The 57,671-nt window shown below is 42.3% G+C and carries 47 protein-coding genes (1 of these 47 only partly in view); 22 read left to right on the forward strand and 25 right to left on the reverse strand.

Annotated features, from left to right (window positions below; all coding sequences use genetic code 11):
- Window positions 1-189 precede the first annotated feature (189 nt).
- Window positions 190-4,134 (reverse strand): DUF2157 domain-containing protein, encoded by a 3,945-nt coding sequence (locus tag V7K97_RS12425; RefSeq protein WP_334801274.1) that lies wholly within the window; start codon window positions 4,132-4,134, stop codon window positions 190-192.
- 215 nt (window positions 4,135-4,349) lie between these two features.
- Window positions 4,350-5,534, reverse strand: coding sequence for an acyl-CoA dehydrogenase family protein (locus V7K97_RS12430; protein WP_334801275.1), 1,185 nt, complete (start codon window positions 5,532-5,534; stop codon window positions 4,350-4,352).
- Window positions 5,535-6,420: 886 nt separating this feature from the next.
- Between V7K97_RS12430 and V7K97_RS12435 the strand changes: the two genes are divergently transcribed.
- A complete protein-coding gene (locus V7K97_RS12435) occupies window positions 6,421-8,079 on the forward strand; it encodes an iron uptake porin (RefSeq protein WP_334801276.1) in 1,659 nt (552 codons plus the stop codon).
- Between the two features lie 101 nt (window positions 8,080-8,180).
- Here the strand turns inward: V7K97_RS12435 and V7K97_RS12440 are convergent, their stop codons facing one another.
- The 3 genes from V7K97_RS12440 to sfnG all read right to left on the reverse strand — a co-directional run bounded on the left by V7K97_RS12440 (window position 8,181) and on the right by sfnG (window position 12,342).
- Window positions 8,181-9,233, reverse strand: coding sequence for a hypothetical protein (locus V7K97_RS12440; protein ID WP_334801277.1), 1,053 nt, complete (start codon window positions 9,231-9,233; stop codon window positions 8,181-8,183).
- Window positions 9,234-9,681: 448 nt separating this feature from the next.
- On the reverse strand, window positions 9,682-10,890 hold the full coding sequence (locus tag V7K97_RS12445; protein WP_334801279.1) for an SfnB family sulfur acquisition oxidoreductase: 1,209 nt from the start codon (window positions 10,888-10,890) through the stop codon (window positions 9,682-9,684).
- A gap of 354 nt (window positions 10,891-11,244) precedes the next feature.
- Window positions 11,245-12,342, reverse strand: a complete 1,098-nt coding sequence (sfnG, locus tag V7K97_RS12450) for a dimethylsulfone monooxygenase SfnG (RefSeq protein WP_334801280.1) — start codon at window positions 12,340-12,342, stop codon at window positions 11,245-11,247.
- 522 nt (window positions 12,343-12,864) lie between these two features.
- Here sfnG and V7K97_RS12455 point away from each other — a divergent pair.
- On the forward strand, window positions 12,865-13,086 hold the full coding sequence (locus V7K97_RS12455) for a hypothetical protein (RefSeq protein WP_334801281.1): 222 nt from the start codon (window positions 12,865-12,867) through the stop codon (window positions 13,084-13,086).
- 151 nt (window positions 13,087-13,237) lie between these two features.
- Here the strand turns inward: V7K97_RS12455 and V7K97_RS12460 are convergent, their stop codons facing one another.
- The 3 genes from V7K97_RS12460 to V7K97_RS12470 form a co-directional block, all read right to left on the reverse strand.
- Window positions 13,238-13,774 (reverse strand): hypothetical protein, encoded by a 537-nt coding sequence (locus V7K97_RS12460; RefSeq protein WP_334801282.1) that lies wholly within the window; start codon window positions 13,772-13,774, stop codon window positions 13,238-13,240.
- 50 nt (window positions 13,775-13,824) lie between these two features.
- Complete coding sequence (locus V7K97_RS12465) at window positions 13,825-14,067, reverse strand: ferredoxin-thioredoxin reductase variable chain (RefSeq protein ID WP_334801453.1); 243 nt, start codon at window positions 14,065-14,067, stop codon at window positions 13,825-13,827.
- A 165-nt stretch (window positions 14,068-14,232) separates the two neighbouring features.
- Window positions 14,233-15,573, reverse strand: a complete 1,341-nt coding sequence (locus V7K97_RS12470; RefSeq protein WP_334801283.1) for a DEAD/DEAH box helicase — start codon at window positions 15,571-15,573, stop codon at window positions 14,233-14,235.
- 261 nt (window positions 15,574-15,834) lie between these two features.
- On the opposite strand from V7K97_RS12470, the gene infC reads away from it, so the two are divergent.
- On the forward strand, window positions 15,835-16,302 hold the full coding sequence (gene infC, locus V7K97_RS12475) for a translation initiation factor IF-3 (RefSeq protein WP_334801455.1): 468 nt from the start codon (window positions 15,835-15,837) through the stop codon (window positions 16,300-16,302).
- A gap of 135 nt (window positions 16,303-16,437) precedes the next feature.
- Here the strand turns inward: infC and V7K97_RS12480 are convergent, their stop codons facing one another.
- Window positions 16,438-17,055 carry a TetR/AcrR family transcriptional regulator gene (locus V7K97_RS12480; RefSeq protein ID WP_334801285.1) on the reverse strand — a complete coding sequence of 206 codons (618 nt, stop codon included), beginning with the start codon at window positions 17,053-17,055 and terminating at the stop codon, window positions 16,438-16,440.
- A gap of 218 nt (window positions 17,056-17,273) precedes the next feature.
- On the opposite strand from V7K97_RS12480, the gene V7K97_RS12485 reads away from it, so the two are divergent.
- From V7K97_RS12485 to V7K97_RS12495, 3 genes are all read left to right on the forward strand, one after another.
- Window positions 17,274-18,581, forward strand: coding sequence for an ABC exporter membrane fusion protein (locus V7K97_RS12485; RefSeq protein ID WP_334801286.1), 1,308 nt, complete (start codon window positions 17,274-17,276; stop codon window positions 18,579-18,581).
- The gene (gene devC, locus V7K97_RS12490) at window positions 18,578-19,753 is read left to right on the forward strand and encodes an ABC transporter permease DevC (protein WP_334801288.1); all 1,176 of its coding nucleotides are present in this window, start codon (window positions 18,578-18,580) and stop codon (window positions 19,751-19,753) included. Before V7K97_RS12485 ends, devC begins: the two co-directional genes overlap by 4 nt.
- A gap of 80 nt (window positions 19,754-19,833) precedes the next feature.
- Window positions 19,834-20,532, forward strand: coding sequence for a DevA family ABC transporter ATP-binding protein (locus V7K97_RS12495; protein WP_334801290.1), 699 nt, complete (start codon window positions 19,834-19,836; stop codon window positions 20,530-20,532).
- Window positions 20,533-20,802: 270 nt separating this feature from the next.
- On the opposite strand, the gene V7K97_RS12500 is transcribed toward V7K97_RS12495, so the two are convergent.
- A complete protein-coding gene (locus V7K97_RS12500; protein ID WP_334801292.1) occupies window positions 20,803-21,237 on the reverse strand; it encodes a hypothetical protein in 435 nt (144 codons plus the stop codon).
- A gap of 277 nt (window positions 21,238-21,514) precedes the next feature.
- A complete protein-coding gene (locus tag V7K97_RS12505) occupies window positions 21,515-24,499 on the reverse strand; it encodes a valine--tRNA ligase (RefSeq protein ID WP_334801294.1) in 2,985 nt (994 codons plus the stop codon).
- A gap of 60 nt (window positions 24,500-24,559) precedes the next feature.
- Between V7K97_RS12505 and V7K97_RS12510 the strand changes: the two genes are divergently transcribed.
- The 3 genes from V7K97_RS12510 to V7K97_RS12520 all read left to right on the forward strand — a co-directional run bounded on the left by V7K97_RS12510 (window position 24,560) and on the right by V7K97_RS12520 (window position 27,704).
- On the forward strand, window positions 24,560-24,982 hold the full coding sequence (locus V7K97_RS12510; protein WP_334801295.1) for a GxxExxY protein: 423 nt from the start codon (window positions 24,560-24,562) through the stop codon (window positions 24,980-24,982).
- Window positions 24,983-25,028: 46 nt separating this feature from the next.
- Window positions 25,029-26,294, forward strand: coding sequence for an MFS transporter (locus V7K97_RS12515; protein ID WP_334801296.1), 1,266 nt, complete (start codon window positions 25,029-25,031; stop codon window positions 26,292-26,294).
- Between the two features lie 450 nt (window positions 26,295-26,744).
- Window positions 26,745-27,704, forward strand: a complete 960-nt coding sequence (locus tag V7K97_RS12520) for an N-acetylglucosamine kinase (RefSeq protein ID WP_334801298.1) — start codon at window positions 26,745-26,747, stop codon at window positions 27,702-27,704.
- 26 nt (window positions 27,705-27,730) lie between these two features.
- Here V7K97_RS12520 and V7K97_RS12525 read toward each other — a convergent pair whose 3' ends face one another.
- The 7 genes from V7K97_RS12525 to V7K97_RS12555 all read right to left on the reverse strand — a co-directional run bounded on the left by V7K97_RS12525 (window position 27,731) and on the right by V7K97_RS12555 (window position 31,020).
- A complete protein-coding gene (locus V7K97_RS12525) occupies window positions 27,731-28,471 on the reverse strand; it encodes a dienelactone hydrolase family protein (RefSeq protein WP_334801300.1) in 741 nt (246 codons plus the stop codon).
- Between the two features lie 37 nt (window positions 28,472-28,508).
- A complete protein-coding gene (locus tag V7K97_RS12530) occupies window positions 28,509-28,865 on the reverse strand; it encodes a hypothetical protein (RefSeq protein ID WP_334801302.1) in 357 nt (118 codons plus the stop codon).
- A gap of 68 nt (window positions 28,866-28,933) precedes the next feature.
- Complete coding sequence (locus V7K97_RS12535) at window positions 28,934-29,353, reverse strand: endonuclease domain-containing protein (protein WP_334801303.1); 420 nt, start codon at window positions 29,351-29,353, stop codon at window positions 28,934-28,936.
- A 207-nt stretch (window positions 29,354-29,560) separates the two neighbouring features.
- Entirely contained in the window at window positions 29,561-29,833 is a 273-nt protein-coding gene (locus V7K97_RS12540) for a type II toxin-antitoxin system HicB family antitoxin (RefSeq protein ID WP_334801305.1), read from the reverse strand.
- Window positions 29,834-29,886: 53 nt separating this feature from the next.
- The gene (locus tag V7K97_RS12545; RefSeq protein ID WP_334801306.1) at window positions 29,887-30,117 is read right to left on the reverse strand and encodes a type II toxin-antitoxin system MqsA family antitoxin; all 231 of its coding nucleotides are present in this window, start codon (window positions 30,115-30,117) and stop codon (window positions 29,887-29,889) included.
- Between the two features lie 17 nt (window positions 30,118-30,134).
- Window positions 30,135-30,416: a DUF4258 domain-containing protein gene (locus V7K97_RS12550; protein WP_334801308.1), complete on the reverse strand. Its 282-nt coding sequence runs from the start codon at window positions 30,414-30,416 to the stop codon at window positions 30,135-30,137.
- Window positions 30,417-30,600: 184 nt separating this feature from the next.
- Window positions 30,601-31,020: an endonuclease domain-containing protein gene (locus V7K97_RS12555; RefSeq protein WP_334801309.1), complete on the reverse strand. Its 420-nt coding sequence runs from the start codon at window positions 31,018-31,020 to the stop codon at window positions 30,601-30,603.
- Between the two features lie 308 nt (window positions 31,021-31,328).
- Between V7K97_RS12555 and V7K97_RS12560 the strand changes: the two genes are divergently transcribed.
- Window positions 31,329-31,760 (forward strand): hypothetical protein, encoded by a 432-nt coding sequence (locus V7K97_RS12560; protein ID WP_334801311.1) that lies wholly within the window; start codon window positions 31,329-31,331, stop codon window positions 31,758-31,760.
- Between the two features lie 139 nt (window positions 31,761-31,899).
- Here V7K97_RS12560 and V7K97_RS12565 read toward each other — a convergent pair whose 3' ends face one another.
- The gene (locus V7K97_RS12565; RefSeq protein ID WP_334801312.1) at window positions 31,900-32,043 is read right to left on the reverse strand and encodes a DUF29 family protein; all 144 of its coding nucleotides are present in this window, start codon (window positions 32,041-32,043) and stop codon (window positions 31,900-31,902) included.
- Between the two features lie 234 nt (window positions 32,044-32,277).
- Complete coding sequence (acnB, locus tag V7K97_RS12570; protein WP_334801314.1) at window positions 32,278-34,908, reverse strand: bifunctional aconitate hydratase 2/2-methylisocitrate dehydratase; 2,631 nt, start codon at window positions 34,906-34,908, stop codon at window positions 32,278-32,280.
- Window positions 34,909-35,202: 294 nt separating this feature from the next.
- On the opposite strand from acnB, the gene V7K97_RS12575 reads away from it, so the two are divergent.
- From V7K97_RS12575 to V7K97_RS12590, 4 genes are all read left to right on the forward strand, one after another.
- Window positions 35,203-35,520, forward strand: a complete 318-nt coding sequence (locus V7K97_RS12575; protein WP_334801315.1) for a 2Fe-2S iron-sulfur cluster-binding protein — start codon at window positions 35,203-35,205, stop codon at window positions 35,518-35,520.
- Window positions 35,521-35,782: 262 nt separating this feature from the next.
- Window positions 35,783-35,962 (forward strand): hypothetical protein, encoded by a 180-nt coding sequence (locus V7K97_RS12580; RefSeq protein ID WP_334801317.1) that lies wholly within the window; start codon window positions 35,783-35,785, stop codon window positions 35,960-35,962.
- Window positions 35,963-36,057: 95 nt separating this feature from the next.
- Window positions 36,058-37,155: a DUF3326 domain-containing protein gene (locus tag V7K97_RS12585; protein WP_334801318.1), complete on the forward strand. Its 1,098-nt coding sequence runs from the start codon at window positions 36,058-36,060 to the stop codon at window positions 37,153-37,155.
- Window positions 37,156-37,363: 208 nt separating this feature from the next.
- A complete protein-coding gene (locus tag V7K97_RS12590; RefSeq protein WP_334801319.1) occupies window positions 37,364-37,960 on the forward strand; it encodes a CPBP family intramembrane glutamic endopeptidase in 597 nt (198 codons plus the stop codon).
- 506 nt (window positions 37,961-38,466) lie between these two features.
- Here the strand turns inward: V7K97_RS12590 and V7K97_RS12595 are convergent.
- Complete coding sequence (locus tag V7K97_RS12595; protein ID WP_334801320.1) at window positions 38,467-39,936, reverse strand: hypothetical protein; 1,470 nt, start codon at window positions 39,934-39,936, stop codon at window positions 38,467-38,469.
- 81 nt (window positions 39,937-40,017) lie between these two features.
- Complete coding sequence (mnmG, locus tag V7K97_RS12600) at window positions 40,018-41,961, reverse strand: tRNA uridine-5-carboxymethylaminomethyl(34) synthesis enzyme MnmG (protein ID WP_334801456.1); 1,944 nt, start codon at window positions 41,959-41,961, stop codon at window positions 40,018-40,020.
- 311 nt (window positions 41,962-42,272) lie between these two features.
- Here mnmG and V7K97_RS12605 point away from each other — a divergent pair, with 311 nt between their 5' ends.
- Entirely contained in the window at window positions 42,273-43,145 is an 873-nt protein-coding gene (locus tag V7K97_RS12605; protein WP_334801321.1) for a D-alanyl-D-alanine carboxypeptidase family protein, read from the forward strand.
- 300 nt (window positions 43,146-43,445) lie between these two features.
- On the opposite strand, the gene V7K97_RS12610 is transcribed toward V7K97_RS12605, so the two are convergent.
- Both V7K97_RS12610 and V7K97_RS12615 read right to left on the reverse strand, forming a co-directional pair.
- Window positions 43,446-44,075, reverse strand: a complete 630-nt coding sequence (locus tag V7K97_RS12610; protein WP_334801323.1) for a Uma2 family endonuclease — start codon at window positions 44,073-44,075, stop codon at window positions 43,446-43,448.
- A 1,390-nt stretch (window positions 44,076-45,465) separates the two neighbouring features.
- Window positions 45,466-46,884 carry a TIGR03985 family CRISPR-associated protein gene (locus tag V7K97_RS12615; protein ID WP_334801325.1) on the reverse strand — a complete coding sequence of 473 codons (1,419 nt, stop codon included), beginning with the start codon at window positions 46,882-46,884 and terminating at the stop codon, window positions 45,466-45,468.
- A gap of 115 nt (window positions 46,885-46,999) precedes the next feature.
- On the opposite strand from V7K97_RS12615, the gene V7K97_RS12620 reads away from it, so the two are divergent.
- From V7K97_RS12620 to V7K97_RS12650, 7 genes are read left to right on the forward strand one after another with little or no spacing between them, the layout of a single operon-like run.
- The gene (locus V7K97_RS12620; protein ID WP_334801327.1) at window positions 47,000-48,274 is read left to right on the forward strand and encodes a Card1-like endonuclease domain-containing protein; all 1,275 of its coding nucleotides are present in this window, start codon (window positions 47,000-47,002) and stop codon (window positions 48,272-48,274) included.
- The gene (locus tag V7K97_RS12625; protein ID WP_334801328.1) at window positions 48,271-49,890 is read left to right on the forward strand and encodes a Cas10/Cmr2 second palm domain-containing protein; all 1,620 of its coding nucleotides are present in this window, start codon (window positions 48,271-48,273) and stop codon (window positions 49,888-49,890) included. Before V7K97_RS12620 ends, V7K97_RS12625 begins: the two co-directional genes overlap by 4 nt.
- Window positions 49,891-50,559 carry an RAMP superfamily CRISPR-associated protein gene (locus V7K97_RS12630; RefSeq protein WP_334801330.1) on the forward strand — a complete coding sequence of 223 codons (669 nt, stop codon included), beginning with the start codon at window positions 49,891-49,893 and terminating at the stop codon, window positions 50,557-50,559.
- The gene (locus V7K97_RS12635; protein ID WP_334801331.1) at window positions 50,556-52,193 is read left to right on the forward strand and encodes an RAMP superfamily CRISPR-associated protein; all 1,638 of its coding nucleotides are present in this window, start codon (window positions 50,556-50,558) and stop codon (window positions 52,191-52,193) included. The genes V7K97_RS12630 and V7K97_RS12635 overlap by 4 nt, the downstream gene beginning before the upstream one ends.
- Complete coding sequence (locus tag V7K97_RS12640) at window positions 52,193-53,614, forward strand: RAMP superfamily CRISPR-associated protein (RefSeq protein WP_334801332.1); 1,422 nt, start codon at window positions 52,193-52,195, stop codon at window positions 53,612-53,614. The genes V7K97_RS12635 and V7K97_RS12640 overlap by 1 nt, the downstream gene beginning before the upstream one ends.
- Window positions 53,611-53,874, forward strand: a complete 264-nt coding sequence (gene csx19 / locus V7K97_RS12645; RefSeq protein ID WP_334801333.1) for a type III-D CRISPR-associated protein Csx19 — start codon at window positions 53,611-53,613, stop codon at window positions 53,872-53,874. Before V7K97_RS12640 ends, csx19 begins: the two co-directional genes overlap by 4 nt.
- The gene (locus V7K97_RS12650) at window positions 53,871-55,877 is read left to right on the forward strand and encodes a TIGR03986 family type III CRISPR-associated RAMP protein (RefSeq protein WP_334801334.1); all 2,007 of its coding nucleotides are present in this window, start codon (window positions 53,871-53,873) and stop codon (window positions 55,875-55,877) included. The genes csx19 and V7K97_RS12650 overlap by 4 nt, the downstream gene beginning before the upstream one ends.
- A 494-nt stretch (window positions 55,878-56,371) precedes the next feature.
- Here V7K97_RS12650 and V7K97_RS12655 read toward each other — a convergent pair whose 3' ends face one another.
- Window positions 56,372-57,671 carry the final stretch of a trifunctional serine/threonine-protein kinase/ATP-binding protein/sensor histidine kinase gene (locus V7K97_RS12655; protein ID WP_334801335.1) on the reverse strand. Its footprint extends 3,473 nt past the window's final position, so 1,300 of the gene's 4,773 nt are visible here — the last part of the coding sequence; its start codon lies off the right edge, out of view; it ends in the stop codon at window positions 56,372-56,374.

Here is a 57,671-nt window from a genome sequence, read left to right on the forward strand (position 1 = left end):
TCAATGCCAGACTGGAGGCAGCAGCCCCAAGGAGGGGCATTCCCATGCAGAGCATGGGAACGAGATAAACGAGAGAATAATGGAAAATCAAGCTTTTTTCGACTTGTGTGTACACCGTAGGTGTCGGGAAGGGGGTTAGATCAATCGTTAGCTTTTCCACATAACGTGAAAAGTCAGACTTAATTACCCCTATTGCCATGATTGAAATTCATCAATGGCGCTACGAATTAAGGAAGTTATTTGAGCGCGACGGGTTTCAAAGTTGGCGGCAATATAAATCAGGAGGATGCCAACTAGCAAGCCAACAACCCATTTTAAAAAGGAGTACTGCAAGCTGAAAATTACCGATTGATAGATTGTAGTGATTAAAAAAGTGGCTGTACCAATGTAGAGAAAAGCCCGCACTCGCAAAGCTAATCCGGCAAAAATGGCGATCAGGCTGAAAATTCCTGGTATCCAGGGTGTATTTTGATGAAATAAAATTGCCCACCCACAAATTAAACCACTACCTAGCACTCTCAGAATATGACGAGGGGCTTTATACTCTGGTAGCTTCAGTTGGGTATCTACTTGAGCAATATAAAGCAGTGACAACCCAATGGGTGTGACATACCACAAAGCATCATTTAGATGTAAGGAATCAAACCAACGGTAAAGCGCCCAATCAATCAACGCCACACTAATATAGGTGAAACGGATGTTTTCGGCCACCTTTGCAAGAAAGATGTAAAATCCAGCTGCAAGTACCAAGGTGATGGGGTAAGTTTGCAGTCTGGTTTCCCATAAAATTATCAGTGGTATGATGTAGGCGGCTTGCTGCCAAGGTCTTTTAGACCAACCCCAACTTTCCCAAGGTAGGATGTAGAGAAAATAGGCTACCACACAAGCGATCGCACCATTCCACGGAACTAATGGCCCAGCCCAAAATTGTCCCACTGCTGTCTCGCGCCAATAAACCCTCATGCCGGCTACCTCTAATAAGCCAAGGTAAACCCACATTTCTCCGATTGTGATTCCTCCGAAAATGCTGGGGGAAGTCCGCGAATTTCGTCCCTGAAAGATGGCATAGCGAATCAAAAATACTCCTGTTCCCAATCCCACCAAACGGTTAACTCCAATGGGAAGAGGAATGGCAGCCATTAATAAACAGCTACTCCAAACCCAGTGAATATGAGCAATTCTTTTCAGTTCTTGGGGAGTCAGGCGTAAGTAGCTGACTAGCCTTGGAGACAAGATGCGGTAAGCATACATGATACTGCCACCAAGGGCAGACATGGCAATCAATCCATCACCTAATGCTCCTCCTGAAGCTTGTGACATCTGATAAAACAAAAGCTCATAAGCAGAAATGGATACGCCAATGATTCCTAAGTACAGTAGGGGTTTAAAGTTCTCACGCCGTCGCCCCACGCCAATGATAATTAAAGCTACACCTAATGAATACAACCCTGTCCACTCGGTGAAGGTGCTCAAACGCAGCAATACACTGAATGCAGCATAAATTAAGGGCAAAATATGAAAACTGCTAGGAAGCCTTTCTAATTGATGTCGTCGTCGCCACCACTCACCGACTAGTTGAGCGATTAAACCTAAAGCGATATTGGCGATCGCAATTTTAACAGTTGAGCGTTCCCCAAATCCCAACACCTCGGCAGTCAACAATTCCAAACACCAACCGATGCCATAAAATGCCCAATTTGTCGGTTGTCGCCAACTCCGATAAACAATAGCTGTCAAGGTGATAGCAGTGGCAGTTAAATACAAAAATCCAGAAGTAATAAACCCTGAGTAAATCAGTATTGAGTGCAGTGTCAAACAAAACAATTCCAAACCACACAAGGCGATCGCCCATTTATTACTGGCGGCTGCATAGATAACTGCTAATTCGTTAGCGCGTCGGCTCAAAACTGTCCGCGCTAACCATAGACTTAAGGTGGCGATCGCTCCGACGACAAACCAACCTCCTATTGCTAGGTGAGGTAAAGCAGGCACACCATTCCACAGCAACGCCCCAATGAAACTCAGAGCAAATCCTTCTGTAATTACCGCAGATGTTTGGTTTCGCAAATAGCGCGTATTTGCAAACATCAATCCGGCACCCACGGCTAAACCGATTAATCTGGTTCCTGGTAGCTGTAAAGTCAGTAGCTGGGCAACTCCCACAGCCAAGACACTCAAGTAACGGCTAGTAATCCGACGCTCTATAATTGTGCAATTGGCAACACCCGTGAGAGCTAAAGGCGTAACTAGCCATAAAACTCCCCAATTGGCTTGGCTATCAGCTATGCCATACCAAGATGATTCTGCATTCATCCACAATAGAAAGAAACTAGCGGCGGCTAGTCCTAAACCGATGTCCCATGCACTACGTCGCCATAAACCTTCCTTGAGGCTAAATCCCCATTCTGCAACCATCAGAGCTAATAAAATACTTGCCCAGGCTTGTTGACTCCGGCTTGGTGAGAGCCAGTTAATGGTAGAGCAAAATGTCAGCACCCCCATGATATGAGTTAAATATACCAGGGGAAGGGATGAGGGGGAGCGGCGTTGAGTGACGAATACCAGAGTGGTGGTGGAAAATAGCAGATTTAGCGATCGCAATGTCGGATTTACTAGAGCGATCGTGGTTAAAAAAGCTCCAAATAAGAGGGTGAGGAATTCGCCAAATTTAGCTAATTCTCGCTTTTGGCTGCGATACAAGCTATCTGTGAGCGCCACCATCAAAATTATGTAGGGAAATAAAGCTATACCCAGCAAAGCCCAAGGTTCATTTTGAGAATTGGTGAGTTGGGTGCCAGTTGCGATCGCTAATTTTTGTAAGTTATCAGGTACTAATCGCCAACCTAACCAAATCGTCTGTAAGCCAATGACGAAAACTGCTGCGAAGTCTACCTTGAAACTGTACCGCCATAAGCGACTTCCCACAAACCACAAACCCAAACCACTCACAGCGATCGCTTGCCAGGGATAATTTACTACCGATACCAGCCAACCCAGAAAGATTAAAATTGCACCGAGTCTTTCCCAGAGGAAGAGGGATGAGGGGGATGAGGGAGATATTATTGTTACTTCTTCTGCTTCCCTTGCTCCCTGCCCCCTGCCCCCTGCTCCCCCTGCCTGTTGCGCTAACCAAGTCACCAACCAGCCGCAAATACCGATGGCTAACCCCAACTGTGTGACATCTACCTTGGCAACAAAAATCGCCCGCACTAACAGCACTATCAACGCATAAATAATTACAGTGCCAGGTAAAGTAATACTTAATTTATGGCGATTGCTTGCATCTTCCCCACTCACAGTCTGAGGCTGTTGGTAAAGATTGTGATAAACAGTAATGATAGTTGTGCCGATCATTGCCACATAAACAGCAATCAAGGGAAATCGTGGGATTTGCCAACCCCAATGCAGATAACTTAGCCCCAGAATATTTGCTAGAGGTAATTTGCCAGTATGTAAATTGGCAAAAATAGTCCGATTTTTGGAGAGTAAAACAGTTATAGCAGTGAGGGTAGGCCAAGCGATCGCAACTACAATCCAATCCACAGGATTATGCCACAACCGAAAGCTATCCATCGCCCAAAAGTTCACTGGCACCAACAAAAGGGTGACAATCAGCAATGTCTGAGCCGTCAATATGAGATTATTTTGCCTAATCGCCCAAAAGCTTAATCCCCAGAAACTCAAAGTATAAGCAAATAAAACCCCATACTGTCCAGAGGCGGGAAACCTCTGCCACTGACTAGCAGCCAGTACCCCAGAGGACACCACCACCAGAAATACCCCTAAAAAAAGCAGCCAACGCACACTCAGTTCTGCCCCCAAGGACTGCAACATTGTACTGATCAAGTTAGGTTTAGCTGGTTTTTGTTGCGGTTGTCTAAGACTACTAGATTCTAAAGCTGCTATGGATAACTCCTGCACGGAGTCATAAGTTGCAAATACTACCTTTGTCTTCGCTTCCGGCTGGGGTTCTAACACCACCGCACACACCAGAAATTCTCGGCATAGCTGCCTGACTTGGGCATCAGATATCAAACCTAAGCGCAGCCATATATCTAGTCCTTCTAATAACTGAGGATGAGAGGATGGCAATCTGATTTCAAATTTTAGCGGGCGCTCAAGGGGCGATGACATAAGTGGCGAAAGTATAGCTATATACTTTGCAGATTTAATTAAAGTATATTTTGGCTTTAATTGTGCCACTTATTAGGCTAATTAATATTAATTTTTAACCAACGAGGGATATTTTATGACTTATACCATTTCTTTGTGAGGCTGCGCCAAACCCTTTTAACTCCTTTCAGAAAGCACAGAACATTAACACACCTTGAAAGGGCTAGTCCTGATAACTATGAATAAAAGTTAGGTTTTGGCAGTTCGTCATTTAACGCCCAATTTCCGATTTCTTGGATTTTGTAATCTACTGGATCGTGGAGAGTGAATGTACGGAGATTACGCCAATAGCGGTCAAAGCCATATTTTGCCGTAGTAGCGCGTGCGCCCATAACGTCAAAAATCCGGTTGGTAATGTCTAAACCGACTCTAGTGGCGAAGACTTTGGCAGTAGCGATCAATAGCGCACATTCTCCCCGTTCTTCGGCGGTAAGTGACCATTCCCGCTCCCAGGCAGTTTGTAGTAATTCTCCTGCTTGATCAGTCAAGCTCTTAGCTGCTTGCAGATCAACCCATATTTTGCCATAGTGCTGGAGGATGTAAGGATCTTGAGTTGCACTCTCTACACCTGATGTCAGCCAAGGTTTTGTATTAGTGGAAGTATATGTTTTAGCAGCTTCAAATGCTCCTTGGGCAATTCCCAGGTAGATATTCGCAAGATTCAATTGAGTTAAGCAGGCGCGAATAGTGCTGAAGGGTTGACCGGGTTTGTCTCTACTACCAATAATTTCTTCAGGGTATACCAAGACGTTCTCAAAAGTAACACTACCACTGTCTGTTTGACGTTGCCCTATGTTATCCCAATCATGATGAACAGTAACGCCTTGCCGTTGGGTAGGAATTGCCAGAATGCTCAATTCACCAGTTTCTTGATGAGTGGCAGTGATCGGCAATATATCTGAGTCTTGAGAGCCAGAGCAAAAGCTTTTAATGCCGTTGAGACGGAAATAATCATTTTCTGGTATCAGAGTAGTTCTTTTATCTAAAGGGTTGAGGGCATTGCACCAAAACCAATTGTTACGAATAGTTTCTGAATAATATCGCTGTTTTTGCTCTGCCGACCCAAAGATATGAGGAATAATTACACCTAGATGATGGTAAGAAAAGACGTGAGCAATGGAACTATCAACTTTGGCAAACTCGCGGGTAATTTGCAGAACGGTAATCCAACTTTGTCCTAAACCACCGTACTCTGTGGGTACCACCAGTTTCAGCAAGTTGCTTTGGCGCAAGCGATCGCGTTCATGTTTTGGTGTTCCCCCTTTGGCATCCCGCTCTACAGCAGTCTGGGCAAATTCCTTTGCTAAAGACTTAGCTAAATCCAGATATTTTTGAGATTCTTTAGTTTCGATTAATTGCATACTTTGCAATTTCTCCTGCTAACCTGATTGCGAGAAAAAACTATAAATTGTGAGGGAAAAATTTGGATCTACAGTAGTTTTATAAACCTACCATTACATTGAATATCATTGCACAACGTCAATAATAAATCAAGTCAAAATGAGATTTATTTTTCCGAAAGCTAAAGCTTGTTAGTGCAGGATTAAAAAATATTTCGTTGATAGTCAATTTGAGAATAATTTTTCTCAAATACTTGTTTTTTGAGATTATATATGCAATATTGTTAATTTAAATGCATTAAACTACTCTAACTTGATAGTTATAAAGTATTTTATAGCTGGATGTCGATAAATTTAGATTTTTATGTAAAAAGGCAGCATTTTGTACAAGCTATATCTATAACGTGTACAGGGATTCTATTTGTGTGAAAACAAGTCTTTTCTACACTGAAATGTGCAGATAAAAATGCCAGTTATTCACTAATATATCTGGTTATATCTCAGAGGTTGTTAAAAAGCAGTTAGCTGTGATTTTAGGCACTTGTTGATCCCCCCTAACCCCCTTTAAAAAGGGGGAAGAATCAAAGTCCCCCAATTTATCGGGGGATTTAGGGGGATCTCCAAGGGTTACACGTATACAAAAAAACTTTTCAAACAACCTGTCAAGGTGTAGCAATATTACTGAAACCTTTCGATAGTTAGAGTCATTCAGCATTTCTCAGGGCGAGTACAAGAAGGCAAAAGTAAAAAGAAAGAATGCTTATTTTGTAGGCTTTCTGGCTATTTAAAATGGTTGCTTTATTTACGCCGTGTCGTACTAGTCATAAATTTTTCGCTTGACAAGTCACTGAAATATCTGATGGCTTTCACTAAATTTTTCAACTAACAAAGATGAGGAGTGATAGAAATGTTCAATCGTTCATTTCATAATTTATGCATGGAATCGATGATTTTGGGGGCTACTTTGCTAGTCAGCACATCAGCTTATGCTGAAGACAGAAATTTAGTGGCTGTGACTCAAACAAATATACCAACTGCAATCGCCAAATTCGGGGACAATTCTTCGGAAACAACCATTGCCCAAACGCCTAAAATGCCTGCAATCAATACTGATGTAAACGTCCAACAGACAAATAGTATGTCTCAGGTAACATCTGTATCTCAGTTTTCAGATGTACAGCCAACCGATTGGGCATTTGGCGCACTCCAGTCTTTAGTTGAGCGTTATGGATGTATTGCAGGCTATCCAAATGAAACTTATCGGGGAAACCGCGCCATCACTCGCTATGAATTTGCAGCAGGCTTAAATGCTTGTTTATCTCGAATCAACGAGCTGATTGCAACAGCGACATCTGACTTAGTTACCAAACAAGACTTAACTACACTACAAAGACTGCAAGAAGAATTTGCTGCTGAACTAGCAACTTTACGGGGTCGCGTTGATAATTTAGAAGCTCGGACTGCGAAACTAGAAGCCAATCAGTTTTCTACAACAACAAAGTTAGTAGGAGAAGCCGTCTTTGCCGTCACAAATGCCTTTAGTGGCTCCGTTAATAATAGCAACACAGTTTTTCAAGATAGAGTTCGCCTGGTTTTCAAAACTAGTTTTACAGGTAGAGATACTCTCAACGTCCGTTTAACTGCTGGAAACGCCACTACCTTAAAGCTGCCAAATGGTACAGCAGAAGGACTTCAAACCTTCAATCTATCTCCAGCCAACAACAATGATTTTCTCGATTGGCTTGCTTATTACTTCCCGATTGGAGACAAAATACAGGCTTACGTAGGAGCAGTAAACGGAGTATTTTTTGATTACATTCCCACCCTCAGTCCCTATTTGGATAGTGCCACCGGAGGCGGTCGCGCTCTGACAGAATTTGCTTCATCCAGCCCTATCTATAGAATTGGTGGTGGTGCTGGTGCTGGAATCAATTACAAATTCAGTGACAAAATAGTATTGAGCTTGGGTTATTTAGCAGGGGATCATGCTAGTCCTGAAGCAGGTAGCGGCCTATTTAATGGTCAATATGGCGCGATGGCCCAACTAGCATGGAACCCCAACAAGAACTCTGGTATTGGTTTAACTTATGTAAATGCCTATCAAAATCGGGGAGCGATATTTGATATTGGTAGTGGTGGAGCGATCGTTGGAACTGCACAAGCTAACACTCCTTTTGACGAAGTAATTACAAACTCTTATGGAGCAGAAGCTTTTTATAAATTCAGTCCGAAAGTTGCAGTCAATGGGTTCTTTGGCTACACCAACGCCAAAAATCTGGCAGGTAGTGGTAGTGCAGATATTTGGTACTATGCTCTGGGATTGGCATTTCCAGATTTAGGTAAACAAGGCAACCTTGGTGGTGTTCTTGTGGGTGCAGAACCTTATCGGGGTGGTAATCCAGCACCTGCAAACGATTTATCGTTGCATATTGAAGGTTTTTATAAGTATCAGCTTACAGATAACATTGCCATTACCCCAGGTGTTATTTGGATAACGGCTCCTGGTCAAAACAATGACAATCAGGATGCGGTAATTGGCACTGTCAGGACAACCTTCACCTTTTGAATCATCTCAGCAACGTGAAAATTTTTGGCGTGTGAAAATTGAGAGACTCAGATCCCCGACAACTTTTGAGAAGTCGGGGATCTGATTTTTCACGAATTATCTTAACGCCCTTCACGATTCAAGCTCAGGGGTTGCTGTTCTTCAACTAGTGGGGGTACATCCTGCCAAAGGCTAATTCCGTCGTATAATCCTGGAGCCATTAAAAATACTTGAACCCAAAGGATATTAAACCACCAGTAAAGCCCTTGGATAATATTTTCCTTACCTATCAGGGATACTGTCACCAGGTACAACAAGACCGAAATTATTAAACTAGCAACAGATGCAACTATGCCTTTTGTGGGCTGTGATAGCTCTGTGAAAGGCCACATATTGAATTGCCAAACAAATCCTAAACCAACAGTTGTCCAAATAGCTGCAAAGGTTGGCCCTGTAGTTGTGGTAAACAAATCTAGTCCTAGCTGTTTGAGGAACAATTCTGTAATCAGAGTGAGTAACAAAATAATGCCTGTATGGAGTAACCCCAAACGTGGCATTCCTAGTTCTAGTTTGTTTAAAGGCCAACGTTCAAAGAAACTACCGAATACTGTCGAACAAGGATACCAATACCAAGGAATGTAAAATGGTTGAAGTCCCCACATTTGCGGCAAAAATGTGAGGGCAGGGGCAATAAAGAAGACGGCAAATAAAATATTGAGAAGGCCGCTCACTGGATGCCAGTTGCGTACTTCGTCAGTGGTGACAATCGTGTTGTCAAAGAAGAACAAACTGGCGGCAGCTGCAATGATTGCTGTTTGTCCCCATAAGCCTACGGGTGTATCAGTGATAGCTGGTTTTGCAGAGATGAATTTCCAAGCTTCTCCAGTAATGTAAACTAGCGCCAACAGCACTACTAAATTCACTGTTCCTCGTCCAAATCGGGTGGAGGAAAAGCGTGAGCCTGGATAGCCGTTGAGGGAAAAACCTAGATGCCACCACCAGACGAAGCATATCGTGATATAAGTCAACTTTGTTCCGACATTCAGTTGAATAATTTGACCAAAGATGAGTTCAAAAATATAGCTAATGACAGCAATTACAGCAATGAAAAGCAGCCCTTTAAATGGCTGATTTTTCCAAATGCTCCGCCTCTGGGTTGGGTTTGCAACGCTCATAGTGTCAACTTAAATAATGTTGGATTTATGAAGGGCAAAACATTCTGGTAAATATTAAGTCTGAATGCCTCCTCGAATTTTATATTTTAGATTTTGGATTGAAGATTCAAGGTTTAAAATCTAAAAAGGCCTGAGGTAAGCAAATTTATTTGTGGAATAAATCCAAAATCTACAATTCTAGGACTAGCCCTTTCAAGGTGACTCGTAAAATAAGATTGTTTTTTCTCTGTGTTCTCTGTGCCTCTGCGGTTTAAGAGTAATTTATTGAACCACAGAGACACAGAGAACACAGAGAGAAGAGGTTAAAGAGAAATTTATGGACTAAAATTTACACCCACATTGAAAGGGCTAGTCCTAAATTCTTTATTCAGAGCAATTGCATTAATGCATGGGGTCAATCTCAAATCTCAAATCCAAAATTGATTGACTCCAATAGAGAATGCCGCAATTACAACCAAGGATGGCGCGGGGGATAGACACCATTGAGGAAGTAGTTGCCAACAGCGTGGTACTTCCAACGGACGGGATCGTGGAGTGTGTGAGCGCGAGCATTTCGCCAGTGGCGATTGTAGTTGAATTCCTCTAATGTAGACTTAGTACCTGCTAGTTCAAATAACTTGTTGGTAGCTAGTAATGCTGCTTCGGTGGCTAAGGCTTTAGCTTCGGCAACTGCGATCGATGCTTCGACTACCTTGGGTTCTTCTAAACCTGACTCGTTGGCGACGTCAAGAAATTCACCTGCACGACGCAGCAATGCTTCTGAAGCGTGAACTTGAATTTGGACATTACCTAAGTTATAGAGCGTCAGGGGGTCTTCATAGCCTTTTTCTAAGTTGCTGTCAACCCAAGGGCGCGTATATTTACGGACAAAGTGGATGGTGTCACGGACTGCGGCTTTAGCAATTCCCACATCTACGGCGGCTTGGATGATTTGCGCGATCGCACCCATTGGTGTTGCCCGCTCAAAGGCTAAGTAGTGCGGAATGACGTGTTCTGCTTTAACTTTCACATTTTCAATAATGGTAGTACCGCTAGCTGTGGTACGCTGTCCAAAGCTCGTCCAGTCATCAAGTAGAGTTAATCCTGGGGCATCTCTTTCGACAAATGCCACCACTGTTTTACCATCTGGATTACTGGCAATGACGGGAACCCAATGTGCCAGTAATGCTCCAGCCGAGTAGTATTTGCGTCCGTTGAGTACGAAGTCAGATCCATCTGGTGTTAATTTTGTCTGGACATCAGTAACAGACTTAGTGCCAATTTCTGAGAAGGCGTTACCAAAGCGCTTACCTTGTAGAGCCAAATCAAAGAAGAACTTTTTCTGCTGATCTGTGCCATCCAAGCGAACTGCTTCCACCATGTAGAGGTGGTTTTGGGGAATTTGACCGAGGCTAGAGTCAGCTTCGGAGATGATTTTAATAACTTCTGCCAGGGTCGCACTTGAGACAAAAGCACCGCCATACTCTTTCGGAACTGTAATTCCCCACAATCCACTCTGGGAGAACTTTTCCACTTCCTCAGCAGGCAAACGCCGAGTTTGATCGCGTTCTGAGTCTCCCTTGGCAAACTCAGCTGCTAGTTCGTGAGCGATCGCGATCGCTTCTTGGTCATCCTGAATAATATGCGCCTTCTGTTCTGTATTAATTACTGATGTCATGGTAAAACTCCTTGATTGTGATTGAGTGACTCATAATCGCCACTACTATGAGGCAATGGGAAATATTTCTATTTGATCACCACATCCGATTTGAGGGATGGACATCTTGCCCATTTAATATTGGTGATGGACAAGATGGCCATCCTTCAAATTCAAGAAAGCAAAACTGATCAAGTCTGATGCAATGCTGGCAATACCTGTATGGGAAATCTACTTTGAGAGCAATTCCCACTACCCCAATTACACTCTTTTTCGCGTTTGAACGTGTACTAATCGCTGGTATTTACTGTAGGAGTGGATGTAGCTGTTCTAGATAACAGCTTCAATCCAAAAAACCCACAAAGTGCTGTTAATCTACACCACAACCAACTCATCAGCTGTCCGACGATGGGCTTTAAGTTCGCGCACAATCGGAATTACTGTCTTACCAAATGCAGGCAAATCATCCGAGTAGTGTAAGAAGCCACCGAGAATTAGATCAACTCCCACTTCATGAAACTGGCGAATCTTCTCAGCTACTTGTTCAGCCGTCCCAATCAAGCCTGACCGGAAGCCATCGTTATACTGCACTAAGTCTTCAAAATTGGAATTCGCCCACATTCCCTCACGTTCACGAGTCGAAGATCCCGCTTGTTTCACCGCTTCGCCAAATCCTTTCACTGCTTCCACATCAGCTTGGGCAATAATATCGCGCAATACTTCATGGGCTTCTGCTTCCGTATCTCGCACGATGATAAAGGAATTCAGACCAAACTTAATTTTGCGTCCTTCAAGACTCGCTAATTCAGACACTTCTGCAATCTGCTCTTTCACACCTTCTATGGTGTTACCATTCATAAAATACCAATCAGAAACGCGGCCAGCCATCCGTCGCGCGGCTTTCGAGTTACCACCTTGAAATATCTCCGGGTGTGGGTTCTGATGAATTGGTCTAGGCTTGACCCAACCGCCGTTAATGCGGTAAAAGTCGCCTTTAAAGTGAAACTCATCCTCAGTCCACAAACCTTTGAGAACGCGGATAAATTCTTCGGAACGGCGATAGCGTTCGTCATGGTCTAACCAATGTTCACCATATATAGTGAATTCATCTTTGAACCAGCCGCTAACTACATTCAGAGCAAACCGTCCGTTAGAGAGAAAATCAATGCTGGCGCCGATTTTGGCAACTACTCCCGGATGCCACAATCCAGGGTGAACTGCTGCAATTAGCTTCAATTTTTTGGTGACTGGAGCCAAAGCCGACACGGTTGTAAGTGCCTCTAGCTGATACTCAGCACCATAGCTAGCGATAAATCTGGCTTGTGCTAGGCCATATTCAAATCCAACTTCTTCAGCCGTCTGAGCTAGTTGAGCATTATATTCGTAAGTCCAATCTGTGCGTTGGGGAATTTTACTAACAACTAACCCACCACTGACGTTGGGAATCCAGTATGCGAACTTAATATCTACCATAATTGTGCGTCTGTAATTGAAACTGCTTGGTTATAAGAGAAGGCAGGAGGAAATATCAAGCAACAAATAATTTGTTATCACTAACAAATCAGCTAAAACTTGATACCACAAAATTTCAGTCAAAATCAAAAGTTTGAGAGCGACTGGAGACTACTCTGAGTTTGCGAGTAGATAATTTCAGGTTCTTATGGTCGTAATATACCATAACTCGATCGCGCTACCGTATTTTTAATTAATCAGACTTGATCGCGACAATTTTTCCGATGTCGTGACTCGATATACTGAAATTCTATTTCCATATTCCATTTTGGAATACAGTCAAATTCTGCTGAGTACTTAAATGAGTTGTGAAAATGCGCGATGTCCAGATCCCCGACTTCTCGAAGAAGTCGGGGATCTAATTTTTCACGAATGATTTAGGATTGCTATATGAAATAGCGATCGCATCGTATCACTTGCGTAAGTCTTGTAATTGCCTGAATTCAAAACTCCCCACTCCCCACTCTTAACTTTATTAACATTATGTCTAAAAACTTACCCTATATTATTCAGTACACTCAACCTCAAGTTGAGGAAGCTTTTGGCTCTTACCAAACAACCCATCAGTTCTATCATGAAGTTCGGTCACGGTCAGAGTTTAAGCGTTATTGTGAGTGGTATAATACAACAGCAGAACAGCACCGCCAAGAGCTTAAAAGAATGCGCGGCGAACTGAATATTTTCCAGTGGTTTCGCCGCCGATGAGTTATTTAGCTTTTGCGCCGTAAGCCCAGCACCATAATCCTCTTAGGATTTGGTGTCGGGATATAAGGCGATTAATTACGAAACGTCCTTAGACCAATATTAGCTTTATAGCTGATTCGGTCTAAGGACAGTTGAGTAATTAATGATCTTATTATTTTGGCTTATCTTGGGATTCAACATATTTTTTGAGGCTTTCAACTGTCACGCCTCCACAAGATGCTATAAGGAAATTTTTATACTGTCCTTGGTACATATTCTCAAAATGACTTTCTCTCAACTCATGCCTTTTATACTCGCAATACATATCCCACACTTCCATTAGGGATAGCTGAGGCTTAGGCGGTAGCTGTCCATCAGAGGTAGTAATACTTTCTACTAACTTCAAATCCGGTCTGAGTTTGTACTCAACCAGAATTTCGTTGAACCGCTTCAGGTTAAACATCCCACCGGATGCAGCTAACTTCCCTTCATCTAATTCAATCTGCAACGACGGTTGCAGATTGCCTGCTTTATCTTCCCATCCATCAACTAGTGGAATACCCGTCGCCTTTTTCACCTGGTTTTTTTCACCTGGGAATGGTGCGCGGGGGAAGCAAGCCTTGATGCATCCTGCGTCAGGTCTGATAGCTATCAGACCTTTTTTAGCCTTACCAGTGGGTGTTTTAACGCTGTTAACTATAATGCTCAAATAATGCTCAAAGTGTGGAAGTCAGTTTTGAGGTAGCTGGCATTAAAGCATTATACAATCTCTAACTCATTTTCACGCAGATGGGCTTTAAACTTTTTACTAAACTGGACTACAATCGGCAGATTAGCGCTTACGGGTCTGCCTTGCCATTGGGTGGCAATACCTAATACATCGCCTTCTATGCCTTTGATGTCAAAAGGCTGATTCCGATGTTCAGGATGATGATACACTACTACCGAATCTTTAACGCGGACGCGATCGCCAACTTTCATAACAACATTTACACCTAGCATTTGCTTTTCCACAAGTATCTGCTAAAAAATATATGATTAAATGGCTTAAAATTTCGATTTAATCAGCTATTTCTTGACGCTTCATTGGGATACAAACGAAGAGACAGGAGAAAGGGGTCATTTCCCCCTGCTCCCTGCCCCTTTCGTTGAACGCAAGAAAGAAAATCAGCGATCGCGTTTAGCAGAACGGCGCGATCCAGACGAGCGAGCCGCAGGCTTATCGCTATTGGTGGCTGGTGGCGCTACCTTCCGTTTACCCGATGTCTGTGGTGACAGTTTAGCACTACGAGCCGGACGCTTATCACCTCCTGGCTTGGGTCTGTGTTGCCGTACATTTACGATCGCTTCTGGCTCAATGTCGGGGTTGGGGCTAAAGCCAGCAACGACTTCTTTTGGCAAGCGTTGCTCAATCAGTTTTTCAATATCTGTCAAGAGATGCTGTTCATCGATGCACACCAAAGATACGGCTTCACCGGACGCGCCAGCGCGACCGGTGCGCCCAATGCGATGAACATAATCTTCCGGCACATTGGGGAGATCGAAGTTAACTACATGAGGCAGTTCGCTGATGTCAAGACCTCTAGCAGCAATATCCGTTGCCACGAGTACCTGTAAGCTGCCATTCTTGAACTTTGCTAGAGCGTTGGTACGCGCCGGCTGGCTCTTATTACCGTGGATTGCCAATGCTTGAATGCGGTCTTCGCCCAACTGCTTCACCAAACGGTCAGCGCCATACTTAGTGCGAGTGAACACTAGCACTTGATACCAATTATCTCGCCGAATCAGATGAGCCAGTAATTGGCGTTTCTTGTCACGGTCTACCTGATAAATCTTCTGGGCGATGGTGTCGGCGGTAACGTTGCGGCGTGCTACCTCAATCATCGTCGGATTATTCAGCAGTCCGGCAGCCAGCGCCTTAATTTTGTCTGAGAAAGTAGCGAAAAATAGCAAATTCTGGCGCTGTTTGGGCAATAGTGAGAGGATACGGCGAATATCATTAATAAAGCCCATATCCAGCATCCGATCTGCTTCATCCAGCACCAAAACCTCAATATGCGATAGGTTCACCGTGCCCTGCTGTACGTGGTCTAGCAGTCGCCCTGGAGTAGCGACCAGAATATCCACTCGATTCCTCAAACGCTGTTTTTGCAGATGAATACTGACTCCGCCAAACATCACCATTGAGTTTAGCTTCAAGTACTTGCCGTACTCGCGCACGCTTTCTTCCACTTGTGCGGCGAGTTCGCGAGTCGGGGTGAGAATCAGCGCCCGGATTGGCGGGTATCCATTAGATGTACCTTTACTCTTTTCAGATGACAATCGATGCAAGAGCGGTAGGGTAAAACTAGCGGTTTTTCCAGTGCCAGTTTGTGCCCCAGCTAGCAAATCGCTACCTGATAATACGGCAGGAATGGCCTGCATCTGAATTGGTGTGGGTTCGGTGTATCCTCGTTCGGTAACGGCACGGATAATTTCATTGGACAAGCCGAGAGTAGAAAAAGACATAAGACTCCAAAAATAACATCGGCCTGTCGCCAATGAAGGCGTCAGTCTAAGGCGGACGAATAAAAGTTATTGAAAAGCTGTATGGGCAGTAGCGCCGAGACTGAGAGCGAGTGCCATAGTACTGCATTCTAACAGATTACCGTCTATTGTGTCGTTAAAGTTGCTCTGATTCAGTGTTGTGTTAAATTGGCATTATCGGGCAAGTTAAAGTGTTAAACAACTAATTGGGAGAAATTCATTATCGCAATCCAAAAGCAACTGATTAATTCGCAAATCAAGTCACCTAGCGTCTTCTTGATTGATCATGAGAATAATAATCGTGGTCTGATCGACACCAATGAGGCGCTACAGCTAGCTGAAAGCTTAGAGCTTGACTTAGTTGTAGTTTCCCAAGGCAAAGACGCTCCGATCGCCAAGATTCTCAACTATGGGAAGCTTCAGTATCAAAAGAAAAAACGTCAGAGCCAGAGTGCTAGACCCACGGTAAAGGAAGTTCGGTTCGGGCTAAACGTGGGTATAGCTGATTACAATTTACGCATTCAGAAAGCAGTTGAGTGGTTGAGTAAAGGCGATTCTGTGAAATTTGCCATCCGTTTACGAGGCCGAGAACATCAATATCGTGACCAAGCGGGAGAACTGCTAGACCGAATTGCAAATGATCTCAGTCAAGTAGGTAAAATCCAATCGCTGGATAAACGCGCACTAATTGTTCAAGTTATTCCTGCTTAGTTAATCTGGCGATCGCAGGAGAATGTATTTGTGGCAGCTTGTAAGGAACGAAAAAAGCCGGAGGCAATACTGTTGTTACTCAAGGTGAATTTGACTTTCTGACCGAACAAGCGCCACGCGCCGGGATATAACCAATCAATCGGCGCATTTGGTGATTAGGTGTGTCAAGGCATCAATCAGGCGATCGCTTTCCATTGGTATAATATCGCTCCCATGCATAACATCTTGAGTCACATGAAAATTAACTAATGTACCTAAAAAAATCCTCGCTGTTGCCTCTGGATCAGTAATATTCAGTTCTGGGTGAACAGCCAAATATTGAGCGATCGTTTCCAGCATTGGTTTAATCATCGCTCGAACACAAATCTGAGTTAATTCAGGAAAACGACCCGATTCGCCAATTAGCACTCGCATAAATGCACAGTGTTCGTGGTCGTGATTCATCTGTTCTAATAATTTGGTTCCTAATTGGCGCAGGACGATTTTTGGTTCTCCCTCCATCGGTTCCGTGTCAAAGAGAGAGTTAAAATTCTGATGTGCCAAGGACTCTATTAGTACTTTAAAAAGTCCTTCTTTATCTTGAAAGTGGCTGTAGACTGTCGCCTTAGAAACACCCGCAGCTACCGCTACCCGATCCATGCTTGTACCAGCATAGCCATTTTGGAGAAACTCCTGCATTGCCCCTTGCAGAATTTGCTCAACTTTATCAACGGAATGATCTCGAGCAACTTCGTCAATTTTAATCCGTACCATTTATTTATTATCCTCTCTTCTAAAGAATTTTAATAAGTTAATCGGCATTGACAGATTTTTTTAGCCACAACTTAGACGGAGAGTGGAGAGTAGGGGACCAGAACCAATCCCCAGTCCCCAATTCCCAGTTTTACTCTTGACTAAACTACTCAGTTTAGTTTAGCATGAATTGAACTGAACAGTTTAGTACAAGTTGCTAATGGTAAAAGGTGAACCCTATGGTGCAGAACTGGAAATTAGAGGATTTAAAGTTTCCCCAAAATCTTTTGCGATCGCCCACTACACTTGCAATAATTGCATCACTAGCAATAGGTGGAGCTAGTGTTTACACGGTGCTAAAGTTTCAGGCTACCGCTAATGAAAAGCAAGTAGCGCCAGTAGCTGTTCAACCAGTAGTAAAAACAGTTACAGCATTGGGACACTTAGAACCAAATGGAGAAGTCATAAAACTGTCTGCAACTTCTTCTACTGAGGGCAGTCTGCTTCAGAAACTATTAGTGAAAGAAGGCGATCGCGTCAAAGGTGGGCAGGTAATTGCAATTATGGATAGCCGCGATCGCTTGCAAGCAAGTTTGGTTGAAGCCCAAAAACAAGTTGAAGTTGCCAAATCTAGCCTTGACAAGGTAAAAGCGGGAGCAAAACAGGGAGAAATTGGAGCCAAGGAAGCTGCGGTAAACCGTTTGCAAGTGGAACTAGAGGGAAATATCAAAACTCAGCAAGCCACAATTGATCGCTTAGAAGCCGACTTACAAGGACAACGACAGAGTTTACAAGCAACGGTGGATCGCGTCGCCGCCGAAAAGCGGAACGCTCAAGTAGAAGTGCAACGCTATGACGCTTTATATAAAGAAGGGGCAATTTCCAGTCAGCAAGCCGATCAAAAACGCTTGAGTGCAGAAACTTCTACTCAGCAGGTAATTGAAAACCAAGCTAATAAGACAAGAACTGTCGCTACTTTAGAACAGCAGATTAAAGAAGCCAAAGCGAACCGCAACCAAACCCTCGCTAGCTTGCAACAGCAGATTAACGAAGCCAAAGCCACCCTTAACCAAACAGCTGAAGTTCGTCCGACAGATATTGCCAACGCCCAAGCACAGGTAGACAGCGCTCAAGCTACAGTAGCGAAAATTAAAGCACAACTCGATCAGGCTTATGTCCGCGCTCCCGAAGCAGGACAAATTCTCAAGATTAATACACGAGCTGGAGAAACCGTTTCTAATGACGGAATTGTAGAACTAGGTCGAACCGATCAGATGTATGCAGTTGCAGAAGTTTACCAAAGTGATATTAACAAAGTGCGATCGGGGCAACGCGTCAAGATAATCAGTGATTCTCTTCCCGGAGAATTACAGGGAACCGTGGATTGGATTGGGATGCAAGTACAGCGACAAAATCTGATTAACAGCGATCCCTCTAGCAATATTGACGGCAGAGTAGTAGAAGTTCATGTGCGACTAGATGAAGCATCTAGCGCCAAAGCTGCCAAGTTTACCAATCTGCAAGTAAAGGCGGTAATTGAACTATGATTGGATTTATTCAACAAGTGCGGCAGCGAACCCCCCTAGGATGGCTGCAACTGAGTCACGAAAAAAGCCGTCTGTTGGTGGCATTGGGAGGTATTGCTTTCGCTGATGTTCTCATGTTCATGCAGCTAGGGTTTCAGACCGCCTTATTTGAAAGTAATACTAAGCTGCACAAAAGTATACAGGCTGACATTTTCCTAGTTAGTCCTCAAGCCCGTAACGTCTTAAATGCGTCCACCTTTACACGGCGGCGGCTGTATCAGGCAATGGATGTACAGGGGGTGAAGTCAGCAGAACCAATGTATATCAGCAATGTGGATTGGAAGAATCCGAAAACACGCCAAAAGACATCTGTACTAGTTATCGGGATTAATCCTGAAAAGCAAGCGTTTAACTTAGGGGATGTGAACAGCCAGATAGATCGGCTGAAGCTACCAGATACCGTCCTGTTTGATCGCGCCTCTAGAGGAGATTATCAAGAAGCGATCGCTCAAATTGATCAAGGCAAACCTGTTACAACTGAAATTGACCGCCGGACGATTACCATTAGCGGCTTATTTTCAATCGGCGCTTCCTTTGCGGCTGATGGAAACCTGATTACCAGCGACCAGAATTTCTTGCGGCTATTTCCGAAGCGAGAAGCAAGTAGTGTCAGTGTAGGTTTGGTTCAATTACAACCAGGGTATGACTTAAAACAGGTGAAAGCAGCCTTAGAATCTCATCTAGATAATGATGTTAAAGTTTTGACGAAAGCCGAATTTATCGAATTTGAAACAGATTATTGGAAAAAAAATACAGCTATCGGGTTTATCTTCAGCCTCGGTGTAGCAATGGGGTTTATGGTAGGCGTGATTATCGTCTATCAAGTTCTTTCTACAGATGTGAATTCTCATATCAAAGAATACGCCACCTTCAAAGCGATGGGGTATAACAATCTCTATTTATTAGGTGTAGTGTTTGAAGAGGCGATAATTTTGGCAATTTTGGGCTTTATCCCCGGAGCGATCGCACCTTTAGGACTTTATGCTTTAACTCGTAATGCCACCAATTTACCACTTTACATGACCGTAGCACGAGCCTTGACGGTATTAACGCTGACTATGATTATGTGCATAATTTCTGGTGCGATCGCTACTCGGAAATTGCAGTCTGCTGACCCCGCAGATATGTTTTAAAAAATGGGCATTGGGCATTGGGCATAAAGATACTTACCAATTCCCAATCTAAAATCTAAAATCCAAAATCCAAAATCAGTATGCCTCCTGTAATCTCTGTTAAAAATCTCGACCACTATTTTGGTAATGGTCAACTCCGTAAGCAAGTTCTTTTTGATATCAACCTGGATATTAACGCTGGCGAAATTATTATCATGACTGGGCCTTCTGGTTCTGGTAAAACTACACTTCTCACCTTATCGGGCGGCTTGCGTTCTGCCCAATCTGGTAGTTTGCAGATATTGGGACAAGAACTTTGTGGCGCTAGTACAGGACAACTTACCCAGGTGCGACGGAATAACGGTTATATTTTCCAAGCGCACAACTTGCACGGTAGTCTGACAGTACTCCAGAACGTCAGAATGGGCTTGGAAGTGCATAATAATATTTCGCCGGCAGAAATGAAAACCCGGTCAGCCCAAATGTTAGAGGAGGTAGGATTAGGGCATCGCCTGAATTATTATCCTGATGATTTATCTGGGGGACAAAAACAAAGAGTTGCGATCGCTCGTGCGTTGGTTGGTCGTCCTAAAATTGTTTTAGCAGATGAACCCACCGCCGCCCTTGACAGTAAATCGGGACGAGATGTGGTCAACCTCATGCAAAAATTAGCTAAGGAGCAAGATTGTACCATTCTTTTGGTTACTCATGACAACCGCATTCTAGATATTGCCGATCGCATCGTCTATATGGAAGATGGCAAGTTAGTAAATGACCGTGCTGTTGTTGCAGCATCTTAAGCAGATCACATCAGCTATATCAGATTTAGGTTTGGGACTGACAAATAAAAAAATACTCAAAAACCTGGCGAAAAAACTCTATCCTCCTTATTCCTCTGTGTTGCGCCAGTTGCTTCTCCCAGGGGGAGACGCTACGCGTAGCAAGATCCCCGGAGGGGTACAAGTCTCTTAACCGCAAGGGCGCACTGGCAACTCTATTGTCTGGAGTGGTAGCCTGCGGCAAGCCGATGCAGCGTCTACGTTTATTTGGATAATTTATTTCTTGAAATTTTAACTTTCTTCTTGGGGATAACCATTTTTCTCACGTTTGAGGCTTTCCTCTAAGGCTTGAATTTGTTCACGACGAGCTTCCAATTCCAAGGAACGCCGCGCTAAGTCTTGGTTTTGCAATGTCAGGGATTGTCGCCAATGTTCTGCTCGCTCGGCTTCGTGCTGCAAAAATTCTGGAGTAATGCCGATGGTGAGGTAGTTTTGTACCAGATAGAGTACCCAGTTGGTGGCATCTTCTATTCTTTGAATGTCGCCTGTAGGGGAAAGTTCCACTAAAACAAGCAAGTTTTCACTCATGATTTTTCCCTTTCCCAGCAGAATGAAAGCCTCTTCGGGAATTATCGCCCACAAGTTGTCAGCTTCTTGACGCGCCAACAAGCGTAACTGGTGCTGGTCTAAAAAATCGTTTTTACGCACCTGGGCTAGGTATAGCATGAGGGTCGCTTCGCTCCAATTCAAAATTCAAAATTCAAAATTAATAAAAAATTTAATAAAAAAACTAAGTGCCAAAATTGATATTTTGATTTTGTTGATTGGCAATGGGTAATTGGGAATTATAGCGGTTCTCGGTTGAATGAGGTACAAGAACCCCACCCCCAACCCCCTCCCCGCTCTTCGAGAGGGGGCTTAAGATGTACCTCACTAGATTGAGAAACGCTATATTGACACTCTCATTACCCATTACAGTTATCCTAAATCATGCAGGCGATCGCTAAGACAACCCCTTGAGGCGATCGCGCAAAATTTCTGTTTGTTTCTGTGCTTCTGCTAAGGCTTCGCGCGCTCCTTGTACCACATCAGCCCTAGCTCTATCTACGAAACTAGGATTGTTTAATCTGGTACTCAGGGACTCAACTTCTGCTTCGGCTTTACTCAAGCTTTTCTCTAGCTTGGCACGCACAGCTTCAATATCTACCACACCGCTCAGAGGAATTAGCACTTGTATTGTACCAATTACACCTGCGATCGCATTTTCTGGTTCTTGTGGTTGTTCTAATTCTCTCTGCGGAAAAAACTGTCTCCATAATTTTTGTCTTGCTTGAGCAGTGAGTAAATTTTGGCTAACAAACCACGCTGTGTAACCAAAACCAACTAGTTCAAAGAAAGTTCCGACGATGGGAATCTCATCAATGGCATTTCCCGCAGCTAAACCCACTCTACCAAAGACAATGGCCACGATAATTAAGCCAATTGTCTTCAAACCCCTCTGAGGTTCTTTAGCAGCAACAGTTTGGTTTTCTTGCTTATCAGTAATGGTTAAAGTCTCAACTTTCGCCAAATCTTTAATGTAATCTTGTCCAGCAGTGAGAATTTCCCGCTCTTTCTCACTTTCAGTTTGCAAATTCGCTGTTACTTTTACGCCTGGTTTAATATCCGCCTCAGCCCGCAAATTCCGAATTGTGCGGATAGTAGCAATCAGCAATTCAAACTGTTCTTGTAAAGCTGAATCAATTAGGTTCGCATCCACCTGGGGATAGATTTGCAATGGTAAAATTTGCGGTGAATCTGCTGGTTGTTGGGTGAGAGTCTGCCAAATTTCTTCGGTAATGTGAGGCATGAAGGGATGAAGCAGTTTCATAATTCCTTCTAGTATGTAGCCGAGGGTTTGCTGTGCTACCCGCCGCGATACTGGATCGGCATCTGCTTGCAATCTGGATTTCACTAGTTCAATATACTGATCGCAGAAATCACCCCAAATAAACTCATAGAGTCCTTTTGCTGCTTCCCCTAAACCGTAATTATCGATGTAATTTGTGGTTTCTTTGACTACTTGATGATAGCGCGAGAGAATCCAGCGATCGCTCAATTCTGTAGCGACTGGATTCCCCAATTGTTGCGGCGTTTGTCCATCCAAATTCATCATCACAAATCGGGCAGCATTCCACAACTTGTTAGTAAAGTTGCGGGATGCCTCCACCGATGCCGATTCATCCTTTTTGCGATCGTACTCCAATCGGATATTTTGTCCAGCCCCCGCAACTTCCCTAATTAGGGTATATCGCAGGGCATCAGTACCATATTTGTCAATTAATAACAACGGGTCAATGCCATTACCTTTGGTCTTAGACATCTTCTGCCCTTTTTCATCCAGGACTAAGCCGTGGATGTAAACTGTTTGGAAAGGCATTTGCCCAGTAAAATGCCCAGCCATCATGGTCATTCTGGCTACCCAGAAAAAGATGATATCAAAGCCTGTTACCAAAGTGGTAGTCGGGTAGTAAGTTGCTAAATCCTGGGTTTGTTCCGGCCAGCCTAAGGTCGAAAACGGCCAGAGTCCAGAAGAAAACCAAGTATCTAGCACATCTGGGTCTTGTTCTAAATTGACATTTTCGCCAAATTGCGACTTGGCTTTCTCCCAAGCTTCAGTTTCCGATTTCGCTACCACAAAGGGCGTGTTATCGGTAATTTGCCCATCTGTTTCACTGACAGCGTACCAAGCCGGAATTTGGTGTCCCCACCATAATTGGCGAGAGATACACCAATCATTGAGTTTTACTAGCCAATCACGATAGACCTTTGTCCAGCGTTGGGGGACAAACTCTGGGGAAGTTTGCTGGTCGAGGAATTCGAGAGTGTTGTCAGCTAGGGGGCGAATTTTGACGAACCACTGAGTTGAGAGGAGAGGTTCAATGGGTACTTTACCGCGATCGCTGTAGGGAACGGTATGCTTATAATCTTCGATCTTCACCAAAAAGCCATCTGCTTGTAAGCGAGAAACCACATTCTTTCTAGCAACAAAGCGGTCTTGTCCTTGAAACTCCCCAGCATTGGCGTTGAGAGTGCCGTCTTTATTCATAATGTTGATTAACGGCAGATTGTGACGCTTACCCATGTCAAAATCATTTGGGTCATGGGCGGGAGTCACCTTGACGCAACCCGTGCCAAAAGTGGGGTCAACAAATTCATCGCCAATAATAGGAATTTCTCGTTGTACAATGGGCAGAGTTAAAGTTTTGCCAATGAGATGTTTGTAGCGATCGTCATTGGGATTAACTGCCACTGCTGTATCGCCCAGCATCGTTTCTGGTCGAGTTGTCGCCACCTCCACAAAACCAGAACCATCGGTAAGGGGATAGCGGAAGTGCCAGAGATTTCCATTAACCTCTTGATTTTCTACTTCCACGTCAGACACAGCCGACCCAGAAGCTGGACACCAGTTAACTAAATATTCACCACGATAAATTAAGCCTTCCTCGTAGAGGCGAGTAAACGCCTCGACAACAGCTTTAGATAAACCCTCATCTAGGGTAAACCTTTCCCGTGACCAGTCCACCGAGACACCTAAGCGTCGTAGCTGATTCAGAATTGTTCCCTCAGACTCCGCCTTCCATTGCCAAGCGCGTTCTAAGAATTTCTCACGCCCCAATTCGTAGCGAGTCTTACCCTCTGTCTTGAGTTGCTTTTCTAGCATACTATGTACAGCGATGCTGGCGTGGTCAGTTCCGGGTAGCCACAAGGTATTGCGTCCCTGCATCCGGTGGTAGCGCACGAGGGTATCAATTAAGGCACTTTCAAAGGCGTGACCCATGTGTAAGCTGCCGGTGACATTCGGCGGGGGAATGACGATGCAGTAGGGTTTGCCGCCTTTGTTGGGGTCAGCTTTGTAAACTTGGTTGTCTTCCCAGAATTTTTGCCACTTGGCTTCGGTGGAAAAGGGGTCGTAGAGACTGGGGAGATTGGGAATGGTTGCGGTCATGCGGGAAAACTAAGGAAGGACTCTAATAAATTTTGCCACAGGGTTGGAGAGAGGGTTTATATGGAAACGAACCGCAGAGGCGCAGAGAACGCAGAGGGAAGAGAGGTAGGAGAGGAAATGAATCAGCTTACGGGTGAGGTAATTGGGGCGGCGATTGAGGTGCATAGGGTGTTGGATCCTGGGTTTTTGGAGGAGGTGTATAAGGAAGCGCTAATTATAGAATTTTTCAGGTGTGGGATACCTCATGTGGTTGAGAAGGGGGTAACAGTAAATTACAAAGGACATGAAGTAGGCAAGGGTAGATTAGATTTTCTGGTTGCCAATTGTCTAATTGTGGAATTAAAAGCTGTTCAAAATTTAGCCCCAATCCACGAAGCTCAAGTCCTCTCATACCTTAAAATGACTAATTACCCCTTAGCCCTTCTCATCAACTTTAACGTCTCCCTCCTCAAAGACGGCATCAAACGCATCATCCTCTCTTAATCTTTCTCTGCGCCCTCTGCGCCTCTGCGGTTCGTCCCCCCAACCCATGAAACACAAAACAACCTCCCCTTGGACATTCATCCCCACCCTATATTTCACCTCCGGCATACCCTACATTATCATCAACACAGTTTCCGTAATCTTTTACAAAAAACTGGGAATAGATAATACTCAAATTGCCTTGTGGACAAGTTTTCTCTATCTACCTTGGGTCATCAAAATGTTTTGGGGACCAATTGTTGATATTTACTCTACCAAACGTAAATGGATACTTTATACCCAATTTGCCATGTTCTGCTGCTTGGGTTTGATAGCCTTCTCCTTACAACTGCCAAATTTCTTTTTCATCTCCCTCGCAACATTAACAATAGGAGCATTTATTTCTGCAACTTATGACATTGCTACAGACGGCTTCTATCTGCTGGCTTTATCTCCAGAACAACAAGCCTTATTTGTTGGCATTCGCTCACTTTGTTATAGACTTGCTGTAATCTTCGGCTCTGGAATATTAGTTGTTTTAGCAGGTTATCTTGAAGTATCTCTCAATAATATTCCTTTAAGCTGGACTATCGCTATTGGCTTCTCAGCTTTAATTTTAGCAATCCTGTTTATTTGGCATCGCTTAATTTTACCTTTACCTGAATCAGATAACCAACGACAAATACAAGCTAGGGAAAATATACCCTTTTGGTCAATTATTAGCTCATATTTTGCTCAGGATAAGATTATAAATATTTTAGCATTTATCTTGCTATATAGATTTGGCGAAGCAATGCTTGTCAAGATAGCCTCTTTATTTTTATTGGACAAACTAGAAGTAGGTGGTTTAGGGCTATCTACATCAGATGTCGGGTTAGTCTACGGAACGTTTGGAGTAATATCCCTAATCTGTGGAGGAATTTTAGGAGGCTTGCTAATTTCTAGATATGGATTAAAAAAGTGTCTGTTTCCTATGGCTTTAGCTTTGAATTTACCTGATATATTTTATGTGTATATGGCTTACAATAAACCTTCACTAACATTAGTGTATCCCTTGGTTTCATTGGAGCAATTTGGGTATGGGTTTGGATTTACAGCTTTTAGTGTTTATTTAATGCATATTTGCCAAGGCGAATATAAAACTTCTCATTTTGCTATCTCCACTGGCATCATGGCTTTAGGAATGATGTTACCAGGTTTAATTAGCGGTTATCTGCAAAAAACTTTTGGTTATCCATTATTTTTTGTCTTGGTCTGTTTACTCACAATTCCTGGAATGATTGCTCTCTTTTTTATTCCTTTAAAAGAAGAACTTAAGCGTCAAAATAGTTAATATTATTTATTACCAAGCCCCTTCGGGGCGGGAACTCTTAAGAGGGAACAGGGAACAGAAAAAAGAATTAGCCCCGAATATAGGGTTTAGAGCAAGTAAATTTATTTATGAAAAGAGATAAAAATTTTTTGTTACAAGATGGCGTAAGCCACGATGTTTCAATGCGTCATTATTCAAATCCCCTAATTTTAATTATGGGGATTCCCTGTTCCCTGTTCCCTCTTAAAGATTTATATAGCGCTTCCTAATCAGATGAGGTACATCTTAAGCCCCCTCTTCGCTTGCTCTTAGGGGGTTGGGGGTGGGGTTGTTGTACCTCACAAGGGCCGAGAACCGCTATAGCAATTCTAAATGAGTTGTGAAAAATAGGTTTCTAATCGAACCACAGAGGCGCAGAGAACACGGAGAGATAAGAAATAGAGATTTTAACAAATGATTTAGGACTGCTATATGAATTATGTTTTGGGAATAGATGGCGGCGGTAGTAAGACTGTTTGTGTCTTGATGGATGATTTGCGTCAAGTGCTAGGTCGTGGTGAAGGAGGCCCATGTAATTATCAGAGTATAGGTATTGAAGCAACTCTACAATCTATTCAATCTGCCATTTCCAATGCGGTTGAGGCAGCAAGAATTACAAATACCGTGAATATTGACGCGATATGTCTGGGTTTAGCAGGTGTAGGCCGTGCAGCAGATATCGAAGTAGTTAAAGGTTTAGTTAAAGAGTTGCAAAATAACAAATCTCTGCCTATTACTTGGGCATTACAGCCAGGGAATATTGTAATTTGTAACGATGCTTTAATTGCTTTAGTTGGTGGAATTGGTCAAGCTGTAGGAATTGTGGTTGCAGCAGGTACTGGTTCGATAGTTTTCGGGCGAAATCACCAGGGAGATACTAAGCGAGTCGGCGGCTGGGGCTATATTTTAGGAGATGAGGGTAGCGCCTATAAAATTGCGATCGCTGGCATGAACGCAGCATTAAAATCTTCTGATGGACGGGAAATATCAACAAATTTGGTAGAGGGTTTCAAACAGCATCTTGATTTGGAAAATATAGAAGATTTAATAGAAGTAATATATCGGCGAGAATGGGGAGTTAAACAGATAGCGGCTTTAGCACCAGTTGTAGATTTTGCCGCAGCTTCAGGTGATGTAGTAGCGAATATCATAATTGATGATGCTGTCAAAGAGTTAGTGAAAGCTACATCTACAGTAATTGATGCAATTTTTAGTGCTAACTCAGTTTTAGAAGTAGTCACCACGGGAAGTGTATGGCGCGGTAGATGCAAGATACATGAGAGATTTGCTGTGTCTCTTTTTAAGAAGTTTCCTGAAGTAAAGGTAATTTTTCCGAGGTATGAGCCTGCTTATGGTGCTGGTTTTTTGGCGTTGCAGACAACTCAAATTTGACGCGAAGAAAGCAATAATAGAAGTTTTCAGTCTGCAAATATGCGCCCCAAGAAAGTTACTATTTCCGACCAAGCAGAGGTGGTAGCACTAGAATCATAACGATAACCGTCGTCGCGCATGAATGTATGTTCTGCTTCATATAAGAAAACTTGGTGAGGGATGTTAGCATTCTCAATTGCTCTAATTATGGTTTGGCGATCGCTATCTGGTATATGAGGGTCAAGAGTACCGAATACCATTAGCATCTTGCCTTGGATTTCACTTACCCTCTGGATTGTATCGGCTACTTCTTTACCCAGTTTACCACTGGGAATACCAGTAGGGTAACAGCAGACGCAAGCCCGAATTTCGCTTTGAAATGCGGCGCGGAAAGCTAAATGTCCACCAATACAAAAGCCGAGAGTGCCTATTTGATTTGGAGAAACCGCACTCTCTGTTTTCATAAATTCAATCACAGCAAGGCAATCGGCATCATAATCAGCTACGGAGGTTCGACGCGCATCGTCATTTCCCCGCATCCTTCCCAGATCGTCTGGCTCAATCACTAAACCAATTGGCTCAATGCGGTGAAAAATTTCTGGTGCTGCTACTACATAGCCGTATCCTGCTAAGTAGTTAGCTAGACGAATCATTGCATCACCTAACTGATAAATATCACTGTAGAAGACAATACCAGGGTATTTCCCATCTGCTTTGGGAGCCGCTACATAAACACGCATCAAGCTGCCATCTACTCTTAATTCAACATTGCGCTTAGTGATTTGCACTTTTTTGTCTCCGTGTTACGCTTGCTGTCATTAGCTTCTACACTGTAGCGCCGCAGCATCCGGCTACTTTCAACCCATAATTTGGCGTTCTTTTATCATCACTGCGATCGCTAAATATCCCCATGAAAGTTTGTTGCGAGTAATTTTTCCGAGCTGGTTTGTTGGCGTTGCAGAGGTTAGCAGGGGAAGGAGAATGAGAAAGCGATCGCATTTTAACAAAGAAACGAACCGCAGAGGCAATAGAGTTGCCAGCGCGTTGCGGTGAGGCAGTCCGTTCTTGGGGGTTTCCCCCATGAGGAACTGCCGAACCCGAAGGGGGGTTCCCCCCGTTGTAGCGACTGGCGCGACACAGAGAGGTTAAGAGTGCGATCGCATAGATTGATCTCTCCCCCAACCCCTCTCCGAGACGGAGAGGGGAGCCAGATTTCTCCCCCTTCCCTCGCAGGGAAGGGGGCTGGGGGGTTAGGTCTCTTGATAACAAGCTGTGGAAATACGCATTAAAACTTTATCAAGTTGGTATCTCACTTCTTCATTTTTAATTCGCAACAAACGCAGCCCCCTAGCTGACAAAACTTTATCGCGTTCTGCATCATATTCAGGTTGTTGTTCATGAATTTTGCCATCCACTTCTATCACTAATCTAGTTGCATGACAGTAGAAATCTGCAATAAACCCATTGATAATTTGCTGACGGCGAAAGTGTAAACCATTTAGACGATTAGCGCGAAGATGTTGCCAAAGAATTTTTTCTTCTGGTGTCATTTGCTGACGAAGTTCTTTGGCACGTTGCACTTTAACTAAGTCTACTTTGTATCCGATTACAATATTCCGGGTTCCCTCTTTTGTCAGTGGATAGGGTTCTTCGGGTGTTGGATTATTCATTTATAAAGTATGAGAATAAGTGTTTATTTCTAGATTATGTGTGACCTCTCCCCCAACCCCTCTCCGAGGCGGAGAGGGGAGCCGGATTTCTCCCCCTTCCCTTGTAGGGAAGGGGGTTGGGGGGTTAGGTCTGTGTACAAAGTGCGAGGGTGCGATCGCACTTAAGGAATTAAGGGTGCGATCGCAACACAATTGCAGACACAATTATCAGACTGTTGGAACGCTTCGGGTTAAAATTCTCATCGCTTTGCCTGGTTCAGTGTCTTCCAGTTCCAAAAACTCATGTAATTCTTCTATGGTGAGTGAAGTATGGTAAATATTAGGTTCGATTTTATAGACTTCCACAAAAGAGGCGATCGCTTCATTAAGTTGCTTGATTGCTGCTTCTTGATTTATCCCTTGTCCTACCAGTCCATTTTCTAAGCATAAAGCAACCCAATAACCTGCACTCTTTCGCAAAACTATTGTGTAGAAGTCCATAAATGTGTATTAGTGAGAGAATAGCTGAAGCAATATTTAATTTTGGCAATTATTCACGATCCAAAAGTAGCTACTTCTACAGGACGTTCAACAGCTAATTCTTTACGGTTAGTTTTGATTTGTTCAATTTTGTGAAGGGTTTCAGCAGTTAAATAAGTTTCGCCGCAATCAGCACAGGTTATCACTGGAATATTTTCTATTACTAGCAGGTCTTTACCCTTACCATAGGTTCTAGTAATTTGGCGGATTTTTACACCTTCGCTTCCACAAATATCACACAGCATTTGCCGCTTTCCTGGTATTAGGGTATGTATACTGTAATGATAACAAGTTTTCCAGTTGGACTTAGTTTGGCAATTATTTCGACTTCCCCTGCATCAAGAGTTAAACCTCTAATGCGATATTTAGATTCTGCTGTCACTTTATCTTTTTGACGTTCCAGTATTTCGCCTGTAAGGATGCCTTCTTCAATGTCATAGATTGTTAGATTATCATCGCTCATTTCTTCTTCAGCGTGTAGCGTCATTAAATACTGACGAGAAGAAACTTTATCCCGCATTCGTTGCAAAATCTCATCGAACAAGGTGGTAATCTCAGACGAAGTTAGACTTTAACAGTTTACAGCGATGTCTACGACGGGCTACGCCTACGCATCCCTAATTTACTAGGTGCGATCGCATGGATTGACCTCTCCCCCAGCCCCTCTCCGAAGCGGAGAGGGGAGCTAGATTTCTCCCCCTTCCCTTGCAGGGAAGGGGGCTGGGGGGTTAGGTCTGTTGAGAACAAGCTGTGGAAATACGCATCAAAACTTTATCAAGTTCGTGTCTCACTTCTTCATTTTTAATTCGCAACAAACGCAGTCCCCTAGCTGACAAAACTTTGTCCCGTTCTGCATCATATTCAGCTTGTTGTTCATGAATTTTGCCATCTACTTCTATCACTAATGCAGTTGCGTGACAGTAGAAATCTGCAATAAAGCCATTGATAATTTGCTGGCGGCGAAAGTGCAAACCATTCAGGCGATTCGCACGAAGATGTTGCCAAAGGATTTTTTCTTCTGGTGTCATTTGCTGACGAAGTTCTTTAGCACGTTGCGCTTTAACTAAGTCTGCTTTGTATCCAATTACAATATTGCGAGTTCCCTCTTTTGTCAGTGGATAGGGTTCTTCGGGTGTTGGATTATTCATTTATAAAGTATGAAAATAGGTGTTTATTTTTAGATTATGATTGACCTCTCCCCCAACCCCTCTCCGAAGCGGAGAGGGGAGCCGGATTTCTCCCCCTTCCCTTGTAGGTAAGGGGGTTGGGGGGTTAGGTCTGTGTGGGAAGTGCAAGGGTGCGATCGCGCTTTTACGACAATTAAAGGAGCGGCTACACTCTTAATCACCTCATAAATAAGAGTTTCAGAGAGTTTTTGCCTAAATCCTACAGATGTTATAACTCTCAAACCCTAGTATTAATATTTCCATTCTATTACATATTAAAAGGTATGTTCTTGAAGAGAGAATATTACGGCATTCCATCACTGTCTGAGCAAGAACTAATTTCTCTAAAAGACCGATTTAGACAGCTTAGAGATGCAGATGAAAAGCGGGAATTAATGAACAGCCTTATAGAGAAACAAGTATCTTCCTCACAAACACCCCTACCTATTACTCAGGTTTTGTCAGTGTCTAATAATCCAAGTGAAGAGGTGGTTGTAAAACAATCCTCTGAATCCCAGATAACTTTAGAAGGTTTAAGAAATACCATCCAAGAAATAAAGAAAACTATCCAAGAAGAAGAAAAGAAAATTACAGATTTGGAAGAAAAGCTCGTAAGACAAAAGCAGATTTTCAAAGACTTAGAAGACGACCTTGAAAAGCGAAAGGAAGATTTTGAAAAGTTTGTTACAGATATGAAACGTGTTTTTGATCAAGGTATCTAACATAGGTGCTTTAAATTATATTCAGCAAATAGGTAGGTAATGCCTACCTCGCTCTAATTATTTATGGCTCTTGCGTTGGTTTTATGGTACGGCATTAAAATCGCAGTTTTATAAAAAGGTTCAAAAATTTAAAATCAAGTCACACCAAGAAATGTCGGCTAAGATTAGGTATATCTATTTCATTAAAATTATTTTCTTTTAAATGCTGGGCAATTGTTTGTGTCCACAAGTAAAAATCTTGTTGATAGAGATTTTTATCATTTATAAAAGATGGACTGGTCATTAATATTCCTCTTGGAAATGCTAAAAATTAGAGGATGTTTTAAAAGTGGTTGGCTGTGATTTTAATAGAATGATTACCCCCCTTAATCCCCCCTTGTAAAGGGGGGAAACCGGAAAACAATCTAGTTCCCTCCCCTTTATAAGGGGAGGGTTAGGGTGGGGTAAAAATATTTGATACATCAATCATGACTTTTAAAACATCCTCTGAGATGGGCATAACACCCACCTCCTTAAACTATACTAACAAAGCCTGCTCCTCTTTAGAAATCACTCGCCCTTCATCCTCAAAACCGAGGATTTGATCGAAGTTCAAATACCGATACAAATCATCTGCAAAAGGATGAATTCGACTCGCCACAATATCCAAATATTCCTGCACTGTAGGCAGCCGTCCCAGCAGCGCACAAACTGCGGCTAATTCTGCTGAACCAAGATAGACTCGCGCATCTTTACCCATGCGATTATTGAAGTTGCGGGTAGAGGTAGAAAACACTGTTGTGCCATCAGCAACTCGCGCCTGATTTCCCATGCACAAACTGCATCCTGGCATTTCTGTACGCGCACCCGCAGCCCCAAAAATGCTGTATACACCTTCTTCTTTTAATTGGTGTTCATCCATGCGCGTTGGTGGTGCTATCCACAGGCGAGTTTTTACTTCACCTGCACCTTCCAAAACTTTCGCTGTTGCCCGATAATGACCAATATTTGTCATACAAGAACCGACGAATACTTCTTGAACTGGATCATTAGCAACTTCCGATAATAATTTAACATTATCGGGGTCATTGGGAGCAGCAACAATTGGTTCTTTGATTTCGTTCAAATCAATTTCAATTATTTCGGCATACTCTGCATCAGCATCGCCTTCTAATAACACGGGATTTGCTAACCATTCTTCCATCTTTGCCACACGGCGCAGCATGGTACGCGGATCGTGATAGCCCCGTGCTATCATATTTTTCAGCAACGCTACGTTAGAACGCAGATATTCCGAAATTGTCTCTACACTCAGCTTAATTGTGCATCCGGCACAAGAACGTTCTGCACTTGCATCAGTGAGTTCAAAGGCTTGTTCAACTTTTAAATCTGGCAAACCTTCTATTTCCAAAATTCGCCCAGAGAAGACATTTTTTTTGTTCTGCTTCTCTGCTGTCAGCAAACCTTTTTGAATTGCCACATAGGGTATGGCATTCACAACATCGCGCAGGGTGATACCTGGTTGCAATTCTCCTTTAAATTTTACCAATACTGACTCTGGCATATCTAAAGGCATAACACCCAAGGCGGCTGCAAAGGCTACCAACCCAGAACCGGCGGGGAAGGAAATACCCAAGGGGAAGCGGGTGTGAGAATCGCCGCCAGTTCCCACGGTGTCGGGTAGCAGCATCCGGTTTAACCAAGAGTGGATGATACCATCACCGGGACGCAGGGCAACACCGCCACGAGAGGCAAAGAAGTCGGGGAGTTCGTGATGGGTTTGGATGTCTACTGGTTTGGGATAAGCTGCTGTGTGGCAGAAACTTTGGATAACTAAGTCTGCACTGAAACCAAGACAGGCGAGTTCTGTCAATTCATCGCGGGTCATGGGGCCTGTGGTATCCTGGGAACCAACGGTTGTAATGATGGGTTCGCAAGATGTACCGGGACGCACACCAGGTAATCCGCAAGCTTTACCTACCATTTTCTGTGCTAGGGTGTAGCCTTTACCTGTATCAAAGGCTTGCTGAGGACGGGTGAAAACGTTGCTGGGTTCTAAACCAAGTGCAAGACGAGTTTTGTCGGTGAGGGTACGTCCAATAAGTAAGGGGATGCGTCCACCTGCGCGGACTTCATCGAGGATAGTATCAGGTTTAAGGTCAAAAGTAGAAATTACTTCGCCAGCTTCGTTGGTGATTTCGCCTTTGTAGGGATGGATGGTAATTACCATGCCGGTTTCGAGTTGGGTGACATCGCACTGAATAGGCAAAGCACCGGCATCTTCTGCTGTGTTAAAGAAAATAGGCGCGATCGCACTACCTAAAACATAACCCCCAGCGCGTTTGTTTGGCACAAAAGGTATATTATTTCCTGTATGCCACAATACGGAGTTGATGGCAGATTTCCGCGAGGAACCTGTACCAACTACATCCCCAACGTAAGCTACAGGATGCCCTTTTTCCTTCAACTCGGCAATGGTTGCCAAGCTTCCCGGTTGCCGTGACTCTAACATCACTAAGGCGTGTAAGGGAATATCCGGGCGAGTCGTGGCGCTTTGGGCGGGGGATAAATCGTCGGTGTTAGTTTCGCCAGGAACTTTAAAAACGGTGACAGTAATCGCTTCTGGAACTGTGGGACGAAGGGTAAACCACTCAGCTTCCGCCCAAGAGTCAATCACCCGTTTGGCGAAAGGATTAGTTCTAGACAACTCCAAAACATCGTGGAACGCGTCGTACACCAAGAGGATTTTGCTTAAGGCGTTGGCGGCGTAAGCGGCGATGGGTTCCTTTCCTTGTCCGCCCATTACCAGAGGGGTTTCAGATGAGTCTGAGAGCGATACAGTGGGCAATTGCAGCAAATCAATTAAAGATTGCACGTTGTAACCACCGATCATTGTCCCTAACAATTGCACCGCTTCGATGGGCGCAATCAACGGACTGGTGATTTCTTCCTTGGCAATGGCGGTGAGAAATCCAGCTTTGACATAAGCTGCTGGATCAACACCAGGAGAAACGCGATCGCTCAATAAATGCAATAATATCTCCTCTTGACCCTTGGGCGGATTTTTCAGTAATTCGCACAGTTCAGAGGTTTGTTTTGCATCTAATGGTAAAGGGGGAATTCCCAGTGCGGCTCTTTCGGCCAGGTGTTTACGATATAATTCCAGCATTCTTAACTACACTCCAAATATTTAGCTAAACAAAGTTTTAAGTGTGTATCATCACTTCTCTAATTTCAGGAGCATTCAACCTCACAAGTCTTTACAGGTGGAATTAACAGCAAGTGAGTCTCCTTACTTTAAGTTTTTTGTCTAGCAAAGGACTTATAATTATCACTGTATATCTATTTTTCCCGATCAAGCTCTTTGAAAATAATTCTCTTTTCGTCTTTGTTAACTTGGTACTGTGTCTATTTATCAGATAAAATAACTTATTTGTTCTCTGTGTCCCGCTTGTGATTGTATATGCCCAAAACTTACACCGTAGAAATTGATCACCAAGGCAAAATTCATACCTTGCAAGTTCCTGAAAATGAAACGATCTTATCAGTTGCCGATGCTGCTGGTTTGGAACTGCCGAGTTCTTGCAATGCAGGCGTTTGCACAACTTGCGCCGGTCAAATAAGCGAGGGAACTGTCGATCAAGCTGATGGTATGGGCGTTAGTCCAGATTTACAAAAGCAAGGTTACGTATTGCTTTGTGTTGCCAAACCCCTTTCTGATTTGAAACTTAAGACAGAAAAAGAAGATGTAGTTTATCAGCTACAATTTGGTAAAGGCTAATAATTAGTAAACAGTTATCAGAGGATGTTTGTAAAGCCCTGGCGACTAGAAGTCGCGGCTACACAGACAAAACCTGCCTCCGCAGGTTAAAAAACCTTAATTTTTTCTTAGTCCACGGAGGTGGACTTTGTTTGTCTAGTAGCGAATTCTATTCGCCCAATACTTTTAAAACATCCTCTCAGGACTTTATAAAAAACATAACGATTTTCTAGCAACGAATATCAGCTATTCTAGAAACTACAAATCAACAGGATTTACCAAGATGACGACTCATTTTATTACCGCAGAAATTGATTTACAAGAAACTCCCGCAGAATTACTACAAGCAATTGAAACAGAGTTGAAGAAACAAGGCGAACCCCTGCGTTGGGCAGTTACCTCTGTGGATGTTGACGAACAAAAAGCGACAGTTGAAGCCGTTGTCACGACAGTTAAGAGTTAGGAGAGACGCGATTAATCGCGTCTGTACAAGAGTTAGGATTTGATGGCTTGTGATTCATAAACTCATCACTCATCACTCAGCACTCTTAACTTAAGATGAATCGTCCATACACCGCTATCTTAATTGTACCAACTGGCGTTGGGGCTGCCATTGGGGGTTATGCAGGAGATGCTTTACCTGTTGCCAGAGTTATAGCACAGGTTTGCGATCGCCTCATTACTCACCCCAATGTCCTGAATGGGGCGAGTTTGTACTGGAATCTTCCAAACACTTTTTATGTTGAAGGTTACGGACTTGACAAATTCGCCTCTGGATGCTGGGGTTTGCGTCCAGTCCGCAGCAACAAAGTAGGTTTGCTTTTAGACCAAGGCATTGAGCCAGAGTTACGGCTACGACATATACAAGCCGCAGATGCAGCGAGAGCAACTCTGGGATTGACCCTAACAGATTATGTAATTACAGATGCACCATTAAATGTAGAATTACGCACTACAGCATCGGGAGCTAGTTGGGGGACAATTGGCAATCCAGATAGCTTGTTACGGGCAGCTGAAATATTAATTAAAAAAGCGGGGGCAGAAGCGATCGCAGTTGTTGCCCGTTTCCCCGATGATATAGACTCAGAAGCAGTACAAAAATACCGCCAGGGTGAAGGCGTTGATCCTTTAGCGGGTGCAGAAGCCGTAATTAGTCATTTGCTAGTGCGAACCTTTCAAATTCCTTGTGCCCATTCTCCCGCCCTTTTGAGCGAACCTCCACAACCTGATTTATCTCCCCGTTCCGCCGCCGAAGAATTGGGCTATACCTTTTTGCCCTGCGTCCTTGTCGGATTAAGTAGTGCCCCACAATTTATAATAAAGAAAAGACTGATTGCATCAGAGAAAGAAGATATTTGGGCAGATGAAGTAGATGCTGCGATCGCACCTGCAACCGCTTGTGGTAGCAGTGCCTTACTGAGTTTAAGCCAAAAACAATGCCAAATAATTACAGTAGAAGAAAATAAAACTCTGATAAAAGTTCCTCCCCAACCCTTGGGGATCAAATCTATACAGGTAAACTCATATTTAGAAGCAGTGGGTGTATTGGTAGCACACAAAGCAGGCATCAATCCCTCCGCTCTCCGTCCCAAATTATTACCTTTACGCGGTGTGCAACTTTCTCTCAAACCTAACCCCCACCTTCTTCCCTACTAGCGTTGGGGAGCAAGACTTAAAGCCTCTCCCCGAAGCGGGGAGAGGAATGGAAGTGGGGTTTCAAGAATAAGTCGCACATCGCGCTACCTTTGCAGTCAATTAGTCATTGGTCATTTGTCATTTGTCATTTGTCATTTGTCATTAGTTATTCTCCCTCTGCTCCTCTACCCCATTCCCCACTCCCCACTCCCCACTCCCCATAAAACCCGTGGTTGAACAACAAAAACAAGAGCCAGAAATTCCATACTTGACGCGCATCCAAATACTTGGGGCGATGGGAGTGACTGCAATCATTTTATTGATAGTCGCCAAACTTTCGTTATACTTTGGCAACTTTTCCCTATTTTCTTGGGACTTGAACCAAAAAGATTTGCTGCTAGGTGTAGGGTTGGGGTTCGTCATCACCGCGTTAAGTGGCTTAACTTATCGCCTTTGGACTGCATATCGTCAAAGTGCAGATTATTACCTAGAAGTGGTACTGAAGCCTTTAGCTTTACCAGACTTAATTTGGCTGGGGTTACTACCAGGGTTGAGTGAAGAATTATTATTTAGGGGTGTGATGCTGCCAGCTTTAGGCGCTGATTATACAGCCGTAATTGTATCTAGTCTTTGCTTTGGCATCTTGCATCTTAGTGGTTCCCAACAATGGCCTTATGTGATTTGGGCAACGATTGTTGGGATGATATTGGCGTATAGCGCCCTGCTTACTGGCAATTTATTAGTACCGATTGTTGCTCATATTATTACGAATTGGATTTCTAGCTATTCCTGGAAAATATGGCAATTGTCGGCGATTAAAAAATAAACTTTGAGCTTGATTTTCCGTAGGATCACAGCAATGCTCATTGGTGTCAATTTAAAGATTAGGGATTTCCTAGAAATAAATTATCCAAATAAACGTTGACGCAAAGCGGCTTGCCGCAGGCTACCACAGAGACAAGGCAGCGCGCGGTCTTCTCACATTGGGAGAGGCTAAAAGCGATAGCGAGTCCGCGTACCCTTACAGGGAAGCAAGCTACGCTTTTAGCGTCTCGTAGAGAGCGTCTGGGGTCTCCCCCTCCGGGTTCGGCAGTCCCTCTTTGTTGGGGCAACAAGACCGGGCTGCCTCACCAAGTGGAGCATCTGGTGTGGTTTCCCCCATGAGCGATTGCCGCGCAGAGAACACAGAGAGAGGATAAATAGAGAGGGTTTTGTGTCGGTTTTGGGATATTTTTTATTTGTCAGTCCCTTAAGTCATGTGACACAATGTGCAATTTAGAGTTGATCATTGGAATATTCTTGTGCGTGGAAGAGTTGCTGACAGAAGAACTTTTACAATTTCTGCCCAGCGTAAATCGATCGCACTTCACCGTTGCGCCGAATGACTGCTTCGCCATTGGTGACTTCTACTAAAGTCCAACCGCTTGAACCGATACTTTCACCCATATTGATGCGGCGAGTCACGCCATCAATTTTAAACAAAGCGGCAGACTTGCTGCCCAACTCTAGCAATCCCTCTAAGGTATTACTCGGAGCATCGGCGATCGCAGTTGGCGGATATACTTGTTCCTGGGTAATAGTTGGTTCTGACTCTGGGGCAAGTGCATCACGTAATGGAACTACTGGTAATGCAGGCAGAGGCTTGGGTGTTTGGCGCACGGTAATAGGTGCATTTTTCCCTGCCACAGGCTTGAGTTCAGATCGTACAGCCGCAGCGAACATGTTAACGCTTACAGGCTTGGCAGCTTGTCTCACTGTCTTCAGGGCAGTTTTCACAACATTAGGTTGAGATCCCTGTAACACACTCGCAACTTGTGGTAAAAGTGTGGGAGTCCCAGGAATGGCAGGCAGGGCGTACCGCATTGGCGACGGCGCTTGATAAACGGGAACGTAGATCCGCTCAACAACGCTTCCAGAAGGGTTAGGGGCTGGTGGTATATTGTTAGCTAGAAGTGGAAGTCCTGGTAGATTACCAGCTATTTGCCCGTTACCAAGGGCTATTTGGTTAGTATTTCCCTGAGTGGAGAATCCTGGAGTGAAAGATTTTTGATTGGGTGTTGCCGCTTGCTGATCTATAACTGCCAGTGCTTGGAGCATATAGTCAACTAACTCTGCCTCAATTTCTGTTTTTACGGGCAACTGTGAGTGCGGCTTGGGCAGTAGAAGCGCTGATTCGGGCAATTTGATATTTAAAAGATATACAACTCCAAACTGTACCAAGTAGATAATACCAGCGATCGCCACGCCTAAAGTTGTTCCCACAATCAGCAGTTTGCCCAAAGCCGGACTATTTTTCTGACGCTTTCTAATAACTGGTTTAAGGGTAGCGGCATTAAATACAACGGTACTCAATTGCTTATGGTTATTGTCAGCAGCTGACTGTACTCGCTGATTCAGCGTGTCTGAGAAAATAATCTGAGGCACGTATTCTGAAGGCGACTGGCGTTGATATTTGGGTGAAACCCCAGCAACAGAGTGGCTCGAATTGTTCTGACTACTTTGCCTAACAGTTTGAGAAGGCAGATTACCACTAACATCGAGAATGTAGTCGATATCGGCAAAGAGTTCATCCATTAGGCCATCAGCATAGTTTTCTATCGACCAAGGCTCGTTGGCGATTAAGTCTTCTGATGGTTCTGGTACTATGAGACGGGTGCTGGCTTCTTGTAACATAGACGTTCTATCTTTGTTGCTAGGACGGGGAAACGCCGCCCCTACTGCCTGGAAATTACGATTATTAATTAAACATCCAATCCCCCATCCGATTAAGACGAGTTGATTGAGCGTTAGTATTAAACTCAACTTTCATCTGGGGATTGTTGATGATGGCAGTACTAAGAGTTATGTCATCTATCATACCAATCTCCCTCCCTACTACTATACTCAGTATTTATCAAGTTTGTATGAGGCTAATGCTGGAAACTCTGACTGGTTCTTGGTTCTACGCAATTCTAGATATAATAATAAAGCATTAATATCTGCTGGGTTTACACCACCTATACGTGCAGCTTGACCAAGAGTGAGTGGTTTTACGTGAGTCAGCTTTTCCCGTGCCTCTTTAGAAAGAGTCTCAATTGTTGTGTAGTCCAAATCCCCAGGTAACTGGCGATGCCCTTGGCGGGCAATTTGGTCAATCTGATTTTGTTGCCTAGCGAGATAGCCAGAATACTTGATGTCAATTTCTGCGCCTTCTTTCTCGGCGCGGTTGAGATTGGGGTTTCCCAGTGCAAACCTGTCGAGATCAACGTAATGGAATCCGGGACGGCGCAGCAAATCGTTAAGGGTAATTGAACCTTTAATTGTTTGTTGGGTATTAGATGCGATCGCTATTCCAATTTCATCATGTTCTTTGACTCGTGTAACTTGCAATCTTTGTTTTTCTGTGGTAATGTTGGTTTGCTTTTGGGTAAAAATATCCCAACGGCGATCGTCAATTAAACCAATTTCCCGTCCCAAAGGTGTCAGGCGTTGGTCGGCATTGTCAGAACGCAATAGTAATCGGTACTCTGATCTACTGGTGAGCATCCGGTAAGGTTCCCGTAAATCCTTTGTACACAGGTCATCAACTAGCGTCCCAATGTAACTTTGCTCGCGGGCAAACACAATCATCTCTTGAGAATGAACAAATCGAGCTGCGTTAATTCCCGCCACCAGCCCTTGAGCAGCAGCTTCTTCATAACCTGTTGTGCCATTAATCTGTCCAGCACAAAACAATCCGGCAATCTTTTTGGTCATCAGTGTGGGGTAACACTGAGTTGCAGGTAAATAGTCATATTCCACAGCATAAGCCGGACGCAGCATCACACATTTTTCCAAACCGGGGAGAGTCTGCAACATCCGCAGTTGCAAATTTTCTGGCAACCCTGTAGAAAACCCTTGGATATAAAGTTCGGGTATATCCCTTCCTTCCGGTTCAATAAAGATTTGATGGCTTTCTTTATCAGCGAAGCGCACAATCTTATCTTCAATACTGGGACAATAACGCGGTCCTTTAGCTTCCACCCAACCGCCATAAACTGGCGAAAGGTGCAAATTATCTTGAATTAGGCGATGGGTTTCGGCAGTTGTGCGGGTGATGTAGCAAGGCATTTGTTCCCGTTCTACCCACACATCGGGGTCAAAACTGAACCAGCGCACATCTTCATCCCCTGGCTGGATTAGCATTTTACTATAATCCACCGATCGCCTGTCTACCCGTGCTGGAGTTCCAGTTTTAAGTCTTCCGACTTCAAATCCCAGACGATTTAAGGTTTGTGTCAACCCCTCAGCCGCAAATTCTCCAGCACGTCCGGCTGGCATTGATTTGTTACCAACCCAAATTTTGCCTCCCAAGAAAGTGCCAGTTGTCAAGATGACTGCTTTACATTGGAACCCCACACCAAAATAAGTTTCAACGCCGATGACTTCACCGTTAGCACCCAGCACCAAATCTGTCACCATACTTTCGCGGATTGTCAAGTTTTCTTGGTTCTCAACAATATTTTTCATCACTGCTGCATATTCGCGCTTGTCACTTTGGGCGCGTAATGCCCAAACAGCAGGTCCCCGTGAAGAGTTGAGGATACGTTTTTGTAGGTAGGTTCGGTCTGCTACTTTACCAATTTCTCCGCCGAGTGCATCTACCTCATGAGTCAATTGAGATTTAGCCGGGCCACCCACTGCTGGATTACAAGGTTGCCAAGCGATTCTATCCAAATTGAGCGTCAATAGCAGGGTACGACAACCGAGGCGGGCAGAGGCGAGAGCTGCTTCGCAACCGGAGTGACCTGCACCGACGACTATGACATCAAAAGCGTCTTGGAATTCAACGGAATTGTGCATGGTCATACCTACAGGATCGGCAAGCTGAGAGTTATTTTCAATTTTAACTGTTCCAGTGGTTTCATGGATGTATCTTTCTGATAAACAAGTTATCAAGATTACTAGTACTCAATTAGAGACAAGTTTCTCTTTTTAAACTTGAGTATTAAGTACAAATATCATCTTCTTTAAGAATTGTAACCAGGTTCCAGTTTATTGATTACAGCTATTGTTCATCTAGTTAGACATCAACACAAATTAATTTATCTCATCAATAAAAGATATTTACCAGAAGCCGATTAATTTTATTCTTGAATCAACTAAGCAATTATTTAACAATGAGACTCACTATCCACAAAAAAACTAATATTAATAGAATTATCAAAAAGGCAACTTTCATCAGTTTGTTTCTCTTGATGATTTTTGTCTTAGTAGCCAGTAATGAGATTAGCCATAACCAATTGGGTAGAACTGCCCAACCCTTAAATGTATGCTTGGCTCCTGATTCACTACCTTGTAAAACTTCCTCTCAAGAGATAATATCAAAACCATTTTTCCCCGACCAAAAATTAAATAATCAACAGCGTTTTTTATCTGCGATCGCTATAAAATTACCCACAATTCCCCAGCCTGCTACTTATGAATATACTTTGCTGCGAACCTATGGCGCAGTATTCGTAAATCCAGATGTTGGGATTAAACTGCCGCAAAAAGATATCTTGGCTAATGAACAAGAAACCCAAGACTTTCAAAGGACTTTAACAATGGGTCATGTTGATAAAACTAACGACTGTTATCTACAAAAGTCGGCGGCTGATGCTTTAAACAAAGCGCAAATTAAACAAGAAATTCCGCTAAAATCTGGTTATGGTTATGGTGATTGTACTCGCACTTTCAATACTAATTTAAGATTTTGGAATAAATATGCTAACAATCAAGTTTTAGCAAAAGTTCAAGAGGGTAAAGAAACAAAAATTCTCGGTTTAGTTGCACCTCCTGGAACTTCACAACATCTCTGGGGATTAGCAATTGATTTACGCGTATCTAATCAAGAACAGAGAAAATCTCTTAATCAAAATGGTTGGTTTCAAACCGTGGAAAACGATGTTCCACATTGGACTTATGTGGGTTTAACTGAAGAGAATTTGCCTCTGTTTGGTTTTAAGAAACAAGCTATTCGAGGCATTACTTATTGGATTACGCCACTTTAGGAGTTAGGAGTTAGATTGATTGGAAAATCCATAAGCTCTAATATCATGTCCGAATAATTAGTTATGATTCCCACAGTCATTGCACTCCACACGCCAGATGCTCCACTTGGGGAGACCCCAATGGCTCCCCTTAATCCCCTCCCCGCTCTTCGGGAGGGGAGACAAAGCATAGCTTTGGCGGGGTGGGGTTCTTCGAGTTTAATAAGTAATCAAGCGGACATGATATCACATGGTTGATTTTATTAAAATTATTAAGTGACAGGTTCACAAAAAACTCAAATAGCGATCCCAGTATCCTACCTAACTCATCTGTGCCCTTACCCATTCCCTGATTGCTTGTCGGAAAACCCGTCTTCCTGCCATGCGGTATCTTTCAATTAGTGATGGAATCTCTTGAATGTTCAGATTAGGAAACACTACACTTATTTCTCTTTGGAGATATCTTTCACCTTGTAACTGGTAAATTTTAATTTCCCCAGAGTCATAACACCAGATTTCAGGCACACCTAACCGCGCATAAATAGGAAAGCGATCTAAAGATTTACTAGTAACATCAATCTCTAAAGCCAGATCAGGAGGGGGATCTTGATTTAAATCGAACTTGAGCTTACCTCGAATTAGTGCTTCATTTTGGAAATAAAAACAATTGTCGGGTTCTATACCTGCCTTTTTTAGCTCTCGTTTCCAAGTACTTGAGCCATAACACTCATAATCTATTTCTAAAACTTCAGCCGTATCTTTGATGATGTCACCAATTATTTCTTTGTAATATTCATGTTCTGGTAATGGTGTCATAATCTCTAATGTGCCATTATCATAAGCCACCTTAGCCGCACGGGTTTCACCTAAATCTATCAATAAATTTTCAAATTGTTGCCAACTGATATTGTAGAGAACTACTCGATCAGCGCGATGTTCAGTTAGCAGCATAACTCCTCGCAGAATCACTAAGTAATAAACAGTAGTCAGTAATCAGTGAAAATCTGATATAAATCGTCAAACTTACAACTGATAGACATTTATCCGAATCTATTTGGGAGCATCCTAATTTTGCTTACATCTTTTCCCTCACCCCAGCCCCTCTCCCATCTTTGGGAGAGGGGAGACATAATTCTAGTTCCCTTGATCCCATCTTTGGGATCAGGGGTTAGGGGATGAAAGCTATCAAGGTTTTTGCACATTTGGGATGCTCCCATCTATTTTATCAACTACGATTGATGAATATTTCCCAACTCTTACCACTTTCTCCCTACGCCGATTTCAACACAAAACCATTGCAAAAATACTTAACCGCCAAAATATCTTTCTGGGCGCACTTATCTGTGGGGTTTTCCCCTTGTCCTCTTTATTAACCCAGACCGCTCCCAGACCGCTATTTTACAACTGTTTTTAGAGGTTGTTTGAAAAGTTTTTTTATACGCCTAACCCTTGGAGATCCCCCTAAATCCATGCCACTTGATGCCAGTCCGCTCAAGTCGGGAAACCCGCCCACGCGGCTGGCTCCTGTACTTGGGGAGACACGCCAGATCCTCCACTTGGTGAGGCAGCCCGGTCTTGTTGCCCCAACAAAGAGGGACTGCCGAACCCGGAGGGGGAAACCCCAGACGCTCTCTACGAGACGCTAAAAGCGTAGCTTGCTTCCCTGTAAGGGTACGCGGACTCGCTAAAACTTTTAGCCTCTCCCCCTGGGAGAAGACCGAACTGGCTCCCCAAGACCGCAGTGGCTCCCCGATAAATTGGGGGACTTTGATTTCGGTTCCCCCCTTTTTAAGCAGGGCTGTTTCATTCGTTCAGATCAGAATTTTGTCAAGAGTATCAACCAGAAAATTTAGTGAGTTGGTAATCGAAAAATTACTGTTTCAATCGGTAAATTTAAGTGCGATCGCCTGGTTTTTGACCCAATTAGAGTGTTTAAAAACCTGATTTTTTTGACTGATACGCTTGTAAATTAAGGTCTTTTAGGGAATGAATCAGCCCTGCCTTTTTAAGGGGGGTTAGGGGGGATCAATAAGTGCCTAAAATCACACCTAACTACTTTTCAAACAACCTCTAAACAAACTCAATGATAATTTAGCGAATGGCACTAAGAAAAGCTCGAAAGCTCGTGTAGTCTCGTTCCCAGCCTCCAGGCTGGGAATGTATTCTCAGAGGCTCTGCCTCTGGTCAAGAAACAGGAGGCAGAGCCTCCCAGAATGGGTTCCCAGCCTCCAGGCTGGGAACCAGTTAGGGTAAGGGCTGTGTCTTAACTTAGTGCCATTCGATAATTTAGCTTTCATGTTGCGAAGATAGGTAAGCGATCGCTATTTGGTTTCTGCTAACTTTAGAATCGTGTTTTATATAAATTCCAAGTATTTTGGATTTCTAAGGACATCTCTTCTCTTAATCCCCAAGGTAATAAAACTTCTACTTTTGACCCTAATGCCCGTAACCATCTAACAACATAGTAGTCTGTTACTCGGTAATCTACTTTATAGTAAGCATCAGTGCTAGGACGAAATTGGAGAATATTTAAAATAGCCTTTCTACGTTCAAGCTTAAGTGTATATTGTTCAGCTAATTTGACTGTTTGATCATAGCTAATTTGAGTAAATGTATCATGAATGCTAATTCCCTCAATATAGCGTTGATGAAAATCTTGCTCAAACCGCAATACCATTAATGCTTTTTCTTTATAAAAGTCGCACCCCCATGCTTCTTTTAACTGAGCATTGACAGTTTTAGGAGTTGGTAGCTCATTATCTTGATGTTTCTCTCTCAATAATTGAGGAACACGAGTATCTTGCCATTCTAAAATTTCTAAATGTTTAGAAATAATCCGATCTAAACGATATTTATACCAGTTAATATCACCTTTTGGAGTAGTGCCATAAGCACATAGATATTTAGCGCGTTCCATGAAGTAAATACAAACTGGATAAACAACACACTCTTTAATTTGATTTTGATGAGCGCTGTGATATGTCAGTATTAGAGGTTTAAATTGCCCAGTATTCCAGATATCCTGCAATTGGCTTTGAATTTCATCAACTGCATCTTGAATATCGCTTGATTCTGGTACGACATAATCAACATATAAAAAAACGCGATGATTATCTTCATAGATTTCTTCTGAAAATTCTTCGGCTAACAAAGGATATGCGGGGTCAAGAAAACTAAATATACCCAAAGCTCCAGCTAAATATGCTTGTTTTTTAAGTGTTAATTTGCTGTAAGTATCTTCTGAATTACTGAAGTTAGGTAGTTTGTCTACTCGACAATAATATTTACTTCTACCACTGAACTTATTTACTCGTTGCAAGCAGTTTCGACTGACTAATAAATCTAAGTCACTTTGAAGTGATTTGCGAACTTGAGCAAATAACGGTTCTTCCAAAAGCTTATCTAGCTCAGAATTTGATATGGGTATTTGCTTTTGGAGTGAATTCTGCCATTCGTCTATGGGTACTTCCCATCTTAATAACCATTGTTTGGTTGTTTTGATACAAGCGCAGTTGGAGTTTTGATGGTTAAGGATGTCTGCTTGCTTTTCATCCTTGTGAGTCTTAGTAAAGAAAGCTTGTCGCCAATCAGTATAAGTAAAACTGTTTTCTAGAGTAGTGTATGCTTCGTCACTATAGAGCCAACGTAACAATGCCCATAGCCGGATAGCGCGAGTCAGATTATGACTTTGGTCGAGAGAGCCGTTAGCTAGCTTTTGCAAAAGTTTAGGGTGTGGGTAGTTAGTGGCGACTGCATTCACGATCAGTTAGAGTGTCTCAAGTGTTCTTACTAAGTTAGCAGGTATTGGAAAGGGGTACTTCCGATGCTGTGTAATACTGGGTATGCCGATATAAAAAGTTATATACATCTACCACATGAGTACATCCGAGTTCGACAAATACAAAGTAGACCACCTGTTTTTACTGATTGGTGAGAATCTGTTACCGAATTATGTGGCGGCGAATCTCTTAGTAAACAAAGATGGAACTGCTTATTTTGTACATACAGCAGATACAGAAATACAAGCAAAGCGGCTGCAAACGGAACTAAAGGGTTTAAAAGCCATAGAACTGCTTACCCTAAATGATTATGAGTCTGATGCTTATTACATCCAAAAAGAAATTAGAGCAAAGTTAGAAAGCATTAAAAGCGGAAAAATAGGGCTAAATTATACAGGCGGTACGAAAGCTATGTCCGCGCACGCCTACCGAACATTGTTTTACGAAGAGACTAAAGATAAAACATACAGGCAGCGTGCAGATATTATTTTTAGCTATCTTGACCCCCGCAGATTAGAGATGTGCATCGATAGGGAAGATAACGATCGCATCCGCTTAAAAATAAAACCAGATACATTACCAGTTGAACTTGTAACAATCTTCCAGCTACATGGGTTGGAGCTGAAGCAAAAGCCTACACAACAAGTAAAATTACCAAAATTAGCAACAGAACTTGCCAATGTTTTGAAGGAAGAGAGTAAATCAAAGCAGTGGTTTGATTGGTTCCATAACGTTTTTCGTGAGCAAGCTTATAGGAAAAAATCGAACGGTGGAGGAGATTGGAAATCTGAAACATCTCTGATAGATGTATCAACATCTCTAGATAAATTACCAAAAGAAATTGTTGTAGCATTTCAACAAGAAAAATTTCTTATAAATGAAAATGAACTTTCGTTACAACAAGTACAAAAAACAGGATCTTTTCAAAAAAATAAACATTTTTGTGAATTGCTTGATGGTTTATGGCTAGAACATTATGTGTTAGAACAAGTCAAAAATATTGCTGCGAAACACTTGATAGAAGACTATGGAATGAATTTTAAAATCGTTCTTACAGGTACTCCAGGATTTCAGTTTGATGTTGCATTTACCCGTGGTTATCAACTCTTTGCTATTTCTTGCACGACAACGGGTAAAAGAGATTTATGCAAGAGCAAGCTTTTTGAAGCATACCTCAGAGCAAGACAAATGGGAGGAGATGAAGCGAGAGTGGCTTTAATTTGTTGCTCTAACGAACCAGATACCCTGAAGGCTGAAATTTTTGCATCTACTAATGATAAAAAAATCGCTGTATTTGGACGCGAACATCTAATAAATTTATCTGAAAAAATTGATGAGTGGATTACTCAAGTTGACCGAGAGGCAAAATGACACAATTTACAGTAACTGTAGTTGATACGACAGGTAAACAGAATTATATCTTCAGCAGCAACCGCCTACGCGAAAACATTGGAGCCTCCTTTATCTTATCTCAATCTACAAAAGAATGGGTTGAAGAAACATTAGAAAAATTAGAAGTTCCGAAAAAATGTCAAGAAGAAGCAATAGAAATAAGTGAACTCAATGCCGAACTAATATATGCGGCTGGTGGTAATGCACTTATTCTATTTAAAACACACGAAATTGCTGTCAGATTCACTCAGATATTGAGTAAGCAAGTTTTGAAAAAAGCGCAAGGAGTTAATCTTTTAGTTGTTCATAAAGACTTTGACTGGGAGAGCGAAAATTTACATTCAATAGTTGAGAATTTGAAGAAATATGATATAGAACGTCAAAAACATGAGCGGATTTCTTCAGTTCCGCTATTGGGATTAGGTGTAACTGCTAGTTGCAACTCAACTCAGCTTCCTGCTGTAGATACAAGCGAGGAATATATAAATTATGCCGATGAAGAAGAAACAGATAGCTATTTTATTTCTAGGGAAACTAAGCAAAAATTGCAAGCAGTTGACCAAGCTAATCAAAAGCTGCAAAAGTTTTTTGCTGATGTAGTTGACCAAAATATTTATCAGTTTCCCTATCGAACTGACCATTTAGGTCGCTCTAAAGGTGAATCTAGCTATGCTGCTATTGTTCATGCTGATGGTAATGGTATGGGAAACAGATTTAAAAAATGTGGAGAAGGAAAAGAAAACCGACATTATATTGATGACATACGAAAGTTTTCTAAAAGTGTTGACCGAGCTGGTATTAATGCATTAAAGGCTGTTGCAGGTATTTTAATTAAATCAATTCAACAAGGAAAACTTGTTGGTAAAATCGGAGAATTTAATTTAAATGCTAAATATTATCTTCCTTTCCGTCCTTTAGTTTATGGCGGTGATGATATTACCTTTGTTTGTGAAGGAAGAATAGGACTAGAATTAGCAGCTTTATTTCTGAAAGCATTTGAAGAACAATCTGTGGCTGATGGTGAATCTTTAACGGCTTGTGCAGGTGTTTCTGTGGTTAAAACTCATTATCCTTTTGCACGAGCTTATAAAATTAGTGAAGATTTATGTAAGGAAGCCAAGAAATTTGTGAAGGATGAGCGAAAACAATATGGAGTAGATTATTTTTCTGCTATTGATTGGCATTTAGCAGCAAGTGGATTACTAGGTTCTATTTCCGAAATTCGCCAGAGGGAATATCAAGTCAATCATGGCGATAAACCTTGGAAGTTAGAAATGCGTCCTGTCCGGTTGCAAAACAATAACAGGGAGTGGCGTACTTGGGAAAATTTCACTCAAGTTGTTGAAGAGTTTAAAGAAGGAAAAGACTGGAAAGAACGCCACAACAAAATTATGGCTTTGCGAGAAGTCTTACGCAAAGGATCTATTGAAGCTACTCAAGAATTTTTACGTGCTTATAAATTGTCACATTTACCATTATTCCCAGAGTCTAGCGGCCAAAGCAAACAACTAGCTGAAGGTGGTTGGTTAAGCAGAAAATGTGGCTACTTTGATGCTATTGAAGCTATGGATTTTTACATTGGACTGGAGGATTAGGTGATTATTTACCAACTGAAAATTAAATTACTAAGTGATACGACTTTCGGCAGAGGAGACGGTGTAGCTGGTTTAATTGACCAGGAAGTTGAGCATGATTCCTGTGGATTTCCTTACTTGCGCGGACGCACACTTAAGGGTTTATTGAGGGAAGAATGTGACAACTTAATTGCAGTTTTACAAAATGATAGTCGCGCATATTGGGAAAATCTCGCTTTTACTCTTTTCGGAACACCTGGCAGTAGTCTGGGAACAATAGCAGCAATGCACGTAGGAGATGCTTGCTTACCAGATGATTTACGAGAAGCTGTTGCTTGGCAAATTCAAGATAAAACATTGACAAAGGAAGAAATTCTAGAATCTCTAACTACTATCCGTCGCCAAACTGCGATTGATTCTCAAACTGGCACGGCGGATGAAGGAAGTTTACGTTCTTTCAGAGTAGTTATACGCCAACTTGAATTCAAAGCTGACTTGCTGTTTGAAACTCAACCTAGTGATGAGATGCTGTCAATTTTAGCAGTGGGGATATTAGCACTTCGACGTGTAGGAAGTGGACGCAACCGAGGTCGGGGATATGTGCGATGTACGCTGCATAATAATGTGGGAAAAGAAATTACACAAGATTATATAAGCTTGTTTGGTCAAATTCAGGAGAAAGTTGCATGAACATAATTACTTTTTCATTGCATACTCAACAACAACTGCTTGCTACTTCGTTTAAAGGCGATCCAAATAGTGATGTATCTTATAGTTTTATTCCCGGTAGTATAATTCGGGGTGCAATAATTGGTCGCTACATGAAGCAGCATCAATTATCAGAGCTTGATTTGAGCAATGATACAGTCAAACACCTATTTTTTTGTGCTAATAGTACTTGCTATCTGAATGGATATTTACGTAGTAGTCAAGAGAGTAAACGTACTCTTCCGATACCCCGTTCTTGGTTTAAGGATAAGGATGCAGAACTAGGGGATAAATCACCTGAAATAACTGCTTATGATTTCAGCATTCCCGATAGAGAAAATGAGCTGGAAACACCAAAGTTTGTTGGTGAAGGTTTTTGGACAGAAGAGGGAGGCTATGTCAGATTCTACAAAGAAAAACGACGCATTAACATTCATAATCAGCGCGATCGCAAAAAAGGACGTTCTACCCCAATCAAACGCGACCCTCAAACCAAGCAACTCAAAGGTGAAGGAGAAATTTTCAGCTATGAAGCAATAGATGCTGGACAAACGTTTGAAGCTGTAATTCTGTGCAGTAGCGAAGACAACGTAAAATTGCTGAAAGATTTGCTTCAACTATCCCCAGAACTCTGGTTAGGCGGTTCCCAGAGTGCTGGTTATGGATATACAAAAATTGATCATATAAATTGTCATGATGCTTGGGATGAAGTAAGTATTTCAATTGAAGAACGTATTGATAACGACAGTTTTACAATTACACTACTAAGTGACATGATTTTACGTGATGAGTGGGGGCAATACGCTGTAATTCCTCCATCAGCACAACATGAAGTCTCAGTACCATTGATAAAAGAACTAGAAAAAATTTTAGGTGTAGAACCACAGCCAAAAAGAAGTTTTACTAGTAGCACTTTAGTAGGTGGGTTTAATCGCAAATGGGGACTTCCTCTACCTCAAGTCCCAGCATTAGCAGCAGGAAGTGTATTTGTTTTTGATAAAGTTTCCATAACCCCAAAGCAAATTCAACAACTAGAAACTTACGGCATTGGAGAACGAAGAGTAGAAGGTTTTGGCAGAGTTGTTGTGAATTGGTTAGAAAAAGCAGATTTTCAAGCAAAGCAACCTGAAACTACAAACTCCATTCAGCCAACATTAAAACAAGAGGCATCACGTAGTTTAGCAGCAGAAATGGCTGAAAAGCTTTTGCTCCAAAAACTAGAACAAACTTTGCAAAAGCAGATGGGGTATTCTGGTATACGAGGTGAAATTAGTAATAGTCAACTATCGCGCTTGCTGTTAGTAGCAAGACAGGCACTAACAACAGGTGATTGTGATTTAGTACTGTCACTTTTAGAGAATTTACCAGATAATGCCAGAGGTCAATTTGAAAGAGCAAAAATAGGTGTATACAAAGATTCTCTGAAGCTAAAGCTCGATGAATGGTTGCGTAATCCTATGTCTTGGATTAGCAATCCACAGGATTTAACAGTCAGCATTGCTGAGATAGAGCGAAGTATCACAGGCAAATTTTCCAGAGAAAACAAGCTGGCTGAAAAATACACCCTACGTCTAATTATGGCAGTTGCTAAAAAGGCAATGAAGGAGGAAATATAATGAGTAGCGTCCTCAAAAATCGCAATCAACGCTATATCATCGAACGCATTATAGTAAAAGGCACTTTAGTTTTAGATACTCCAACTTGTTTGGGAAGTGGTGATGCTGATGGCGATACTGATTTAGTTTTGTTGCGAGACAGTAGAGAAGAGAAAGCTTTACTGATGGGTTCATCTATTGCCGGAGCGCTACGGAACTATTTGCGAGAGTATAGAAATGGTTATGGTGCTACAGAAGAATCTTTATTATTTGGCGGTCTGCGTAGTGATGAAGAGGGTGAGCAAAGTCCTCTAATAGTAAATGATGCACTCAGCAGAGAAAATATCAAAGTAGAACTGCGAGATGGTGTCAAAATTAATAGCGTTACTAGAACAGCCGAACCTGGGGCAAAATATGACCTGGAATTGCTAGAAGCAGGAACAAAGTTTGACCTTTATTTTGAATTGTTGATTGATGCAGAAAATAATAAGGAGCAATTAGTTAGAGAATTAGCGATCGCACTTCAAGGTTTAGAAAAGGGCGAAATTAGCCTGGGGATGAAAAAGCATCGTGGTTTCGGTCGCTGTAAGGTCAACAATTGGGAAGTACAGCAATTTGATTTGCAGAAATATGATGAGCGTATAGCATGGTTAACCTTCGAGCATTGGTCTACAGGTTTATTAGCTAATGATCAACTCTATGACTCAATAGAAAATGCTCTCGGTGTATCTGTGGATGGAGGAGATAAACGCGATCGCTTAACCATCCAAGCCACATTCATCCTCGCTAGTCCCCTGCTAATTCGCTCTGGTCAAGCTTCTGCTGATAAAGCTCCTGATGTCGTACACCTCAAATCTCGGCGGGATGGAGAACTTCAACCAGTGTTATCTGGTACAAGTTTAGCAGGGGTATTACGTCATCGTGCAGAACGAATCGTTAATACTCTCCAGAAAAATACAAGCATTATTGATGAAATATTTGGTGTTGATTTCAGCCAGGATAAAACTAAGAAAGCAAAAGCAAGTCGTTTGATTGTTCATGAAAGTGTTATTAAAGAAACAACGGATTTGGTACAAAACCGCATAGCTATTGACCGTTTTACAGGTGGTGCTTTACATGGTGCATTATTCAACGAGCAACCAATTTTTGGGAGCGATAAAACAGAGATCAAGCTGGAATTGGAGTTACGTCAACCGAAAGCTAATGAAATTGGTTTGTTACTGTTGTTAATTAAAGACTTGTGGACTGGAGATTTACCTGTTGGTGGTACAAGTAGTATTGGAAGGGGAAGATTGCAAGGGAAAAAGGCAATAATTACTTTAGCTTCAGAAAATAAAGTTTGGAATATTACCCAAGCTTCAAAAAATGAACCTTTAACTATAGATAATGCTGAAGATTTAGAAAAGTTTATTGATGCATTGAATCAGGAGGTAGCAGCTTGAATAAACCAATATGTAAGCCCTTAAATATTTCCACCAATTTAGACAAAATTTGTGGTGGTTTTACTTTAGTGTCAGATGGTTCACAAGGTTTACATCATGCAGTGCCTTTAACTGATATTGAATTTGATCAGAATCAGAAATTATATCGTCCCTTGCGTTTAAGTGTTCATCACTATATTGATTACGATGATTCGGGTGTAGCTCGAATTGATCTAAGTCGTCTAGTTAACTTAACTACTTTTAAGGAGATTAAAAAATGAATCCTAAGCACATTACACCAATTTCTAAAGATCGTCGAGCCTTTGCCCCTTACAATTTTGTCGAATTACCTGATGAAAACAAAGTGGTCATAGCACAAGAGCTTCCAAAAAAAAATTGTTATGATATACAGCGACATACAGGCTATATTCAGTGTACTTTAGTGACGGAATCTCCTCTCTACATTCGTTGTGGATTAGTTCCAGATGACTTTAAAAAATTTGGTGATCGCACTTGCAATCATGAAGAACTCAATGAATTAATACTAGAAGAACAAAAACGATGGACTGACTTTTTTTATAATCCAGCTAATAATCTTCCTGTAATTCCTGGTAGTAGCCTGCGAGGTATGATCAGGACTATTATTGAAATTATTACCTATAGTAAAATCCATCAAGTCTCAGGATACGAAAAGCTTTTTTTCCGTGCTGTCGCTACACCTAGTAACGATCCTCTAACTGACGAATACAAAAGAAAACTTGATGATAAAGTTAATGCTGGATATCTTCAACAACAAAGTGATGGTAAATGGCGTATTTATTTGGCTCAAACAGTTGAAGAACAGCCTATTATATGGGTTAAAAAATCAGCAATTCCCAGTGAAATCGGTTTAATTGATACAAATAGTCCTAATTATCAACCTCAACATTTTAAGGTGCGATTTGATGAAATTAATAAAGAAAAAACTCGTTATATTGCCAACCAAGTTAGCATAAATAACACTCATCATAAGTACAGTGGGCATCTGGTGACAAGTGGCAATATGATTGAAGGAAATCCAGAAGGTAAATCTTCTCGTCAATATCATTTTTTGATAGGAGAAAGAACAGATGATTATGTTGAAATTGATCCTGGTGCAGTGGAAGATTATCGTGCTGCTTTAACTGATTTTCAGAAAAAATATTTTGATGAAGAAAATGGTATCCTGCAAAACCATTATCCTGTTTTCTTCCGCAAAACCAAATTAGGTGAGAAAGTGACTCTATTTGGTCATAGTCCTAACTTTCGCGTACCTTATACTCCCCCTACCAAAAATGGTCGTGCTGCTTCAGTTACAGATTTTATTCCTCCTAAGTTAAAAGGCTCTGAAAATCCAGAGATTGACATGACTGAAGCCATTTTCGGTTGGGTAAAGGATAAAAAATTAGAGAATCAAGCACACGCAGGAAGAGTATTTATTACTGATGCTATACTTGATAGTTCAACACCAAATGAGCAAATTTGGTGTCAAAATAACCCTGATGAAAGGATCACTCCCTCCATTTTAGCTACTCCAAAACCTACTACTTTTCAGCATTATTTAGTCCAAACAGATCCAGACGCAAAAAGGGAAAACCTAAAGCACTATGGAAGTTACCCCATTAAAGATACGGTAATTCGTGGAAATAAGTTATATTGGCATCAAAAAGATGTTAGCAGTAGTTCAATTAGAGAATCTAATGAGGAAGAAATAAAAAATAAACCCAAGCAATACACAAAAAATAGACCGATTAATTCAAAAGTTAGTTTTCACTTCAAAATTTATTTTGATAATCTAACTGATGAAGAACTAGGTGCATTATTGTGGGTATTAGATTTAGCTAAAGAAAAGGAAAGCCGAATTTACGTCAAGGACGATCAAGAATATCGTTTTTCTCTTGGTATGGGTAAACCTTTTGGTATGGGAGCAGTTAAACTAACAAATCAACAATTATGGCTAAGTCAACGTCAAGACAAACGTTATCAAAAGTTATTTAACGGAAATAAGTGGCAAACAGGAAATTACAGTGATACTGAAATTGAAGCTCAAGTCTTTGTAGAGTCATTCAAGAATTATCTTTTGGATAAAATAGGTAGAAATCCTGATGAAAATCTGGAAGATGTACAACGCATCAAAATGCTATTGGCGATGTTGAGTTTTCCAGGAAAACCAAAAGGTAGTGTGCGGTATATGCAAATAGAACATCCGCGTAATAATAATGAGTACGATCAACGTCCAGTCTTGCCAAATCCTTTTGATGTTTGAAGTTTTTTATAACTTAATTATCACAATTTAGAAAGTCAACAAAAAACGAAAAAATAAGAGCGATCGCACCAGGGCAAACGGATCTAAATTACTCTTGATTACAAGCAAGGCTAAGAACCAACGACAAAATGAGTATTTCTCGTTTGGTCTAGTTTCCAAGACTCAAAGTGATGCCTAGGCTAAACTTGTGTCAATAAGCGGCAATTATAGCTGTTCCCATTCAGATGAGGTACAACATTATATCGCAAGGTGTAGGGGCACGGCAGTGCCGTGCCCCTACGGGTGTACCTTACTAGCTTGGGAAATGCTATAATGCGACTATTTGATTTGAGTTACTATTGAGAATAAAGTCTTCTTGTTGACATAATGTGTTTGTCCTGGCAAACGCACCCTTTATCCTCGCTAAAACTCTCAACATCGACAAGGGTAAAAAACTCATATCCCTTGTTCCTTTGTCCTCTTCCTTGACTCAGATAGTTCTTTTACAACTGTTTTTAAAGATAGTAGTTCATGGGGAAATTAATGAAAAATTCAGTTCCTTTTCCTAGTTCTGATATGACACTTAATTGTCCCCCATGTTTTTCTATAATAGAGTAGCTAATCGATAATCCCAAACCTGTTCCTTTGCCAACAGGTTTTGTTGTAAAAAATGGCTCAAATAGGTGCTGCTTTACCTTCTGAGACATCCCAGATCCATTATCTGCAATTTGAATGGTTACTGTATCGGTATCAGTTGTTTTAGTACAAATTCGGATGCTGGGAATTGCTGTTTTTTTCGGTTCAGTTGTGATTGTTTCTTGATGCGTTGTAAATGATGAATCCAATGCATCAATGGCATTGCTCACAATATTCATAAACACCTGATTTATCTGGCTGGCATAGCAGTTAATCTCTGGTAACTGTCCATATTCCTTAATCACATTGATCGCGGGGCGGTGTGCTTTCTCTACTAGGCGGTGCTGTAAAATTAGTAAGGTGCTGTCGATGCCTTCGTGAATGTTGACAGGTTTCATTTCGGCCTCATCTAGGCGCGAGAAGTTGCGAAGAGAAAGGACAATCTCGCGGATACGATCCGCCCCCACCTTCATTGATTGCAGTAACTTTTGTAAGTCTGACTTGAGGAAATTAAAATCTATTGCCTCTAGTTCCTCTTGAATCTCAGCAAACGGTTGAGGATAGTAATGCTGATACCGATCAACCAGGTGCAGCAACTCTTGACAATACTCATTGGTATAGCGGAGGTTGCCATAGATAAAGTTAATTGGGTTGTTAATTTCGTGGGCAACGCCTGCTACCATTTGTCCCAACGAAGACATTTTTTCTGTTTGAATCAGTTGGGTTTGGGTGTGTTGAAGCTCCTCTAAAGTTTCCGACAAATGCTGATTTTTCTCATTCAACTCTTGAGTTCTCTGCTGCACTTTGTCTTCCAAAGTATGGTTATAGTCTTCTAGTTGGGCTTTGGTTACGGCTAGATTGGTATACAACATAGCGTTTTGCAGCGAGATGGCAGCTTGTGCTGTGAGTAGCCGCAAAATCTCAAGACGGTTTTGGGTGAAGGCTCCTGTTGTCAAAGTATTTTCCAGGTAGAGGATGCCAATGAGCTGGCCACGATTGTGAATGGGCGTACATAGCAGGCTTTTGGGTTGCCATTGAATGATGTAGGGATCGTTGGCGAAGGTGGTTTCTGTACGAGCATCATCTAGCACTAGCGTTTCGGAGGTACGTGAGACATAGTTCACAATTGCTTTGGGAATATCCTGACTGGCTGAAAGAGGAAGGGAATTGATTATCCTA

The organism is Nostoc sp., from assembly GCF_036917815.1.
In the GTDB taxonomy this organism is placed as follows: domain Bacteria; phylum Cyanobacteriota; class Cyanobacteriia; order Cyanobacteriales; family Nostocaceae; genus Nostoc.

What these genes read in the sequence shown, in the direction of transcription:
- V7K97_RS12425 (WP_334801274.1), bottom strand. Translation starts at nt 4,134, where the DNA reads ATGTCATCGCCCCTTGAGCGCCCGCTAAAATTTGAAATCAGATTGCCA.
- V7K97_RS12430 (WP_334801275.1), bottom strand. Translation starts at nt 5,534, where the DNA reads ATGCAATTAATCGAAACTAAAGAATCTCAAAAATATCTGGATTTAGCT.
- V7K97_RS12435 (WP_334801276.1), top strand. Translation starts at nt 6,421, where the DNA reads ATGTTCAATCGTTCATTTCATAATTTATGCATGGAATCGATGATTTTG.
- V7K97_RS12440 (WP_334801277.1), bottom strand. Translation starts at nt 9,233, where the DNA reads ATGAGCGTTGCAAACCCAACCCAGAGGCGGAGCATTTGGAAAAATCAG.
- V7K97_RS12445 (WP_334801279.1), bottom strand. Translation starts at nt 10,890, where the DNA reads ATGACATCAGTAATTAATACAGAACAGAAGGCGCATATTATTCAGGAT.
- sfnG (WP_334801280.1), bottom strand. Translation starts at nt 12,342, where the DNA reads ATGGTAGATATTAAGTTCGCATACTGGATTCCCAACGTCAGTGGTGGG.
- V7K97_RS12455 (WP_334801281.1), top strand. Translation starts at nt 12,865, where the DNA reads ATGTCTAAAAACTTACCCTATATTATTCAGTACACTCAACCTCAAGTT.
- V7K97_RS12465 (WP_334801453.1), bottom strand. Translation starts at nt 14,067, where the DNA reads ATGCTAGGTGTAAATGTTGTTATGAAAGTTGGCGATCGCGTCCGCGTT.
- V7K97_RS12470 (WP_334801283.1), bottom strand. Translation starts at nt 15,573, where the DNA reads ATGTCTTTTTCTACTCTCGGCTTGTCCAATGAAATTATCCGTGCCGTT.
- V7K97_RS12480 (WP_334801285.1), bottom strand. Translation starts at nt 17,055, where the DNA reads ATGGTACGGATTAAAATTGACGAAGTTGCTCGAGATCATTCCGTTGAT.
- V7K97_RS12485 (WP_334801286.1), top strand. Translation starts at nt 17,274, where the DNA reads ATGGTGCAGAACTGGAAATTAGAGGATTTAAAGTTTCCCCAAAATCTT.
- devC (WP_334801288.1), top strand. Translation starts at nt 18,578, where the DNA reads ATGATTGGATTTATTCAACAAGTGCGGCAGCGAACCCCCCTAGGATGG.
- V7K97_RS12495 (WP_334801290.1), top strand. Translation starts at nt 19,834, where the DNA reads ATGCCTCCTGTAATCTCTGTTAAAAATCTCGACCACTATTTTGGTAAT.
- V7K97_RS12500 (WP_334801292.1), bottom strand. Translation starts at nt 21,237, where the DNA reads ATGCTATACCTAGCCCAGGTGCGTAAAAACGATTTTTTAGACCAGCAC.
- V7K97_RS12505 (WP_334801294.1), bottom strand. Translation starts at nt 24,499, where the DNA reads ATGACCGCAACCATTCCCAATCTCCCCAGTCTCTACGACCCCTTTTCC.
- V7K97_RS12510 (WP_334801295.1), top strand. Translation starts at nt 24,560, where the DNA reads ATGGAAACGAACCGCAGAGGCGCAGAGAACGCAGAGGGAAGAGAGGTA.
- V7K97_RS12515 (WP_334801296.1), top strand. Translation starts at nt 25,029, where the DNA reads ATGAAACACAAAACAACCTCCCCTTGGACATTCATCCCCACCCTATAT.
- V7K97_RS12520 (WP_334801298.1), top strand. Translation starts at nt 26,745, where the DNA reads ATGAATTATGTTTTGGGAATAGATGGCGGCGGTAGTAAGACTGTTTGT.
- V7K97_RS12535 (WP_334801303.1), bottom strand. Translation starts at nt 29,353, where the DNA reads ATGAATAATCCAACACCCGAAGAACCCTATCCACTGACAAAAGAGGGA.
- V7K97_RS12540 (WP_334801305.1), bottom strand. Translation starts at nt 29,833, where the DNA reads ATGGACTTCTACACAATAGTTTTGCGAAAGAGTGCAGGTTATTGGGTT.
- V7K97_RS12545 (WP_334801306.1), bottom strand. Translation starts at nt 30,117, where the DNA reads ATGCTGTGTGATATTTGTGGAAGCGAAGGTGTAAAAATCCGCCAAATT.
- V7K97_RS12555 (WP_334801309.1), bottom strand. Translation starts at nt 31,020, where the DNA reads ATGAATAATCCAACACCCGAAGAACCCTATCCACTGACAAAAGAGGGA.
- V7K97_RS12565 (WP_334801312.1), bottom strand. Translation starts at nt 32,043, where the DNA reads ATGACCAGTCCATCTTTTATAAATGATAAAAATCTCTATCAACAAGAT.
- acnB (WP_334801314.1), bottom strand. Translation starts at nt 34,908, where the DNA reads ATGCTGGAATTATATCGTAAACACCTGGCCGAAAGAGCCGCACTGGGA.
- V7K97_RS12575 (WP_334801315.1), top strand. Translation starts at nt 35,203, where the DNA reads ATGCCCAAAACTTACACCGTAGAAATTGATCACCAAGGCAAAATTCAT.
- V7K97_RS12580 (WP_334801317.1), top strand. Translation starts at nt 35,783, where the DNA reads ATGACGACTCATTTTATTACCGCAGAAATTGATTTACAAGAAACTCCC.
- V7K97_RS12585 (WP_334801318.1), top strand. Translation starts at nt 36,058, where the DNA reads ATGAATCGTCCATACACCGCTATCTTAATTGTACCAACTGGCGTTGGG.
- mnmG (WP_334801456.1), bottom strand. Translation starts at nt 41,961, where the DNA reads ATGACCATGCACAATTCCGTTGAATTCCAAGACGCTTTTGATGTCATA.
- V7K97_RS12605 (WP_334801321.1), top strand. Translation starts at nt 42,273, where the DNA reads ATGAGACTCACTATCCACAAAAAAACTAATATTAATAGAATTATCAAA.
- V7K97_RS12610 (WP_334801323.1), bottom strand. Translation starts at nt 44,075, where the DNA reads ATGCTGCTAACTGAACATCGCGCTGATCGAGTAGTTCTCTACAATATC.
- V7K97_RS12620 (WP_334801327.1), top strand. Translation starts at nt 47,000, where the DNA reads ATGAGTACATCCGAGTTCGACAAATACAAAGTAGACCACCTGTTTTTA.
- V7K97_RS12625 (WP_334801328.1), top strand. Translation starts at nt 48,271, where the DNA reads ATGACACAATTTACAGTAACTGTAGTTGATACGACAGGTAAACAGAAT.
- V7K97_RS12635 (WP_334801331.1), top strand. Translation starts at nt 50,556, where the DNA reads ATGAACATAATTACTTTTTCATTGCATACTCAACAACAACTGCTTGCT.
- V7K97_RS12640 (WP_334801332.1), top strand. Translation starts at nt 52,193, where the DNA reads ATGAGTAGCGTCCTCAAAAATCGCAATCAACGCTATATCATCGAACGC.
- V7K97_RS12650 (WP_334801334.1), top strand. Translation starts at nt 53,871, where the DNA reads ATGAATCCTAAGCACATTACACCAATTTCTAAAGATCGTCGAGCCTTT.